General features: G+C 46.3%; 52 protein-coding genes and 2 tRNA genes (2 of these 54 running past the window's edge). 23 read left to right on the plus strand and 31 right to left on the minus strand.

From position 1 onward, the window contains the following. The 4 genes from V1358_RS16510 to V1358_RS16525 form a co-directional block, all read left to right on the plus strand. A protein-coding gene (locus V1358_RS16510; RefSeq protein ID WP_347391480.1) for an efflux RND transporter permease subunit crosses the window boundary here: on the plus strand, positions 1-1,901 show its 3' portion. The gene continues 1,258 nt to the left of window position 1, outside the view; the window shows 1,901 of its 3,159 coding nt (coding positions 1,259-3,159); the start codon falls outside the window, past its left edge; the stop codon is at positions 1,899-1,901. Positions 1,902-2,063: 162 nt separating this feature from the next. After that, positions 2,064-2,669: a chitin-binding protein gene (locus V1358_RS16515; RefSeq protein ID WP_347391481.1), complete on the plus strand. Its 606-nt coding sequence runs from the start codon at positions 2,064-2,066 to the stop codon at positions 2,667-2,669. Positions 2,670-2,727: 58 nt separating this feature from the next. After that, positions 2,728-4,794: a S9 family peptidase gene (locus V1358_RS16520; RefSeq protein ID WP_347394246.1), complete on the plus strand. Its 2,067-nt coding sequence runs from the start codon at positions 2,728-2,730 to the stop codon at positions 4,792-4,794. After that, the gene (locus V1358_RS16525) at positions 4,784-5,377 is read left to right on the plus strand and encodes a DUF938 domain-containing protein (protein WP_347394247.1); all 594 of its coding nucleotides are present in this window, start codon (positions 4,784-4,786) and stop codon (positions 5,375-5,377) included. Before V1358_RS16520 ends, V1358_RS16525 begins: the two co-directional genes overlap by 11 nt. On the opposite strand, the gene V1358_RS16530 is transcribed toward V1358_RS16525, so the two are convergent. From V1358_RS16530 to V1358_RS16540, 3 genes are read right to left on the minus strand one after another with little or no spacing between them, the layout of a single operon-like run. After that, positions 5,354-6,508, minus strand: coding sequence for a GNAT family N-acetyltransferase (locus tag V1358_RS16530; RefSeq protein WP_347394248.1), 1,155 nt, complete (start codon positions 6,506-6,508; stop codon positions 5,354-5,356). The genes V1358_RS16525 and V1358_RS16530 overlap by 24 nt on opposite strands. 4 nt (positions 6,509-6,512) lie before the next feature. Further along, the gene (locus tag V1358_RS16535) at positions 6,513-7,853 is read right to left on the minus strand and encodes an alpha/beta hydrolase (RefSeq protein ID WP_347394249.1); all 1,341 of its coding nucleotides are present in this window, start codon (positions 7,851-7,853) and stop codon (positions 6,513-6,515) included. A gap of 54 nt (positions 7,854-7,907) precedes the next feature. Next, positions 7,908-8,390 (minus strand): Lrp/AsnC family transcriptional regulator, encoded by a 483-nt coding sequence (locus V1358_RS16540; protein ID WP_347391486.1) that lies wholly within the window; start codon positions 8,388-8,390, stop codon positions 7,908-7,910. A gap of 122 nt (positions 8,391-8,512) precedes the next feature. Here V1358_RS16540 and V1358_RS16545 point away from each other — a divergent pair, with 122 nt between their 5' ends. Together V1358_RS16545 and V1358_RS16550 are read left to right on the plus strand one after the other, a co-directional pair. Then, positions 8,513-9,685, plus strand: a complete 1,173-nt coding sequence (locus V1358_RS16545) for a PrnB family protein (protein ID WP_347391487.1) — start codon at positions 8,513-8,515, stop codon at positions 9,683-9,685. Positions 9,686-9,688: 3 nt separating this feature from the next. Then, positions 9,689-10,798 carry an aminotransferase class V-fold PLP-dependent enzyme gene (locus tag V1358_RS16550; RefSeq protein ID WP_347394250.1) on the plus strand — a complete coding sequence of 370 codons (1,110 nt, stop codon included), beginning with the start codon at positions 9,689-9,691 and terminating at the stop codon, positions 10,796-10,798. On the opposite strand, the gene V1358_RS16555 is transcribed toward V1358_RS16550, so the two are convergent. From V1358_RS16555 to V1358_RS16575, 5 genes are all read right to left on the minus strand, one after another. Next, positions 10,781-11,287 carry a DUF4124 domain-containing protein gene (locus V1358_RS16555; RefSeq protein ID WP_347394251.1) on the minus strand — a complete coding sequence of 169 codons (507 nt, stop codon included), beginning with the start codon at positions 11,285-11,287 and terminating at the stop codon, positions 10,781-10,783. The two genes, V1358_RS16550 and V1358_RS16555, sit on opposite strands and share 18 nt — an antisense overlap. A 168-nt stretch (positions 11,288-11,455) precedes the next feature. Beyond that, entirely contained in the window at positions 11,456-11,863 is a 408-nt protein-coding gene (locus V1358_RS16560) for a hypothetical protein (protein ID WP_347394252.1), read from the minus strand. Between the two features lie 292 nt (positions 11,864-12,155). Continuing rightward, positions 12,156-12,248 (minus strand) — tRNA-Ser (locus tag V1358_RS16565). 22 nt (positions 12,249-12,270) lie between these two features. Next, a tRNA-Ser gene (locus V1358_RS16570) sits at positions 12,271-12,361 on the minus strand. 172 nt (positions 12,362-12,533) lie between these two features. Next, a complete protein-coding gene (locus V1358_RS16575) occupies positions 12,534-12,674 on the minus strand; it encodes a hypothetical protein (protein ID WP_347391491.1) in 141 nt (46 codons plus the stop codon). Positions 12,675-12,950: 276 nt separating this feature from the next. On the opposite strand from V1358_RS16575, the gene V1358_RS16580 reads away from it, so the two are divergent. Further along, a complete protein-coding gene (locus tag V1358_RS16580) occupies positions 12,951-13,820 on the plus strand; it encodes a diacylglycerol/lipid kinase family protein (RefSeq protein ID WP_347394253.1) in 870 nt (289 codons plus the stop codon). Here V1358_RS16580 and V1358_RS16585 read toward each other — a convergent pair. Further along, positions 13,812-14,735, minus strand: a complete 924-nt coding sequence (locus V1358_RS16585) for a DMT family transporter (RefSeq protein ID WP_347394254.1) — start codon at positions 14,733-14,735, stop codon at positions 13,812-13,814. The genes V1358_RS16580 and V1358_RS16585 overlap by 9 nt on opposite strands. A gap of 95 nt (positions 14,736-14,830) precedes the next feature. Between V1358_RS16585 and V1358_RS16590 the strand changes: the two genes are divergently transcribed. Beyond that, positions 14,831-16,285, plus strand: a complete 1,455-nt coding sequence (locus V1358_RS16590) for an aminotransferase-like domain-containing protein (RefSeq protein ID WP_347394255.1) — start codon at positions 14,831-14,833, stop codon at positions 16,283-16,285. Positions 16,286-16,319: 34 nt separating this feature from the next. Here V1358_RS16590 and V1358_RS16595 read toward each other — a convergent pair whose 3' ends face one another. Next, positions 16,320-17,102 (minus strand): YggN family protein, encoded by a 783-nt coding sequence (locus tag V1358_RS16595; RefSeq protein WP_347394256.1) that lies wholly within the window; start codon positions 17,100-17,102, stop codon positions 16,320-16,322. 371 nt (positions 17,103-17,473) lie between these two features. On the opposite strand from V1358_RS16595, the gene V1358_RS16600 reads away from it, so the two are divergent. Further along, positions 17,474-17,659 (plus strand): PA3496 family putative envelope integrity protein, encoded by a 186-nt coding sequence (locus V1358_RS16600; RefSeq protein ID WP_347391496.1) that lies wholly within the window; start codon positions 17,474-17,476, stop codon positions 17,657-17,659. Between the two features lie 37 nt (positions 17,660-17,696). Here V1358_RS16600 and V1358_RS16605 read toward each other — a convergent pair whose 3' ends face one another. Both V1358_RS16605 and V1358_RS16610 read right to left on the minus strand, forming a co-directional pair. Beyond that, positions 17,697-17,996, minus strand: a complete 300-nt coding sequence (locus V1358_RS16605) for an AzlD domain-containing protein (protein ID WP_347394257.1) — start codon at positions 17,994-17,996, stop codon at positions 17,697-17,699. Then, positions 17,993-18,640 carry an AzlC family ABC transporter permease gene (locus V1358_RS16610; protein WP_347391498.1) on the minus strand — a complete coding sequence of 216 codons (648 nt, stop codon included), beginning with the start codon at positions 18,638-18,640 and terminating at the stop codon, positions 17,993-17,995. Before V1358_RS16610 ends, V1358_RS16605 begins: the two co-directional genes overlap by 4 nt. 153 nt (positions 18,641-18,793) lie before the next feature. On the opposite strand from V1358_RS16610, the gene V1358_RS16615 reads away from it, so the two are divergent. Then, entirely contained in the window at positions 18,794-19,432 is a 639-nt protein-coding gene (locus tag V1358_RS16615; RefSeq protein ID WP_347394258.1) for a cytochrome b/b6 domain-containing protein, read from the plus strand. 185 nt (positions 19,433-19,617) lie between these two features. Next, positions 19,618-22,989, plus strand: a complete 3,372-nt coding sequence (locus tag V1358_RS16620; RefSeq protein ID WP_347394259.1) for a S8 family serine peptidase — start codon at positions 19,618-19,620, stop codon at positions 22,987-22,989. Between the two features lie 64 nt (positions 22,990-23,053). Here V1358_RS16620 and V1358_RS16625 read toward each other — a convergent pair whose 3' ends face one another. Beyond that, positions 23,054-23,506, minus strand: a complete 453-nt coding sequence (locus V1358_RS16625) for a c-type cytochrome (RefSeq protein ID WP_347391501.1) — start codon at positions 23,504-23,506, stop codon at positions 23,054-23,056. 114 nt (positions 23,507-23,620) lie between these two features. Next, positions 23,621-24,091, minus strand: coding sequence for a DUF2721 domain-containing protein (locus tag V1358_RS16630; RefSeq protein WP_347391502.1), 471 nt, complete (start codon positions 24,089-24,091; stop codon positions 23,621-23,623). A gap of 259 nt (positions 24,092-24,350) precedes the next feature. Here V1358_RS16630 and V1358_RS16635 point away from each other — a divergent pair, with 259 nt between their 5' ends. Continuing rightward, positions 24,351-24,722, plus strand: a complete 372-nt coding sequence (locus tag V1358_RS16635) for a DUF4870 domain-containing protein (RefSeq protein WP_347391503.1) — start codon at positions 24,351-24,353, stop codon at positions 24,720-24,722. 45 nt (positions 24,723-24,767) lie between these two features. Continuing rightward, positions 24,768-25,214, plus strand: a complete 447-nt coding sequence (locus V1358_RS16640; protein ID WP_347394260.1) for a YqaA family protein — start codon at positions 24,768-24,770, stop codon at positions 25,212-25,214. Positions 25,215-25,236: 22 nt separating this feature from the next. On the opposite strand, the gene folX is transcribed toward V1358_RS16640, so the two are convergent. The 5 genes from folX to V1358_RS16665 all read right to left on the minus strand — a co-directional run bounded on the left by folX (position 25,237) and on the right by V1358_RS16665 (position 32,336). Further along, positions 25,237-25,599 carry a dihydroneopterin triphosphate 2'-epimerase gene (folX, locus tag V1358_RS16645; RefSeq protein WP_347394261.1) on the minus strand — a complete coding sequence of 121 codons (363 nt, stop codon included), beginning with the start codon at positions 25,597-25,599 and terminating at the stop codon, positions 25,237-25,239. Positions 25,600-25,608: 9 nt separating this feature from the next. Then, positions 25,609-26,163 carry a GTP cyclohydrolase I FolE gene (gene folE, locus V1358_RS16650; protein WP_347391506.1) on the minus strand — a complete coding sequence of 185 codons (555 nt, stop codon included), beginning with the start codon at positions 26,161-26,163 and terminating at the stop codon, positions 25,609-25,611. An 11-nt stretch (positions 26,164-26,174) separates the two neighbouring features. Further along, positions 26,175-26,882 (minus strand): dihydromonapterin reductase, encoded by a 708-nt coding sequence (gene folM, locus V1358_RS16655; protein ID WP_347391507.1) that lies wholly within the window; start codon positions 26,880-26,882, stop codon positions 26,175-26,177. Between the two features lie 140 nt (positions 26,883-27,022). Next, the gene (nadE, locus tag V1358_RS16660; RefSeq protein WP_347391508.1) at positions 27,023-27,853 is read right to left on the minus strand and encodes an NAD(+) synthase; all 831 of its coding nucleotides are present in this window, start codon (positions 27,851-27,853) and stop codon (positions 27,023-27,025) included. A gap of 82 nt (positions 27,854-27,935) precedes the next feature. Further along, on the minus strand, positions 27,936-32,336 hold the full coding sequence (locus V1358_RS16665; RefSeq protein WP_347394262.1) for an ATP-binding protein: 4,401 nt from the start codon (positions 32,334-32,336) through the stop codon (positions 27,936-27,938). Positions 32,337-32,640: 304 nt separating this feature from the next. On the opposite strand from V1358_RS16665, the gene V1358_RS16670 reads away from it, so the two are divergent. Continuing rightward, the gene (locus V1358_RS16670; protein ID WP_347394263.1) at positions 32,641-34,899 is read left to right on the plus strand and encodes a penicillin acylase family protein; all 2,259 of its coding nucleotides are present in this window, start codon (positions 32,641-32,643) and stop codon (positions 34,897-34,899) included. Here the strand turns inward: V1358_RS16670 and V1358_RS16675 are convergent. Continuing rightward, on the minus strand, positions 34,892-35,983 hold the full coding sequence (locus V1358_RS16675; protein ID WP_347394264.1) for a GGDEF domain-containing protein: 1,092 nt from the start codon (positions 35,981-35,983) through the stop codon (positions 34,892-34,894). The two genes, V1358_RS16670 and V1358_RS16675, sit on opposite strands and share 8 nt — an antisense overlap. 202 nt (positions 35,984-36,185) lie before the next feature. Between V1358_RS16675 and V1358_RS16680 the strand changes: the two genes are divergently transcribed. The 3 genes from V1358_RS16680 to V1358_RS16690 all read left to right on the plus strand — a co-directional run bounded on the left by V1358_RS16680 (position 36,186) and on the right by V1358_RS16690 (position 40,136). Next, positions 36,186-37,067, plus strand: coding sequence for an MBL fold metallo-hydrolase (locus V1358_RS16680; protein ID WP_347394265.1), 882 nt, complete (start codon positions 36,186-36,188; stop codon positions 37,065-37,067). A gap of 62 nt (positions 37,068-37,129) precedes the next feature. Further along, complete coding sequence (locus tag V1358_RS16685) at positions 37,130-38,059, plus strand: SPFH domain-containing protein (protein WP_347394266.1); 930 nt, start codon at positions 37,130-37,132, stop codon at positions 38,057-38,059. A 256-nt stretch (positions 38,060-38,315) separates the two neighbouring features. Then, the gene (locus tag V1358_RS16690) at positions 38,316-40,136 is read left to right on the plus strand and encodes a fasciclin domain-containing protein (protein ID WP_347394267.1); all 1,821 of its coding nucleotides are present in this window, start codon (positions 38,316-38,318) and stop codon (positions 40,134-40,136) included. A gap of 107 nt (positions 40,137-40,243) precedes the next feature. On the opposite strand, the gene V1358_RS16695 is transcribed toward V1358_RS16690, so the two are convergent. From V1358_RS16695 to V1358_RS16705, 3 genes are all read right to left on the minus strand, one after another. Next, a complete protein-coding gene (locus V1358_RS16695; RefSeq protein ID WP_347394268.1) occupies positions 40,244-44,446 on the minus strand; it encodes a DEAD/DEAH box helicase in 4,203 nt (1,400 codons plus the stop codon). Positions 44,447-44,527: 81 nt separating this feature from the next. Next, positions 44,528-45,682, minus strand: coding sequence for an iron-containing alcohol dehydrogenase (locus V1358_RS16700; protein ID WP_347391516.1), 1,155 nt, complete (start codon positions 45,680-45,682; stop codon positions 44,528-44,530). 12 nt (positions 45,683-45,694) lie between these two features. Continuing rightward, the gene (locus V1358_RS16705; RefSeq protein ID WP_347391517.1) at positions 45,695-46,540 is read right to left on the minus strand and encodes a type 1 glutamine amidotransferase domain-containing protein; all 846 of its coding nucleotides are present in this window, start codon (positions 46,538-46,540) and stop codon (positions 45,695-45,697) included. Positions 46,541-46,676: 136 nt separating this feature from the next. Here V1358_RS16705 and V1358_RS16710 point away from each other — a divergent pair, with 136 nt between their 5' ends. The 3 genes from V1358_RS16710 (at position 46,677) to V1358_RS16720 (ending at position 49,492) form a co-directional block, all read left to right on the plus strand. Continuing rightward, positions 46,677-47,573 (plus strand): LysR family transcriptional regulator, encoded by an 897-nt coding sequence (locus V1358_RS16710; protein WP_347394269.1) that lies wholly within the window; start codon positions 46,677-46,679, stop codon positions 47,571-47,573. Positions 47,574-47,642: 69 nt separating this feature from the next. After that, complete coding sequence (locus tag V1358_RS16715) at positions 47,643-49,175, plus strand: GNAT family N-acetyltransferase (protein ID WP_347391519.1); 1,533 nt, start codon at positions 47,643-47,645, stop codon at positions 49,173-49,175. Next, positions 49,175-49,492 carry a DMT family transporter gene (locus tag V1358_RS16720; protein ID WP_347391520.1) on the plus strand — a complete coding sequence of 106 codons (318 nt, stop codon included), beginning with the start codon at positions 49,175-49,177 and terminating at the stop codon, positions 49,490-49,492. The genes V1358_RS16715 and V1358_RS16720 overlap by 1 nt, the downstream gene beginning before the upstream one ends. A 25-nt stretch (positions 49,493-49,517) precedes the next feature. Here V1358_RS16720 and V1358_RS16725 read toward each other — a convergent pair whose 3' ends face one another. Continuing rightward, complete coding sequence (locus V1358_RS16725; RefSeq protein ID WP_347394270.1) at positions 49,518-50,390, minus strand: DMT family transporter; 873 nt, start codon at positions 50,388-50,390, stop codon at positions 49,518-49,520. 581 nt (positions 50,391-50,971) lie between these two features. Between V1358_RS16725 and V1358_RS16730 the strand changes: the two genes are divergently transcribed. Further along, positions 50,972-51,430 carry a GNAT family N-acetyltransferase gene (locus tag V1358_RS16730; protein ID WP_347394271.1) on the plus strand — a complete coding sequence of 153 codons (459 nt, stop codon included), beginning with the start codon at positions 50,972-50,974 and terminating at the stop codon, positions 51,428-51,430. 50 nt (positions 51,431-51,480) lie between these two features. On the opposite strand, the gene V1358_RS16735 is transcribed toward V1358_RS16730, so the two are convergent. Both V1358_RS16735 and V1358_RS16740 read right to left on the minus strand, forming a co-directional pair. Beyond that, positions 51,481-52,584: a DUF4785 domain-containing protein gene (locus tag V1358_RS16735; protein WP_347394272.1), complete on the minus strand. Its 1,104-nt coding sequence runs from the start codon at positions 52,582-52,584 to the stop codon at positions 51,481-51,483. A 7-nt stretch (positions 52,585-52,591) separates the two neighbouring features. Continuing rightward, positions 52,592-53,446 carry a hypothetical protein gene (locus V1358_RS16740; protein WP_347391526.1) on the minus strand — a complete coding sequence of 285 codons (855 nt, stop codon included), beginning with the start codon at positions 53,444-53,446 and terminating at the stop codon, positions 52,592-52,594. Positions 53,447-53,676: 230 nt separating this feature from the next. Between V1358_RS16740 and V1358_RS16745 the strand changes: the two genes are divergently transcribed. Further along, entirely contained in the window at positions 53,677-54,060 is a 384-nt protein-coding gene (locus V1358_RS16745) for an MAPEG family protein (protein ID WP_347394273.1), read from the plus strand. A 2-nt stretch (positions 54,061-54,062) separates the two neighbouring features. On the opposite strand, the gene V1358_RS16750 is transcribed toward V1358_RS16745, so the two are convergent. The 5 genes from V1358_RS16750 to V1358_RS16770 form a co-directional block, all read right to left on the minus strand. Continuing rightward, on the minus strand, positions 54,063-54,419 hold the full coding sequence (locus V1358_RS16750) for a hypothetical protein (RefSeq protein ID WP_347394274.1): 357 nt from the start codon (positions 54,417-54,419) through the stop codon (positions 54,063-54,065). Next, positions 54,382-54,945: an RNA polymerase sigma factor gene (locus tag V1358_RS16755; protein ID WP_347394275.1), complete on the minus strand. Its 564-nt coding sequence runs from the start codon at positions 54,943-54,945 to the stop codon at positions 54,382-54,384. The genes V1358_RS16750 and V1358_RS16755 overlap by 38 nt, the downstream gene beginning before the upstream one ends. A 129-nt stretch (positions 54,946-55,074) precedes the next feature. Further along, entirely contained in the window at positions 55,075-56,283 is a 1,209-nt protein-coding gene (locus V1358_RS16760) for a M56 family metallopeptidase (protein WP_347394276.1), read from the minus strand. 1 nt (position 56,284) lies between these two features. Further along, complete coding sequence (locus V1358_RS16765) at positions 56,285-56,662, minus strand: BlaI/MecI/CopY family transcriptional regulator (protein ID WP_347394277.1); 378 nt, start codon at positions 56,660-56,662, stop codon at positions 56,285-56,287. Positions 56,663-56,723: 61 nt separating this feature from the next. Continuing rightward, entirely contained in the window at positions 56,724-57,422 is a 699-nt protein-coding gene (locus tag V1358_RS16770; RefSeq protein ID WP_347391530.1) for a pseudouridine synthase, read from the minus strand. Between the two features lie 112 nt (positions 57,423-57,534). On the opposite strand from V1358_RS16770, the gene V1358_RS16775 reads away from it, so the two are divergent. Further along, positions 57,535-57,671, plus strand: the 5' end (the start) of a protein-coding gene (locus tag V1358_RS16775) for a DUF6482 family protein (RefSeq protein ID WP_347394278.1). Its footprint extends 169 nt past the window's final position; the window shows 137 of its 306 coding nt (coding positions 1-137); its start codon is at positions 57,535-57,537; the stop codon falls past the right edge of the window.

Consider the following 57,671-nt stretch of genomic DNA (forward strand, 5'->3'; position numbering starts at 1 on the left):
GTGTAGAAACCGTTGTGCGTGGTGCGCGTCGCGTCGCAACTCCCGCTACCTTCGGTGTATTAACGACTATGGCTGTGTTTGCGCCATTCACGCTATCGAGCGGACCCGAGCGTGCCTTCTTCTTTGGTATCGCCGCTGTGGTGATGGCATGTCTGGCATTTAGCTTGATTGAGTCTAAGTTGATTCTGCCGGCGCACATCGCCCACACTAAGTTCGGACCAATTAGCTCAAGTGGTTTCAGAGCGCGCTTTAATGATCGTTTCTTTAAGTTTGTGAATGGGCCATACCGCCGCACGGTGGAAAAGTGTATTCAGTGGCGTTGGACCGTGTTTCTCGGTTTCCTTTGTATGTTAATAGTCAGCATTATGCTGATTGCGAGTAATCATATTCGCATGGTGCCTACTCCGAAAGTGCCTCATGACTTCCCGCAAATTCGGGTGGAGATGAACGATAACGCATCGGATATTCAAACGATCAATGCTATCCAGAAAATCGAGCGCATGGTTATCGATGTTGATAACCAGATAGAGCAAGAATTCGGACAAAAAATGGTGCGCAGTCTATTGGTCTTTAACCAAGGCCGCACTGAAGCGCAAATTCTTGCACCATTAGTGGATGAAGAGATCCGCCCATTTGATGCGTTTGAACTATCGCGTCGCTGGCGTGAAGCTATGCCGGAAATTCCTGCTGTTAAGTCGTTGACTATCTATGATGATGTAAATGGTAACCCAGGCGGTGATGGCGAATTTGGTTATCTACTCTTTGGCCCTGATATAGACACGCTTAATGCAGCGGGTCGACAATTTATTTCTATGTTGCAGCAGCAAAAAGGGCTATTCGACATTAGCTCGACCATTGACCCTGCAAGTAAAGAAGTGCGCATGAGCTTAAAGCCTGTGGCATATGACTTAGGTCTAGACTTGCAAAATATCGCCAGCCAGGTGGGTGCAAGCTTTTACGGTGGCGAAGCACAGCGAGTGATTCGTAACGGTGAAGAAGTGCGGGTAATGGTGCGCTATCCAAAACTGACCCGCGAAGCGTTTGCATCTTTGAAACACGCTGTAGTTATGACACCAACAGGCCAAGAAGTGCTGCTAGGTGATGTGGTTGAGCTCGAAGAGCGCCCAGGCGTGAGTTATATCCGTCGCGAAAGTGGTTATCGCACTGTGTATGTGTTCGGCAGTATCGATGAAGAGATGGTTGAGCCAACCGAAGTTGTAAAGCGCATTAAGGAAGACTTACTGCCGCAACTGAAAGAACAGTATCCTTCAGTTAAAACAGAACTAGGTGGTTCAATTGAAGAGCAGCAAGCGCAAGCGAATGAGCAAATACTATTCTTCCTTGCGGGTATGATTATTGTTTATATTTTACTTGCTGTGCCACTTAAGAGTTACAGCCAGCCACTGATAGTGATGTCGGTGATTCCGTTTAGTTTGACGGGAGCCTTGTGGGGCCACTTCTGGTTTGGCTTGGATTTAAGCACAATGTCGTTCTTTGGTTTAATCGCGGCGGCGGGTGTTGTCATCAATGACTCACTGGTCATGACGGACTATGTAAACCAATCACGCAAAGAAGGTTACAGTGTAAAAGATGCGGTAGTAGAGGGTGGTTGCGCGCGCTTTAGGGCGATTACTTTGACCTCGATCACGACCTTTGCCGGTGTACTGCCTATCATGTTTGAAACCAGCTTGCAGGCTAAGTTCGTTATTCCAATGGCTGTGGCACTGGGTTTTGCCGTAATGTATGCAACGGTACTGACTTTAATCTTAGTCCCGTGTTTGTACGTAATGCTCGGTGATATTCGTGCTGGATTCCGTTGGGTGTGGCAACGTATACGTGGCACTGTTTCTAGAAACGGCGCGGCGAAAGTAAAAAACTCAGACAAAGTGAGTAACGCATAGAAAAATTATTGTCAGTTTAATTGTTTTTTTAATGCCAAAGTATGGGATTTGGTGGCATCTTGTCGTAATAGGTTGCGTTCCTTTTTAAGGTGTCACTACAATAAGCTATACGACAACTTTGATGAGTCCTTTTTAGTCTGATGACATGGGAAGGGGTATTAAGTGCAATTAGCTGACAAACCAGATTTATTTATGACGATGGCTGCCGCTCTCCCTAAGAGCGACTGGCTGAGTGTAGGCTCGTTAAGCAGCCACACTCAGCTTTTCAGTGGCGATATTGTTGAAGTTGAAGTGTATGATTCTGAAGGTCTAGTTAAAGGCCTGAGCTTTACCCTTGAGATTGTGTCTGACCAACAGGGTGAGCCACAAAACTGGTCCCGTGAAGTGGCTCAGTATATCAATACCCATATTCCCCTGATGCAAGCTGGTAAGTTTACAGAGCATGGCTTGATCGTCGCCTATCGCGGCAATGAAATCTACGCGTGCTCTCGCAGCGGCATCAATGAAGTCGTGATTAACTACAACTGTGTTGCTAAAAAGCAAGCACATGAAAACCACAATGACCAAGGCTACGATTACATTTTCCCCGTTAATCATGAGTCTTATCATGCGGGCGACCGCGTACTTCACCTCGCCACAGGTAAAGTCTACCGTTGCAAACCTTGGCCTTACACTGAGCTGTGCCGTTTAGGTGCTAAAAACCATGACCAATACGAACCAGGAGTGGGTTTGAATTGGCAAACTGCGTGGCAAGAGTTAGATTCGTAGTCGCGCTATAGCGCAAATGATACACTGGAGGCTCAGAATTTGAGTTTCGAGGTTGTTTGTGCAAGCCCCTATCGCTAAAAAAATCCCTTTTTTGTTAGAAAATCACGGTCATCAGCGCCAAGATAATTACTATTGGATGCGTGATGATGAACGTCAAGACGATGAGGTTTTGGCTCATTTGCGGGCTGAAAACAGTTACTGCGAAGCTAAACTAGCGCCTACACAGCACAGACAAAAAGCGCTATTCGAAGAACTTAAATCACGCATTAAAAAAGACGACAACACTGTGCCTGTTCGCGATGGTAAATACTGGTATCACAGCGAGGTTTCGGGCGACCAAGAATACGCGAAGCATTTTCGCGCTGACACCTTTGATGGCCAAGGCAAAACCTTGTTGCTTGATGTCAATGAGCTTGCGCACGGGCATGAGTTTTATGACTTAGCAGATATGGCGGTGAGCCCAAATGAGCAATGCCTTGCCTATTGTGAGGACTACAGCGGTCGTCGTATCTATCAAGTCAGATTTAAAGATCTATTAACTGGTCAGTTATTGGCGGATGAGTTGAGTGACTGCGAAGGTCAGGTTGTTTGGGCGAACGATAATCAAACCGTTTACTACGTTAAAAAAGACCCACAAACCCTACTTGGCTATCAAGTATTTCGTCATCGCATGGGTACAGCGCAAGAGCAAGATGAGCTGGTGTATGAAGAGCAGGACCGTAGCTTTTACATGGGGTTGGGTAAAAGTCGTGACGAGAGTCTTATTTTTATCGACCTTGAAGCTACTGAAACCAGTCATACCTATGTACTTGACGCTAATGATGCCAATGCTCAAGCTGTAGAACTCACTCCCAGAATAATGGGCCACCTTTACGATGTTGATAAGCTCGGTGAGCAATTTTACATCGTCAGTAACCTTGATGCCAAAAACTACCGGTTAATGCAGGCAACTACGCAGACCATTTCAAATCCAGATGCATGGCAACAAGTGATTGCTCATCGTGAATCCGTGCTGCTAGAAAGTGTGGAGTTGTTTAACACCTACTGGTTGGTCACTGAGCGAGAATTGGGCCAAATTCGTTTCGTTGTTTACCAGCATGAGCAGGGGCAAATGCTGGGAGAAGGTAACGTATTGGCATTTGATGACCCATGCTATTTCGCTGGTGTGGGTATGAATCCAGAGCCCAATGTGAGCAAGGCGCGTATCTATTACAGCAGCCTCACCACACCGGGCAGTTTGTATGAATTTGATCTGGCCAGTGGTGAGCGTGTATTGCTCAAGCAGCAACAAGTGCAGGGGGATTTCGATCCTGCGCTGTACCAAAGTGAGCGCTTAATGATTACGGCTCGCGATGGCGTCAAAGTGCCAGTTTCACTTGTTTATCGTCGTGATAGTTTTAGTAAAGATGGTACCAATCCACTGCTGCAGTATGGTTATGGAGCATATGGCATTACCATCGACCCAAGCTTTTCCAGCGGCATTTTAAGCCTGTTAGACCGTGGTTTTGTTTACGCTATCGCTCATATTCGTGGTAGCGAAATGCTTGGCCGCGCGTGGTACGACGCGGGTAAACTCACGCAAAAGCAAAACACCTTCAATGACTTTATCGATATCACCCAAGCTTTGATTGAGCAAGGGTATGGCGATGCAGATAAGGTGTGTGCCAGCGGCGGCAGCGCGGGTGGCTTATTGATGGGCGCCGTGGTTAATCAAGCTCCTCACTTGTACCGTGCGATTGGCTGTCATGTACCATTCTTGGATGTGCTGACTACCATGTTGGATGAGTCTATCCCGCTGACGACTAACGAATATGACGAATGGGGTAACCCTAATGATGAGCAGGATTATCACACCATTGCTGCGTATTCACCGTATGACAACATCCAGTCACAAGATTACCCGCATATCTTAGTTACCACAGGACTGCATGACTCTCAGGTGCAATACTGGGAGCCGATGAAGTGGGTTGCTAAAATGCGTGAACACAAAACAGACGACAATCTGTTGTTGTTTAAAACCGACTTAGAGAGCGGGCATGGTGGGGCATCTGGTCGCTTCAAGAGCTTAGAAGAGAAAGCCTTGGAATTTAACTTCTTCCTCACGGCATTGGATTATGAAGATTAGTGGTTTGTCGCAGGCCTGCGAGAATAATAAAGAACCTATTTTGGCACAGCTCGAGCATATGTTTGCTCACACAAATACGGTGCTGGAGATAGGCTCAGGGACCGGGCAACATGCCCTGCATTTTGCCCCAAGGCTCCCTCATTTAATTTGGCAACCCAGTGATTTAGCATACAACCACGCGCTCATTAACGAAGTGATCAGCTATGCCAAGAGTGGCAATATTGCGTCACCGCTGGCCTTAGATTTAGCAGAGCCTTGGCCCGTAGAGCGAGTCGATGGCATATTTACAGCCAACACCTTACATATCGTCAGCACAGACCTCGTTGTGTCATTCTTTGCAGGCGTAGCAAAGCATCTCGCGACAAATGGTGTACTGTGTATTTATGGGCCATTTAATTACCAAGGTGAATATACCAGCGCCAGTAATGCGCAATTTGATGCGCATTTACGCGCCAGAGACCCGCAAAGCGGTATTCGTGACCAAGGGTGGGTTGTTGAATTGGCGAATACCGCAGGGCTTGAACTTAAAGCTGATGTGGCCATGCCAGCGAACAATCGCTTATTGCACTTTGTAAGGAGATAGCAGCTCGCAGTCTTGTCTATACAAGTCGTGTTGCGCGTTTTCTCTAGCAAAAAAATCGCTAATGGCTGCGGCAAACGGGCTGTCTACTAAACGGTGGCAAGAGTGGGTAAAAATGGGCTCAAACCCTCGTGCGATTTTATGCTCGCCTTGAGCCCCGCCGTTGAAATAGGTGAGGTTATTGTCGATACAAAATTCAATGCCTTGGTAATAGCATAACTCGAAATGCAGGTGGTCAAAGTGCTCACTGCATCCCCAATAGCGCCCGTATAGGGTGTCTTTATTTCGCAAAAATAAGCTTGCAGCAACCGGCGTATCATCTTGCTCTTTAAATGCACTTATCACCACCAAGCTTTCGTGCATGTGCTGCCATAGCAGGGCAAAAAATAAGGGGTTAAGATAGCCAGTATGGCCAGAGCGTTTCAGATATGTACGCTGATAAAAACGACTGAGAAGTTGCATCTGTTCCAACGTTACCTCGTCGCCAGTAGCCACCTCAATACGCAAACCTGCCGTGGATGTTGCAAGCCGTTCTTTGATTATATTTTTGCGTTTTCGCGCTTTGAGTTGCTCAGTGAATACATTAAAACTGTCATAGCCACGATTTTGCCACTGAAACTGCACGGTTTTGCGCCGCATACAAGGTAGCTTCTCTATTTCATCAGCCAATTGCGGTTCACAAAAGTTGATGTGCCAACCCGACCATTGTTGCAATTTAGCTTGGTGTTCTAATGCTGCCTCAATAGCAGATAAAGCTTGAGTTGTGGGTATGGCGGTTCCAATAGCTATGCGTTTGCCTGTAACAGGTGTAAAGGGCACCGCACAAATCCATTTGGGGTAGTAGTCAAAGCCATGCGCTTCATACGCCTCAGCGATAGACCAATCGAATACGTATTCGCCATACGAATGGCTTTTGATGTACCCAAGACATAGCGCCACGAGTTCGTCTTGCTGATACAAACCCAAATGAAAAGGTTGCCAACCCGTTTGCGCACTCACGCAGCCACTTTGTTCGAGTGCATGTATAAACTCATAGCTTGAGAACGGGTCATCATCGACTTTAAACAAGGATTGCCAATTGTCTTTCCCGACTTCTTCAGCTGAGGTGAAAAAGTGAGCGCGCAAATGTTGCATGGTATTATTTCACGTTCTCAAGAAAGTGGACCATATCTTGTTCTAACTCATTGAAAAATGGGTTGTAAGTTAAGCGTTTAAGCACGCCTTTCGCTAAGTTTTGCTCAGTGCGCTCACCAACCAGTACGTCATCATCACTTTTACAAGCGCGATAAAGCGTGTCGTCTTCAAGGTATGAGCCGCAGTTACGATAAGTGCCTTGTTTACCGTAATACGGGTGTGCAGGAGAATTGATCACACTGATATGGGAAAGACTTAACACCTCGTTGCAAGGGGGCATACCTGGCTGGCATGCGTAACTAGCAATGGTGTGTTGTTTGCCTAATGCCCCAACGGCTCTGCTTTTGTCGCCGTAATACACAAGCACATCGTTTAGCGTGTTCGGGCGCTCTGCAGGGTTGTGCCAAAGCTTTGCTAAAGCCAGCGTTGCTCGCGCATCTATGGTGGTGTCGACGTCACTTTGGGCTATGAATAAAGGCAGATTTGGCAGTTCTTTTTTAGCCAGCTTCTTCGGGGTGATGCGGCGCATCGCCTCATGGGCGAGGGTCGCGGCGGCGAATGGAAATGACTCATATTTTGCAAAGTCGATGTCAGCATCTTCATCAATCCAATTCACAAATGGGATGCGATCAACCCATTTCGACATCCAGCCATTTTTATTGTGCGGCTCAGTTGCAGGGGACCACAACATCACTGCGCGCACTTGTTTGGGCGCTGGCTGCTCGGTTAAATGTGCTATAGCAAGGGCCGCCCCGGTTGAATAGCCGCCGATAATAACGTTGTCATAGTCTTTGCTAGTTCGGGCTATGGCGTATTCAGTAATTTCTTGCCATTGCTTAAAGTCGACTTCGCGCAAATCACTGGCCGCCGTACCATGCCCTGGCAATAACACAGTGCGCACGTTATAACCTTGGTCGTAAAAGAACGCAGCTAACGAGTGATAGGTGAAGGGGGAATCTGTGAGGCCATGGAATAACAAGGCGACTTTGTTTGAGTTCGCATGGCGCAGCTCAAATGGGCTCAATAAATCGACTACTTGCAGTGAGTCAGGCAGTTGCTTTTGTGCCTGCAGTAATTGCACGGTTTTTGTGTTGATAGGGCAAGGCCATGTCGATCTGGGATTACGTTTAGAAATGGTGTCGCGAGCATGTTGCAGATAGCGACTAAATTCAGGTAATTTGGCCAAGTCGAGGGTGTTAACTTTTGCTTCATTAACCCAGCGATAGGTCCCTTTGGCCTTCGCCGCCATTGTATAGTCAATGTCATCGATGTGGCTCAGGCACGTTTGTGCCCAGCTTAGTGAACTAACAAAGCCCAGAAGGCTAAGTAAAAACAAACGCATCATATTGATCCCCAAACGGTTTATAGTCGCCAGAATAGCAAAGACGATGTATGGCGACTAGTCGAGAGGCACTTGCCATCGTGAGAAGGTCTGCTTGAGTACCACAGTAGATTCAATAGCGCCTATATCGCCACAAGAACCTAAAGAGTGTTTTACAAATAGCTCATAGCTGGCTAAGTCGCGCGCGATGATTTTTAGCAGGTAATCATATTCCCCCGTGATCACCGAGCATTCTTGGATTTGTACAAACCCCGCGACATGATCTTCAAAGCGGTTGGCCGCAGAGGCTGAATTTTGAGTGAGTTTAACTAAGGCGTAAACACAAATGGTGTAATCAAGGCGAGCGGCATCTAGGCGCGCGTGATACCCCTGAATATACCCTGCCTGCTGCAGCTTGTTGATGCGGCGGATCACTGGAGTGTCTGACAAACTAACTTGCTGTGCCAGCTCACTTACCGGCATGCGCCCGTCTTGCTGCAAGAGTGCAAGGAGTTGGAGATCTTTGCTGTCTATTTTTATTTTTTGGCTATCATCACTCATAAAATAAATTTTTTTACTACTTTTCACTAACTATAGCTGTTTTTAAGGGTGAAAGTTAAGTAATTCCACTTACAGCACTATGCTATGTTATTGCCATTCATAGGCTTATTACGAACACCACAATGACAACACATAGCCGAGCATTCGATAACTGGATGCGCACAGATTTCGTTGACATCAACAACCAACTAGAAGACCTCTATTGGCAACAAGAAGATAGGGCCAATGTTGAGGGCGTAGGTGATGCGCTCAAGCAGCAATTAGTGGATCAGGGCAATGCCTTGATCAAGCACCTAGTAGCCGAGGGTAACACCGATGAGGGGTTCGACAACGCCTTTGATTTGCTGGGCAATGTGGGGCTGTTTATGGCAGCATGTCGTCGCCATGAAATTACCGAACCATCGCGTGAAACCCATTCTCCTTTACTTGATGCTTCAACCTTAGCGATGCACATAGGTGCGTCAATCGGTGTCACCCCACGTTTTGCAACTGCCCACCTGTGTACGCACAATAGTGCTATCAACGGTCTATACAAACGCTTCACCGATTTAGAAGACGAAAAGCTATTTGTTGATTACAACACCAAAGGTATTTTGGCCTACAAGCGCGCCGCTGATGCGTTATTACGTTTACAACCTCTGGGGATTTCACATCCGATTGCCGCTGATTTGCTAGCCGTGGTCGAGCAAGCGCTCAAAGATGTGATGCAAAGTAACAATTATCTCTTCCAGAACTTAGATACAGACCGTTTCTTCTATTGCGTGCGCCCTTATTACAAGCCGTATCGTGTGGGGAAAGAGGTCTATCGTGGTGCTAACGCCGGTGATTTTGCTGGTATTAACGTGATTGATATGTTGTTGGGGTTATGCCAAGCCAACGAAACAAGCTATTCGCAAATGTTGGTAGATAAATTCTTGTATATGATGCCAGAAGATCAAAAGGTGTTGCGCCACTGCATGCGTTTGCCTTCATTTATGGATGAGTTTTTAAATGTTGGTGAGGAGCATCACAAGGCATCGTGGTTTCAAGAAAACCTAAAGGCATTTTTAAAGGTGTGCAAACTACATGGCCAAACAGCAATTCAACACCACAATCAGTTGGTAGAAAAATATATTCGTATTCCAAACCAAGATTTAAAGGCGCCTCATCAAGAGAAAGTAACGGCGAGTGGGCCGCCACTGCCTGTACTTCTTGCACAGTTGGAGAAGCTGCGTGATCGTCGTGCTGCGCGCCCAAGAGATGATATATTTACTCGCTACAATGACATTACCCGCTTAACAGAGTTACTGGATTAAGGCATGAAAGAACAGTTTATTTTACCTGATAGTACTTACTTGCTGAGTCACTCGGTTGGCCGCCCGCTTAAGAGTGCTCAACAGCACTTTAGCGATACTTTCTTTGCTCCTTGGGAAAAGGGTCAGACGGAACCTTGGCAGCAATGGCTGTCGGGTGTGAATGACTTTACACAGCAGCTAGCGAAGCTATTCAACAGCGATGCAAAGTTGTTTTGCCCTCAGGTCAATCTATCCAGCGCGCTCACTAAATTGGTGCACGCACATCCGCGTTTAAATAAAGCGAAGTGCAAAGTGCTAATGTCTGAGCAAGACTTTCCAAGTATGGGATTTGCATTGCAAAAATCCTTGTCTGAAGACAGTGAAATTGTGTTTATTCCTGCCTCTCAAGACGTATGTGATGCGAATGTTTGGCAACAGTACCTAACGGCGGATATTGATTTAGTGTTTATCTCGCAGGTGTATTCTAACTCAGGAAAACAAGCACCCGTTGCCGACATCTTAGAGGCTGCTAGGCAACGAGGAGTACTGAGTCTAGTGGATGTGGCCCAGGCCGCGGGGATCATCCCTATTAATTTGGCCTCTTTGCAGCCGGATTTCATGATTGGCTCAAGTGTTAAATGGCTATGTGGTGGCCCCGGTGCCGCATATATTTGGATAAGCGAAGCGCAACTTCCAGCATGTGAACCAAAAGATGTAGGTTGGTTCTCACATGAAAATCCATTCGAGTTTGATATTCACCATTTCGCGTACCACGATAGTGCCTTGCGATTCTGGGGAGGAACTCCCAGTGTAGCGCCCTATATCTTGGCCGCGCATAGCATTGCTTGGTTTAATGATTACGGTGTAGAAAAAGTGCGTAGCCATAATTTGGCGATGCAACAATTAGTAATAGAAGCTCTTGGGGAGATTGTCGTCTCGCCAACGCGAGCGGAACATCGCAGTGGCACGCTTATTTTGAATTTGGGTGCGCAACAATCACAGCTAGTGCCATGCTTGCAAAGTGCAGGAGTGAGTGTTGATGAGCGTCACCTTGGTGCTCGTGTGTCATTTCACCTCTATAACGATGAGGATGACGCTCGCCAGCTAGTGCACGCATTACAGCGGCTGATTTGATTCAGCTGCTGCTTCGTTAATTCTCTTTTTGACTTCTTGCAGCTTGGTAATTGCTTGCTGTTCGTTTTCTATACGCGACTTGAAGTTCAAATTTGCTAATGATGCTTGTTGTTTTTTCGCATCTTCAATAGATTTCGCGCCCAAGTAATTCGCAGTGGCTTGATTAATATTTTCTATTTGTGCGAGCTGCTCAGCCAGCATGGTTTCGTACTTCTGTATGTTCTTTTGGTGCATCGCAATTTCACGGTCAATCTTCTGATCAGCTAAAAAGCTATCAACCTCGGTGACCCCAGGTTTGTCCTCTTCCTTTGCTGAATCGTCACTGTCATTGGTGGACTTGCTGTACCGTACATCAATGACTTGAGCATCTTTGCCACAAGGAAGTTGGCTAAACGTAGGCACACCATTTACTACACATTTATAAACCGCTGCTTGGCTGGGCAAGCTCATAAGTGCAATCAGGCCAACCAAAAAGATTGGGTATTTCATAATTTATGTCCGTCGAACTGGTTAATACGATTCTAGAAGCTTGAGGGTCAAAAGCAACTCTAGAGGCGGTAAATATCTCAGTGGATTAATAGGTTAAGTATAAAAAAGAGTAAAAGAATCAGTTGCTAATAAGGTTTATAAGAACTGAATTCTTTGTTTTTATCTGCATTAAAACTTTATCTGCATATATTCCGCAGAGCCCGTCATGTTCGCAAGTTGCCACGTCCCCTGAATTTGCTTGTTGCCGTCAATAACTGACACCTCAAAGCGATATTCAATTGATTCAGCCCCATCATCATATGTTTTCAATAAGGTGATGGACTTACCATTAATAAACCCAGTTAATCGAGAAGGCCTACCAACGAGCTTTGGATTTTGGCTGGTATTTTCTTCAATCATACGTGCACTCAGGCTTTGGCCATTTTGTTCGATAACCATCGCGGTGATAACGGGCACCCTGGAGGGGGCTGAGTCATACTGGTAACTCCCGAGCCACATACCTGAAACATCAATGTTGCGAGCATGCGCTAGCGAAGTTGAGAACACGATAGCCATCAAGGCAATAAGGAGACGCATAAGTTATTCACTGAGTATCTATAATCTTATTTTATAACCTTATATTAACAACTTAATGTGCAGATGCATAATGCTGTTTGGGTTATTTGGTGAAGCTAATTGCATAGGAGTGGGGTTTTGATAGGCATCAACTCGGGATGAGCACTCGTGTATCCTTACACTCGCCCCTGCGGGCGCGTATGCGGCTCAAAATGTTCCAGACATTTTGTCGAACGAAGGGTCCAAACCAAGTCCGCCTACTCAAAATTTAGTTATAAAAAAACCGCCACAAAGGCGGTTCTTTTAAAACTAATGGCGGAGAAGGAGGGATTCGAACCCTCGATAGGGCTACAAACCCTATACTCCCTTAGCAGGGGAGCGCCTTCAGCCACTCGGCCACCTCTCCGGCGCGAATCAGTTTGTTAATTTGGCGGAGAGATAGGGATTTGAACCCTAGATACGCTATTAACGTATGCCGGTTTTCAAGACCGGTGCTTTCAACCACTCAGCCATCTCTCCATGGGGTAGGATAATACTGAGCCAAAAGGGCGGTGTAAATAGGAAACGGATCGTTTGCTTGATTTTTGTGCTAATTCAGAGGGGGATAAACGAATTTTAGCGAGATTGGGTGCTAAGTTGGTTGGTTCTTAGCACCGTCACAGGTAGAGCAAAGTAACATTAGAGTAATTAATTACTTGTAACGTACAACTCCGCTTAATGCTAACTCTTTACCGAAACGGTTTAGTTTAGCCATCATCTTTGCTCTGCGTTTGCTTGGTTTAACTGCTACGTGATTTGCTGCTGTTTGATTTAGCGTATTTACTGGATTCATGGTGCCTGCTCCGCGTTGTGCCTATGGTTGAAAACAAGGCTATTTTGCAACCAGTGCGGTTAAAAATAAAACGATTTATTTTGGCCCATTCGGATAAATAATTCTAATCCGATTAATGATTTGTTAAGTTATTTTCAACGCGAAATGTGCATGGATATGTTATGACTAACTTGTCTAATTGTGCATGGATAAAGGTTTTTTAGCTTGTTAAGTCTATAGGATTGCAATAATGTGCATATTTATTCAGATAAATCATATTTGTTTTAGGTGTGCTTTTTGAGTCGTTCAAATACCTTTTTAATCCTGTATCATCCTTTGCAAACGAAATCGCAATTAAAAAATGTGCGTCAACACCTTGATGAGCGTGCCCTCGACTATTGTGAAATGGCGACAAGTGGAGATTTTTGTGCGGACTTACACAGCTTACAGAGTTATCACGGAACAGTCTCTCGGGTCATCGTACTCGGTGGCGACGGTACCCTAAACTTAGCGGTAAATGCTTTTGCCAACTCAACGCTAGAGCTCGCCCTGGTTCCCTGCGGTAGTGGTAATGATTTCGCAAGGCAGTGGCGTTGTGATGAGCGCCAGTGGCTTGAAGCCGCGCTCTTTGGGGAAAGTAGTTATATTGACCTAGGCAAGGTGAATGAGCGTTACTTTATCAACATAGCAGGTGTGGGATACGATGCTGCGGTGGTCAAAGCTTGCTCGGGTAAACGCGGCCCTTGGGCGCATTTAAGTTATGCGTGGCAAGGCGTAAGAATGTTATATCGCTACGCCCCTTCAATATTGGCTTTTTCATCAAAGCAAAGCCATCAAAAACAATTGCTCATGATGTGTCTAGCAAATGGGCAGTACTTTGGCGGTGGGATGCGTTTGGCACCTAGTGCGAAAATCGATGATGGCTTTTTGCAATGTGTGCAAATTGGTGCAGCATCGTTTTGGCGGCAATGCCAGGCGCTTATCTTGAGTTATCAGGGCAAGCATGTCCAACTCCCCCAAGTGGATATATCCGAGACTGAACAGCTTCAGGTCCATACAGCGAATATAGGAATCGAGGCGGATGGTGAATACATAGGCACAACCCCCGCCACATTTTCAGTGCAAAAATCAGCACTGCGGTTTGTAGTACCTAGTGCACTAGGCTAGAGCTCTGCGCTGTTTGCGAAGCTTAAATGCATTTGCAACTTTATCAAATGGTGTCAATACGATGGCGTTACCCAACAGTACAAAGATGAAGCCATAAACGGTATTCAACTGCCAAATAAACCCTTCAAATAGCGTGCTTAGTATCACTGCAACGAGCGGGAACAGAACGATGACGTAGCTTGCCTTTTCTGGGCCAATATTACGCAACAACACAAAGTAGCAGGCGAATGCGATAACCGTCCCAAAGGTACTCAAATAAAGTAGTGATAGCCAATAAGTAGCTGTGGTAGTACTAAAATCAAGTGATGCGCCACTGATTAAAACGAAGACTGCTAAGCCAATCATGCTGTACAACATGCCCCATGCATTACCTTGCATGATACCCACTTGTGCATTTGAATTGCGCACGCTGACCATATTGCCGATTGAGGCGACCAGTGTGCCACCCAAGCATAACAGCAAGCCGAACAGGATGCCGTTGCTCAAATCTAGTGTAGCGATGGCCGGCCAAAATAAGATAACGATACCCACCACACCTAGCACTGCACCGAAATAGATGCGTTTGGCGATTGGCTTACCAAAAAACAGACGCGTGTTTACTATGTTCATCAATAATAATGTGCTGAAGGCAATAGAGCTCATAGCCGATGTGAGATAGTGCTGCGCCCAGTAGAGAATAAGATAGTTAGCACCGAAGTTACACAGTGCCAACAAGGCGAAAAACCCATGATCGCGGGAAGAAAAACGCATAGGGAGCTTTTTAAGTAGTACAAAAGACCACATTAAGGCGGCGGCAATTGCAAAGCGTAAGAATAGTGACACTTGGACTTCGACATCACCAAGCTGAAATTCTATTGCGAGCCAAGTCGAGCCCCAAATAAGAACGGTAAAAAAGTAGAGTAAGGCATTTTTCATGGTGAGGATCCGACATTTTTAAAGCTGGTATTTTAAGCTGATTCTGTATACTGTACATAAACAGAAAACGTTAAAATGCACCTATACAGATTGTTATGTCACGGATCGTCAATAAACAAGGCTCAGTCTATTTATACCAGCAAGTCATCGACTTAATTAAAGACATGCAAGCCCATGGCACCCTTAGCGCAGGCGAGAAATTACCATCTCTCAGAAGTATGGCGAATAAGCTTTCTATTAGCATTCCCACTGTTCAGCAAGCTTATCAAGAGCTAGAGCGCCAGGGCGTGGTCAGTGCGCGTGAAAAGTCGGGCTTTTACTTAAATTCGGCTAGCGCGCCTTGCAATCAACTGGGCCGTATCGCACTCGCGCGCCAGCCTGTCGAGGTTAACAAGCAAGTACTTATCGAACAGGTATTTGAAGGGTTGCATCGATCAGGCGTTGTCCCTTTGGGGATTGCTAATCCCGTGGCTGTGAGTTCGACCGACAAAGCGCTCAGTCGCACTATGCGCAGAGTCATGAACGTGGCTGGCAAAAAAGCGATTAATTATGGGCCACATGACGGATTCAGCGCATTAAAGAAGCAAATAATTAACCGCTATCTCGATTTTGCGATTGGTGTAAATGGTGACGAACTTATTATCACTAATGGCGCCCAAGAAGCACTGCACATTGCGGTGCAATGCGTTACCCAAATGGGCGATATTGTGGCGGTAGAATCCCCCTGCTATTTCGGCATCATTGAAATGCTAGAAAGTCTGGGCTTGAAAGTCATCGAAATTCCAATGTGTCCGCAAGAGGGGTTATGTCTTGAAGACTTAGAGCGAGCATTTTCAGAGCATGAAATAAAGGCGTGTATTTTTTCGACTAGCATCAGCAATCCATTGGGCTCAAAAATGCCAAACGCACGGCGCCAACAATTAGTTCGTGTTGTTGAGCAACATGGTGCGGTATTGATTGAAGATGATGTCTACGGTGAGTTGGCCTATGAAGCAGACGATGCCAAACCAGCTCAGTACTTTTCGACCATGGGCAATGTGATCACCTGCTCTTCGTTGTCAAAAACGGCGGCCCCAAGTTACCGTGTAGGTTGGATGATAGCAGGTAAATTTGCGCCACAGGCGCGCCGCCTCAAGCGAGCGATGAGTTGCGCGTCTTCACTGATGAATCAATGGGCTTTGTACGAGTTTATGAACAGTGGCGATTACGACAAAAATTTACGTGTTATGCGCCAGCGTTTGGCGCTAAACAAAGAGCGCATGCGCGCGCTGGTGCAAAGACACTTCCCTGAAGGTACGAGGATGACTAATCCACAAGGAGGATGTGTATTGTGGATTCAACTGCCATCAAATTATGATGTGATAGCGCTATTCCATAAGGCACTAGATTGCGGGATTAGTATTACGCCCGGAGCGATATTCAGTGCCACGGATAAATATCGCCAATGTATGCGCTTAAGCTATGGTGTGGAGTGGAGTGAAAAAATAGAAAAGGCAGTGGCGCTTTTGGGAACGCTCTGCCTGCAAGTGCAAAAAGGGAGAATAGATTGAGTCATGGTTGGTGACTCAATCATTTTGTATTGAGTTAGTTACTGAGTAGTTGGTAGTCCTTAAGCTCAGGAACCATACCGATTAGTTGCTGTTCTTGTGCTGCAAGTTCAGTGAAAGATACACATAGAGCATCAGCGCGTTTTTCAATATTCGCTGCTTGTAACTCTACACGTTGTTCAACTTGTTCACCCAAACGTTCCATGCGTTGCTCAAATTCGTCCATATTGCCGCCCGAGCCGATTAGCTCTGAGCCTAAAGCGATAAATACACTGCCGATTGATTGCAGTACCGCTTGTTCCATTGCACGTTCAAAGTCTTCATCAAACTGGTTTTCAATATCGTTACCCAATTGCTCGAACGTTTTTTTGCCCATCACAAATGCGCCGTTTTGGTAGAAAGTGTGCTCGATGTTCACACCTATTTGCTCAACTAGCTCAGTCAAGGCATCGCTGCTTTGAATGCCAAAGGCTGTGCCAACTTCTTCGATAGCTACGCCTGCGATTTTTACGCCATCTAGCGCGATTTGTGCCACTTCAGGCATGTAAGTGCGCACGTTATCAGCATAATTAGTCAACGCCTGCTGCTGTTGGTCGTTGAGCTCTACTGATTTGCCATCAATACTAAGCTCGCCGTGTTCAAAAACTAAATGCTGATTTTGCTCATTGGTAATTTCAATGCGCTGAGGGTCAATACGTACATCATTTTTAAACTCAATGTTGCATTGTTCTGAGCCAAATGAAATGGAATTAGTGTCCCCAGCGTACGCCGCACCAGAGAGACCGATAGCTGAGATGATAGCAAGTGAAGTAGTTTTCATTTTTTAAATACCTGTTGAAAGAGTGACTTACTTCACAATTCAAATTCGATGCCAGAAAATAAAAACCATATATTTCATGTGTTTATAAATTTGTAGCAAAGGTGGTGATCTTTTTGTTGGTGCATTTGACTAACTTTTAGCGGATTTTTTACGACGCAATGGTGTAAAAAAGAAGTAATTTCATTGTTGTTAACTACGATGTGTCATATCGACCAAATTGTTAATTCAATATGCTTGTCGATACGATAAAAAAATCTCACTTTTCAGTTTTGGGATTAGCAGCTATTTATTCACTCGAAGGCACTAGGCCCTTTATTCAATGAGCAGTGTAGCTGCCATTGATCTCTGTTTTGATTTTTTTGGAGTGTATTGTGGGTAAAACATATTCCTATGATGCGGTAGAAGACGATTTTGTTGAAGATGAATACGAAGCGATTGGACGCAATCAAAATGATCGTCGTAAACGCAAAGTAAAGAAAAAGCTTGATGATTATCTAGAGCAGCGAAAGCTCAGAAAAAATCTCGGCTACGATGATTTTGACGACATTTCGGATTAATTAGAAAAGGGGCGCATGCCCCTTTTTTAGTTTCTTGCTAACGTAAGGCAAAAAATACCGCCATAGAAACCAATGTGGTGGCGTAAATGCTCTGTGTTTTATATGCGGTGGCGATGGCTACAAGCGCCGCTATCAAATAGGGATTAGTGTAACTAATCTGCCACTTGCCGTCGGGTAGCAATGCGATAGGCACCCAAATCGCAGTTAACACCGCAGGAGCACTAAAGCTCAAAAAACGCTGCATTTTAGGGCCAACCCTAAAGGGTAATGAGCGGTGCAAAAATAAGTACCTACTTGAGAATGTAATGGCGGCCATGACTAACAGCGTAGTGATCATTGTTTCACCTCACGAGTCATAAGATAACCACAACTCATGCCCAGTAAAGCACTCGCTACTAGCCACATATCAAACCCCCACGATTTTAGTGCGGCAGCACTGATACCAGAGACCATCACACATGCCAGCGTGGCACGATTTTTTATTGAAGGAACGACCAAAGCGATAAAGGTTGTCGCTATGGCGAAATCGAGCCCTAGGTTGGTTAAATCCGGTAGCAGCTGGCCCGCTACAATGCCTATTAATGTCCAAATATTCCAAAACACATAGAAGCTAAAACCCGCGCTAAGGGCATAAATAAGACGAGCTTTAGTTTGGTAGGCTTTGGGGTGATGAGAAAAAGCAAATAGCTCATCGGTGAGCACAAAACTAACCGGCAATCGCCAGCGTAAAGGTTGGGCTATGACTTTTTGTCGAACAGCAAGGCCATACAGGAAATGGCGAGAGCTGATGATGAATGTGGTGATAGCAATGGTGAGTAACGAGGTGTCACTAGCGATGAGTTCTATCGCCACAAGTTGTGCTGAACCAGCAAAAACGAGCAGCGACATCAATTGCGCCTCGAAGGCGCTAAAGCCATTTTGCATTGCCAAAGAGCCACACAATATCCCCCAAGGCAACACCGCCAAATTGAGAGGCATCATATCCAGCTGTCCTTTGAAAAAGGCCACTTTGTTCAGGTTATTCTTTTTTCTTGGTATTTTGTCGTTGGTCATCTTCAAATCTAATCGTGTAAAGTTCGCTCTGCTCGAAGAGTTTGGCATAATCAACATCATTGCAAAAGAAGTGGAACTGTTATGAAAGTTTGGGATGGATTTATTCGTTTTTTTCATTGGGCACTTGTTGCCTGTTTAGCTGGCTTGTATTTCTCAGCTGAAGAAGGGGCTATGGACCTGCATTTTGTGATCGGCTACGTCACTTGCGCTTTACTTATTACGCGTCTTTTTTGGGGGATGTTCGGCAGTGAAACCGCACGCCTTTCAGCACTAATAAATGGGCCCAAAGAGGTCGTGCAGGCGATTAGATCACAGAGCATGAAAGCGGGGCACAATGCCGCTGGTGGCTATATGGTGTTATTGTTTTTTGTTTTGATTGCGACTCAGTTGGCGACAGGTTTGATGACAACAGACGACATCCTCACCGACGGTCCGCTGGTGCAACATGTGCCTTATGAGTGGGTAGAAATAGCATCATCACTGCACCATCAAAACTTTGATTGGCTATTAATAGCAATAGCACTGCATATTTTGGCGATTATTGTTTACGCACTACGTGGTAAAAAGCTGGTACCTGCTATGATCACGGGTCGTAATCAACAAGTTAATGGCAAGGTGCAAATGAAAGCGAGCTGGCCAGCATTTATATTGTTCATGTTTGCATTAACATTGCTAATGATGACGTGGGGTTACGAGCCATTGGTCGCACTCTTTTCGTAGAATTGTAAAGATTTGTTACAAATTTAATAAGTCATTGCTTCATAGTCGTTTTTTGTTCAGGTAAACGCTTACATCGGATATTAACCGGTAGTTTACAAATGTACTGGATTGTAACGTACCTATTTTTAGTTATATTGTTCGACGCTTGGATAAAGCGTAATGGAACTATAAATAGGAAACCAACTATGAATAATAATAAAATGCGCCTAAGTGTAATCGCACTAGGCATCTCTTCTGCGCTGGTCAGTGCCTCTGCAGCCAGCGCCAACTTAACAACACAACCAAAATTATTTGATGCACAGAAAAAGCCAATCGTTGAGCGCCAAGTTGCACAATTAGAACAACAAAAACAAGCAGTTGCTTGGTTAGTAGAACTAAACGGTCAACATCTCTATGGTGTGAGTAAAGCGAACCAAGCATCTGTAAGTGCAGAAATTTCTAATATCCAACAGCGTGTTATGAGTGACATGCAAAATATGGATTTAGGTCTAAATGTGTTAACTCGTACTTCTAAACTCGCTAACGCATTGGTAGTAGACGGTGACGAAGCGCAAGTAAAGCAGCTAGAAAAACACCAAGATGTTAAAGCAATTTACCCTGTTTACGACTACGAACTTGCTGTTGAAGACAGCGCTAATTACATCAACGCGACACCGCTAGTTGAAAATAAAATCGCTACGGGTGAAGGTGTGCGTGTAGCCGTTCTTGATACTGGTATCGATTACACCCACGCAGCGTTTGGTGGTGAGGGTACTGCGGAAGCGTACGCAGCGGCTATTGCCGATGAAACCGTGACTTGGCCACAAGGCATAGTTCAAGGTGGTTATGATTTCTACAATATGGACCCAGACCCAATAGACAATGGCACCAACCATGGTACCCATGTTTCTCACTCGGTAACGGGTATAGCGCCGAACGTTGATTTGTTCGTGTATTCAGTGTGTGCGGGTGGTTGTCCAGGTATTGCACAGCTCATGGCACTTGAAGCAGCTATGGATCCAAACGGCGATTTGGATATCGAAGACCGTGTAGACGTTGTTAACATGTCTCTCGGTGGAGATTTTGGTGATGTTGCTCAAGATGCCGTAGGTCTATTTATTAACCGCGCTGTAACGCTAGGCACAAACGTGGTTGTCTCTGCTGGTAACGATAACAACATTCCATATATCGTCGGTGGACCAAGTACGTCAGAGAATGCACTATCTGTGGGGGCGATGACACACCCAACTAATACGGCAAGTGTGGCTACCGGCACAGTGGCTGGTGAAGAGGCGATTTTCCAAGGTGCAAACTTTGGAGCTACTGATTTTAGTTTTAGTAGCGACGATATTGAGCTGGTATACCCAGAAGCAAACCAGACTGCGTGTACTGCATTTGCAGACGATGTGGACTTCACTGGCAAAGCTGTCCTCATTGACCGTGGTGGCTGTGCGTTCACGCAAAAAGTACTTGCGGCACAGGCTAACGGTGCGGCGTTTGTGATTATTGCCAACAATACTGATGATGGCACGCCTGCGCCAATGGGCGGTTTTGATGCTAACGTAACGATTCCATCTGTAGGTACAACCTATGCTGTAGGTATGCAGCTTAAAGAAGGTGCGAGCTTTAGCGTCAGCGTGAATACTGTAACCACAGATGGCGCAGTAGCGAGCTTTTCGTCACGTGGTCCATCAGTAAGTGGTTTACTTAAGCCAGAAATTACTGCGCCGGGTGTGAACATTATGACTGCTCATCCTGGCACGGGTACTGGCGAGTCTGGCGCATCAGGTACTTCTTTCTCAGGCCCGATCACAGCGGGTGCGATGAGTATTCTTAAAGAAGCATTGCCTGAGCGTAACGCACACGAGCTTAAAGCAACCATCATGAATGCGGCTAACCTTGACGTGACCATGACACCACGTGCAGTGGACCCAGAGACAGAGCTTGCACCAATCAGCTTAATTGGTTCGGGTCTTGTGGATGTTGAAAAAGCGGCCAATCTGCCTGTTGCTGCGTGGGCAAAAGACACTCGCCAAGCTGCGTTGTCATTTGGCTTCCACAGCCTTGCTGAAACCACAACGATGACCAAAACGGTGCAGGTGAAGAACTTCTCTAATTCTGCAAAAACCTATGATCTTGCATGGCAGCAGCGCTTTGCTGATGATTCTGAATCAGGTGCAATTAGCGCTGAATATCCTGCATCAGTTAGCATCCCAGCAGGTCAAACAGTTGAATTTGATGTGACCGTAACTGTTGACCCTACAAAATTGCCTGAGTGGAAAATCAATTACACCAATGCTTGGAAGTCAGAAGCGGGAGCATTTTTAACTAAGTCTGAATTAGACGGTGCGCTTATCTTCAATGAAAGTGGTGAGGAAGCGTTGCACTTGGTGTATCACGTACTTCCGCGCGCAGCTGCGAAGCCAGTATTCGGTGCTGAAAAAACAGCTGATGGCGTTATCTATACCGTGAAGAACGAAGGTGCGACAGATTTCGAGCCGATGATTCTAGAAAACACAGCAACAGACGAAGTGGGCGACTCTGAGCGTTTAGACATTGTTGCAGGTGGTGTTGAAACGTTGCAGGTACCGACAGACTTCTGTCAGTCTGGCTACGGTGTATTTACCACAATCGTGCTTGATAAGCCTATTACATCAAACTTTATTGGTAACTTCGCAGCAGAGTTTGACTTGAACAGCGATGGTCAATGGGACGTACGCGCTCATTCCCTAAGCTACCGTTCTTTTGCTCAAGGTGTACCACCGATCGCGGTAACTTACACTGTTCCAACTTATAGCTTGAACGACTTGTTCTTCAACAGCGGCACTAACTATGTCACGTTACAAAACTGTATCGAAGACTATGGCCTAACTGCGTCAGACCTCGGCACTGTAAACGCAACAGTTCGTTTCCGCGTTGGTGAAGGCTACTATGACAGCACAGGTGCTAATGCAGTTGACTCAGTAACAGGTAGTTATGATTTTGCTCCAGCACAAGTTGTAGCTATGCTTGTTGACGAACAAGGCGACGCAGTTGAAAGCCTAGCGCCAGGTGAAAGTGCACAGTTCCTATTTGCTGATGCAAACTTCACAGTATTGTCATCATCAGGTTCTGCTGCGGTTGTTACATCACCTCGTGCAGATATGAGTGTGGCACCAAGCTTAGCGGATGCAGAGTTCACTGTTGCGGAAAACACTGAAACTGGCACAGTGATTGGTACTCTAGCAGCGATGCGTAATGCACCACTAGCGGGCGCTATTTCAGAATTCATCGTAACGAGCTCAACGTCGACAGCAATTGATGTCACTGACAATGGTGACGTGGTTGTTGCTAATGCTGACCAGTTGGATTTTGATGCTGGTCTAGAGCAAGTGACGCTAACAGTTGTAGCGACAGACTCAACAGGTAATATCTCAAACGAAGCTAACGTTGTTGTGAAGGTGCAAAACCTGCTTGATGAAGCAGCAGAGCAACCTGCACCACAAGTAGCAGCGAAAACGAGCACAAGCTCAGGTACTTGGGGCTGGTTAACTTTGCTAATGGCTCCAGCATTATGGTTACGTCGCCGTCGCGGCTAATCATGTTGCTTTAAGCATAAAAAACGGCGCCATCGGCGCCGTTTTTTTATAACCCAATAGTGGATTAATCTTTGAATGATTTGTGGCAATCTTTACAGCCTTTCGCCCAATTCTGGAAGGCTGGAACGATTTGCTCTTTGTCGCCTGTTTGTGCTGCAACAGCAAGTTCTTGTGCATATTTAGCAAATGCATCTGCTTTTGCATCAAAGGTTGCGCGGTCTTCCCAGATTGCTGGAAGTGCGTCAGTGTCGCCTTTGTCTGAACCAGTAACGAATGCTTCCCATGGCATTTGTGACAGTGCAGCTGCGTTGTTTGCACGTTGTTGGAAACGCTCAGCGTCGAAAGGTACTTTACCTTTTAACATGTCGCCCATGTCGCCTATTTGTACACGAATCAATGAGAACGCAGATTGACGGTAGTCAATGGCATCTTCTGGCTTTTCGAAAACTGAGTTTGCAAGTGCTGATGTTGAACCTGCAGCCAATACTGCTGCGGCGATAATTGCGTGAAGTTTCATTCCTTTTGCCCCTTATAATAAATGATGTTCCTTTTTACCTAAGGGGCTGCGCAATGACAAGAGTTATGCGCTAATAACTGGGCTAAACACTTGTTAGCACAGCTTTACATAGCGTTATTCGCCGATGTCGATATCCGCGAAAATCATGCCCCTTCTCATGCTGCGGGTGGCTAAAAATACCTCAGCTAACAACGAGATAAACGCCAATATCAATAGCAGCATTGCTATCATAAAACACAAGGCAATTGTGGTGCCTAGATTCACTGATTGAATGCTCGCAACGAAGAGCAGCATGACCACTGCACTGACTAATGTTGCACTTAGAACACACAGGCTAAAGGCTATGTGAATACAGCGCGCACGTTTAAGTAAGGCTCTCAATTCCGTCGTCAATGAGCGGTTAAACTCTTCATCACTGCTTATTTTTAGCTTGCGCTCAAGTGTTCTTGCTCGGTCCGTTACTCGCGCTAGTCGGCTTGATAGAACGCCTAGCGTTGCGGCTATACCGGTAATAAGAAAAACGGGCGCCACGGCGGTTTGGATAACCTTCGCCATAGTGAGAATATTTACGACTTCGTTGTTCACATGTACTCCTTTTTGCTAGTTTGACGCCGCAGTGTAACGGTTAAGAAATATTTCTCCTAGAGTGTGCTGCAGCAAAAATGCACATCAACCATCAAGTTTGTAACTGACAATGATTTCTTAATGGGCAGGTTTAAACAATTGAAAAATATCTAGGCTCACACTACACGGAGTATGGTATATATTTGTACTGAATGTGCGCTGAGAACTTATTGTTCACGCAACATGACAAATAACATTAATAATAATCACAGGAGTGAGCATGGAGCCGGTATTACCCGAAAACAAAAATAACACTAAAGGCAGTGATGAAAACACCATGGCGATGTTGTGCCATTTATCGGCATTGGCTGGATTTATCCTACCCTTTGGTTCGATTCTTGGGCCACTCGTTGTTTGGTTAGTGAAAAAAGATGAAATGTCTATTGTTGACAGGCATGGTCGCGATTCAATCAACTTTCAATTAACTATGCTCATCGCCTATATCGTCAGCTTTATTCTCATCTTTGCTGTGATAGGTATAATTTTGCTGCCAGTGGTTGCGCTGTTTTCTTTCATCATGGTGATAGTCGCATCGATTAAAGCGTATGAAGGTAAAGAGTTCACGTATCCATTAAGCTTCAAATTCTTGTAGAATACGCCCAGTTTAAATGTCTTACTAAGAGGTGAATGAAGCGCGATGGCTTATTTGAGCTTGTTGTTGAGTGCATTCATCTCTGCCACCTTACTGCCGGGTTCTTCCGAAGTTTTACTCAGTACTCTGCTGCTAACGGGTGAGCATGTTTTACTGTTGCTTTGGTTCAGTGCCACGGTGGGCAATGTGCTTGGTAGTTGCGTCAATTATGCCCTCGGTACGCAAGTAACACGTTTCGCGGATAGAAAATGGTTTCCCGTCTCAAAGCAAGCGATGGACAAGGCCCAAGCGCAGTTCAACCGATATGGTGTCTTTAGTTTGTTGTTTGCTTGGTTGCCGATTATTGGCGACCCTCTTACGGTTGTTGGCGGGATATTTCGCGTGCCATTTGGTGTATTTGTGCTGTTAGTTACAGTCGGCAAAGGGCTGCGTTATGGTGCGGTGATTGTCATGACGTTAGGGCTTGAGGCGCTATTAACTAGCGCCTCTTAGCGAGCGTCTCTTTACCCGCTGGCTATTGCGGTCGGTGCCAATCCAGAGTCAGCGACACAGAATCGGCAAAGCGCAGTGCATGGGGCTTATCAACGCGGACTTTAGCGTAATGCACACTGTCATGAACGTGACATAGCGCCAAGATTTCCGCAACCAACTTTTCCAACAGTAAGAATTGCCCTTGTTCGACGAGGCTAATCACCGCTTTAGTGACGGTTTTGTAGTTGAGAGCTTCATTGACTTCATCTTGCTCACACGCTCTGTCAGCAGGGTAGTGAATCTCGATATTGATTACTACGTCTTGCTTTTTCTCGCGCTCTTCAGGATTAAAGCCGATGAAGGTGCGCAGCCTTAGGTTCGTAACATTGATAATCGCGTTAGTCATCGGCGCGCCTTAGTTTTTCACCAGTTGCAGAAACTCATTACGTGTTTTTGGATCAGTGCGGAAGTTACCCAGCATGACCGATGTGCGCATTTTTGAATTTTGCTTTTCAACACCGCGCATCATCATGCACATATGCTTAGCTTCGACAATAACGCCTACACCTTTTGCACCAGTCACTTCTTCAACCGCGTGTGCGATTTGATGCGTTAACTGCTCTTGAATTTGGAATCGACGCGCGTACATATCAACAATACGGGCAAATTTAGATAGGCCTAATACCTTGCCATTGGGGATATAGGCGATGTGGGCTTTACCAACAAACGGCAACAAGTGGTGTTCACACATGGAATAAAGCTCGATATCTTGTACTAGCACCATATCATCTGCATCAGAAGTGAATACCGCGTTGTTGGTGATTTCATCCAACGTTTGGCGATAACCTTTTGTGAGATACTCCATAGCTTTTGCTGCGCGTTTAGGGGTGTCTAGTAGGCCTTCGCGTTGTGGGTCTTCACCTACTGCGGAAATAATTTCTCGATAACTTTTTTTCAAATCGTCGTGCATAGTGTTCTCGTTTATTTTAAATGACGGCCGCCGTCGATAGCTAGGCTGCGTCCGGTAATGTAGTTGCTGTTGAGTAACATCTCAACGGCGGCGATGATCTCTTGGCAACCAGGCTCAATGCCCATGAGTGATTTGCGCAAGGTCTTTTCCTTGTACTGCTCATCGTCATCTTCGTTAAAAATAATCAATGAAGGAGCAATGGCATTCACTTTGACATCCGGTGCCCACTTGGCCGCGAAAGATTTAGTGAAATTGTCCAATGCCGCTTTTGATGCGGCGTAAGCAAGGTGTTTTGGACTACCTGTCTCGACCACGTAATCAGTAAGATGAATTACATCCGTGAATTCACCATCCACTTTCAACATGTCTTCACAATACTGGTTGATGAGATAAGGTACTTTGGCGTGAATACGCATCATAGCGTCAAACAGCTGGGCATAATCTTTATTGGTTTTTTCGCAATCCCAGCTCGAGGCGTTGTGGATGATAGCCCTTAACTTGGGTGTTGCATGGCGTAATTCTTTGATGAAGCGCATGATGCTGTCATCGCAGCTGAAATCAGCTTGAATACAGGTTGCCCCCGACGCCTCAAGCTCATCAACAGCTTGGTGGCGAGTACGATAGGTGATGATGACCGCATGGCCTTGATGAATAAAATGTTGTGCTAGGGCCAAACCAATGCGTTGACCTGCACCTGTTATCAAAATAGGAAAGGACATAACTTCCTAATAATAAGAGTGATTAACTCTAACTATAAACAAATGACAGAATGATTGCAGTGTTTACGAGCACAAAAGCGTTGGCGATCAGTGTGGGAGGAGGTTTAATTTGGCACTGGCGGGCGCCAGTGCCATAGAGATTAATCGTAAATGGTCGGGATTGGCTTGCGTTTGTGTTGGGTGCGCAAGTAAATACCGATGATTTTATCTTCTACTTCTTGGCTCAGTGGTTTGCCTTCTAAGAAGTCGTCAATTTGGTCGTAGCTCAGACCCAAGGCATCTTCATCAGCTAAGCCCGGACGGTCACATTCGAGATCCGCTGTCGGTGTTTTGTGAACTAGGCTTTGCGGGGCTCCCAGCGCTTCTGCAAGTGCGCGAACTTGGCGTTTTGATAACCCAAACAGTGGCGCTAAATCGCAGGCACCATCACCAAATTTGGTATAAAACCCGGTGATGTTTTCTGCGCTATGGTCGGTGCCCACAACCAAGCCTTGGTGTAGACCAGCAAGCTCATATTGCGCAATCATACGTTGGCGTGCTTTGACATTGCCTTTTACGAAGTCGACTTGCGCTTGCGCCGGAAGGCTAAGGTTTGTTTGCGATAACCCCGCAAGGACTTGCTCATGCATGTGGTCGCTGGCAGGCTTAATATTCACCGTCACACGTTGGCTAGGTTTGATAAATTCCAGCGCTAACTGTGCTTCGTCTTCATCAGCTTGCACGCCATAAGGTAAGCGCACAGCAATAAATTGGTACTGATTGGTGTCATGCTCTGCGTTGAGTTCGTCAATCGCCAGTTGGCATAAACGACCGCAGGTTGAGGAATCTACACCGCCGCTGATGCCTAAAACCAAAGAATGGCAATGTGCTTGTTGCACTGTGTGTTTGATAAATGCCACTCGGCGTGCAATTTCATGGTCAATATCAATGCTAGGTTGCACCTTCATTTCGGCAACGATGTCGGCTCGCATAACTTCCTCATTCGAACTAAGTAGTAAGCGCTCATTATGTAAGTATTTGGGCAAAAGTTAAAGCATGTCGTGTTGTGATGGCTCAACTGGCCACATGCCACTGCATTAACTTATTTATGAGGGTATCGGGTTTGAGTGGTTTGCTTAGGTAATCATTCATACCGGCATCGAGGCACTTTTCCTTGTCCCCATCCATCGCATTGGCCGTGAGCGCGATAATGATGGCACTGCGATAGTACTCACCGGCAGCACCTTGGCGGATTTGACTGGCTGCTTGGTAGCCATCCAGTACGGGCATTTGGCAATCCATAAGGATCACGTCAAAGGGGCCCTGATCTGAACTCTTCAACATCTCAATGGCTTCTTGGCCATTATTGGCTACCGTATACTGACAGCCTTGCTTATCGAGCAATGAGGTGGCGACGATTTGATTGACTTTGTTGTCTTCTACTAGCAAGCAGTTCATGCCTTTCAAAGAGCTTGGCTCAGTATCCTTAGTTTCTTGTTTAGGTGAGGCTTCGTTGTAAATGTCGTAAGCGGTGAGCGGATAAAATACTAAGCGGTAGTCTTTGAGCGTAATCTTTTTATTAGCTTCTTTGGCCTGTTCAAGATGGGTGACTATCAACACTTTACTGCCACTAGGGAGTTGCTGTTGCAGCTGTTGTTGCAAGGCATTGTTTTCGGCAAACAAGCTATTTATATCAACGATTAATCGCACTGGCTGTGTTAATGCAGCAAGTAATTTTTCATCACTATCAAACGTTTGTACATGAGCACCCATAGCTCGGCAGTGTTTGGCTGTGAGTTCTTGCTGCGCCGCATCATCATCAATGATGCACACCGGCAGGCTTGTTAGCAGTGATGAAATTTCAGTGTCTTTGTTTACTTTTAGTGCGATAGAGAATGTAAAGGTGCTGCCTTTGCCGACTTCACTGGTGACCGAAACCGAGCCGCCCATGAGTTCACAAAGTTGCTTCACGATCGCCAGCCCTAAGCCTGTACCGCCATATTCGCGTGTTGTGGAGCTGTCGGCTTGAGTAAATGCATCAAATAATTGCGACTGAGCGGCTTCGTTAATGCCAATGCCGGTATCAATGACACTGCAAGTTAGTTTGGCGTCAGGGGTGATGCGTGCAACCAAGGTTATGCTGCCATTTTCGGTAAATTTAATGGCATTGGAGAGCAAGTTTGCGACTACTTGTCGTAAACGATTAGGGTCACCGTATACCATGCGGTAGCTGACGGCTTGAGTTTCCAATAATACCTGATTGCCTTTTTGTTGTGCTTTGAGTGCCATGGATTCCACGGTTTGACTCAGTAATTGGTGCAGATCAAACTCCACTTCTTCAAGTTCTACCTTTCCAGCTTCCACTTTCGAAAAGTCGAGTATGTCATCTATGATACTGAGCAAAGCGGTGGCTGAGGTGCGCGCTAAATCCAGTTGGTGCAGCTGTGAATCGTTGAGTTCGCTGTGACTAAGCAGTTCCATCATACCTATCACCCCATTCATGGGGGTTCTAATTTCATGGCTCATACTGGCGAGAAATTCACTTTTTACTTTTGCCGCGTGTTCGGCGTCCTCTTTCGCTTTACGCAGGGCAAATTCGGTGAGCTGGCGTTCATGGTTAGCGAAAACACCGCCAACTATGCTGGCGATAGCGAGTAAAAAGTTCTCGTCGCTTTCACTCCAGATGCGCGGCTCATTGCAGTGTTCGGCGCACACGACACCAACAATGCCATCGCGACCGGGAATAGCACAATCTAGGATGGCGTGGATGTTTAGTGGCTGTAGGTAATCTTGTAAAAAATCAGCGGTAACTTTGTCGTGTTGTGCGTGGGAAATACTCAACACCGCGCGGCGTTTGATAGCGGTAAAATAGGCAGGGTGTTCGCCTGCCCTTAATACGGCACCGTCGGTGTGGCTGTTGAGTTTTAAGTCATACAAAGAAATTAGGTTAAGGTGGGCTGATTTTTGGTCAAATAGCCAAATACTCGCTCTATCTACTCGCAAGGTTTGGCTTATCATGCGAGTTATCGTGTGCTTGGCCATGCCCAAGTTACCGGCAATCACAGCTTCATTGAGGGTAAGTGCGGCCAAGGCATTGTTGCGCTGTGATAATTGTTGTTGTTCTAATTGTGCGCGCTTCTCGAGATCGATATCTTGGATTGAGCCGAACACGCGAACACATTGGTTTTCGGCAAACTCAGCCTCGCCACGCACTCGAACCCACTTCATCTCGTCTTGGCCTGTTTTGATCTTTAACTCAGCATCAAAGGTTTCTTGCCCGGTAATAGCTTTATTGACGAGAATTTCGATTTTCTTTTTCGACGCTGGAATATAAAAATCAAACAGATTATCGGCGGTGATCTCAAAGTGCTGATCCACCTGATGAATTGCTCTATTGACTGGTGACCAAAATGCCTTTTTGGTTTGCACATTCAATTCCCAAGCGCCGATGTTCGCTTGTTCGCTCATTGCTTCGAGCATGTGCTTGTGGTGTATCAGTTGCTCACTAATTTGTTGTTGCTGAGTGATATCACTGGCCACTAAATAGATTTTTTCTTTGTTACCATCAAGCGCCAAATTGATGCGACACAGAATACTTTTTCCTGAGTGGCGGCGTAAATGCGCTTCAAATTCTATTTCGCTGCTGAGCACGCCGAGCTCATTAATGTGCCCTTGCACTGTTTCTTTACTGCTGTTGCAAACAAAGTCTAGGAAGGGGTTCGCTACCATTTCACTGGCCACGTAACCAAGGCCAAAATACATGCGGTTATTCACGCGCTCAATAAAACCATGGAGATTGAGAATGGCCATAAAGTTGGCATTGAGCTCAAAGAAACTCTCTGTTTCTTGTTTAGCGTGGATCAGTGCCAGTTCCGTTGCTTTTTTACTACTAATGTCGATGTGGGTGCCGATCATACGTTTAGGTTTACCAGTATTTTCCCACTCAATCACGCGACCCGTATCAAGGACCCACACCCAATGTCCTTGCTTATGCTTGAGGCGAGTTTCACAAACAAAGAGGTTCGTCTTCCCTTGCCAATGTTGCTCTAAATGTGTGTTGCATTGGTTTAAATCATCGGTGTGCATGTGATTGAGCCAAGTATCCACATTAACTGTCTGTAGTTCAGCCAATGAGTAACCAATGATTTCGCACCAGCGATCATTCACGCGTAACTCGCCACTGCGAATATCCCAATCCCAAATTGCCACGCCTATGGTATCAATCACCAAAGTGAGACTTTGCGACTTCTCTAGCAGTGACGCTTGCGTCGCTTTTTTCTCTCTTTGGTCTTCAACAAGCAGCCAGAAGTAGCCTTTTTGAGACGATTTATCAAAACGCACACCAGATATTTGCACCGGATAATTGGCATTTTGATGCCACAGTGTTTCTAGGGGGGCTAAACGTTCGCCATGCTTGAATGCTTGCAACTGAAGCTCGCCATGTTGTGCTGCTGAAAACACGTCACTGAAGGTCATTTTTCTCAATGTGTCCATCGGGGTTTGCACGTTATCGATAAGGGCTTTATTGGCATGAATAAACTCCCCCGTATTGGCATTGCACAGTGCAATCCCTATGGGTGAAAGGTCGTACAGTGTTTGCAGGCGCTGTTCGTTGTCGAGTAATTGCTGTAGTAAGCGTTTGACCCAAAGCAGGAAGAGCAGAATTAAGCATGTCGCCGCGATGATGCCTAGGCGAGGGTACATATAGTGGCTTGTCGGCGGCTGCCAGCCGTGTTTGGGGCGCACTGATAAATGCCACCTTTGCGACGGTAAGGTGATTGCCAGGCTAATTGCATCGTCAACTAGGGCTTGCCTTTGACCATGTAAAAGATGTTTTTGCTGATTGGCTATATCGCGATACAAGGCAACGTCATAGGTGTTAGAAAACTCTGTGATACCACTGTTTAGAAACACCTTTTCGGCATCAAGAACAGCTGAGATAAGCCCCCAAAATGGGGTGTCATCGTTGTCTATAAATACGGGTAGCCTAGCGATGATGCCGCTGCCGCCTTGCACTAACTCCAGCGGACCGGCAATGGTAATATCGCCACTTTCTTTTGCACTGAGAACCAGTTCTCGTTGGCTATCATTCTTGAGGTAATCGAGTCCAATCGCTTCTTGGTTGCCTTGCAATGGATACACCATGGTAATAACCATATTGGGTGCTAGCGCAATGTTTCGCAGTTCCTTTGAGCTTGAGAAAATACTCCGTGCAATGGAGTTGAATTGGCGTTGTTCTAAGTTTGGCTGTGCCGCGATTGCTGGAACTAGGCCGCGGACCAATTGAATATTAGCGGTCATCAAAGCTTGCAGTTGTGCGCTGTACTGCTGTGCTTCTGTACTCACATCTTGGCGATAGTTTTGCGCCGCTTGGCGATAAATGACTTGGTCGATCGCAAAAGCGATCCCTATGATGACTATCACTAAGGCGTAGAAGGAACTGGTGTAAAGTCGTGTTTGCGGCGAAGCACTCATTAATGCGTTTTTGATTATGAAAGCGGCTTTCTACACTATAGTTTATGAGCCCTTATTGTCTACTTTGCTAAGTTAACCTGCTGATTTAATTAGGGCAAAGTGCATCATAAGCTGTTTTATCACATACATTCAGCCCTGTTGTGTTGGTTTGGCTGCGCAGAGGTAGGGTTCGCGGGTGGTGGGTATGGCGGTATATCACAAGGACATGCACACAATTTGCTCACATCTTGTGCCAACGAACCACAAAAATGTCATACACTAGTGCTCACAATAATAAAATCATAAAGATACGGATAAGTTAACCATGTTCAAATGGGGAAAGCGCCTAGTCATTACCGCCATAGTTATACTGCTGTTTGCCACAGCCATTATCTATGGTGTTCTTTCATTAAGTTTACCTGCCTTAGACGGCCGCGGTAGCAGTCGAGCTATCGATAATGTTGTCACCATCAAGCGAGACGCGTTGGGACAGGCCATTATCGATGCGCAAAGTATGGCTGATGCAGCCTATGGTTTAGGTTTTGCTCACGGCCAAGATCGCTTTTTTCAAATGGATTTACTGCGTCGTAATTCAGCGGGTGAGTTGAGTGAACTGTTTGGTGAAGCAGCCTTAAAACTAGATAAGAAAATGCGCTTTCATCAACTTCGCAAACGCAGTGAGCGCATGTATGCGCAGTTGCCCGCTGCTCAGCAATTGGTGCTCGAGCGATATGCTCAAGGAGTCAACGAAGCACTGCAGGCCCAATCAATGAAGAGCTTTGAATATTTGCTTACGGGGGCACAGATGCAACCTTGGCAGCCAGTGGATAGCTTGTTGGTTATCTACAGCATGTATTTAGATTTGCAAGCCAGCACCTTCGAGCGTGATATGGTGCTTGAGCAAATTGAGCAACTCTACTCTGTTGAAATGCGAGAATTTTTGACTCAAGCCAGTGAGTATCAATCGGCACTCGATGGCAGTGAGATCCCCCGAGATGAATTAGCGATCCCCACTTTGCCGAGCACGGCAGTTAATGCACAGATCAGTGAGATCATCCCTAATGAAGAAGTAGGGAGTAACAACTGGGCGGTTTCCGGTGAGTTGACCGCCAGCGGTCAACCTATGCTTTCGGATGATATGCACTTAGGTTTGGCTGTGCCAGTAATTTGGTATCGTGCGCAATTAAATGTGGCGGATTTGCAAGTTACAGGGGTATCACTTCCGGGGGCGCCTGCCATAGTCGTCGGTAGTAACAACCATATCGCCTGGGGTTTTACGAATGCCTATGTGGATACCTCAGACTGGATTCGACTGAACGACGACGCCGATGTGATTAGCGTAGAAGAAATCATAAAAATAAAAGGTGGGCAGCCGTACTCATACTCTTTTCCTAAGAGTGATTATGGCCCAGTGCGCAGCGTCAATGGTCAGCGTTATGCGCTCAGTTGGGTGGGGCATTATGACTATGCCTTGAACCTAGATTTAGCAAATCTTGCCAGCGCAAAATCAGTAACGGAAGCGTTTAACATTGCCGACAACGCTGGTATGCCAGTACAAAACTTGGTCGTGGTTGATACCCAAGGGCAAATTGGTTGGCAACCTATGGGTGCCATCGCTGCGCGCACTAACCCCAGTGATGCGGCATTAACAGAGGCCGATTTTCAACAAGCGTGGTTTGATAACGAGCCGCAACGCCCTCGGGTGATGAATCCAATAGATGGTCGTTTGTGGACGGGCAATGCCCGAGTAATATCAACCCAAGAGCTTGAGCGCTTTGGTGATGGTGGCTATGCGTTGGGTGCAAGGCAACAACAAATTCGTGACCGCTTGTTTGAGCAGTCTCAATTCAACGAGCAAGACTTCCTTGCGCTACAACTAGATAACGAAGCGCGCTTCTTATCGAAGTGGCAAGCCCTGTTAGTGGCTACCCTTGAAGAGCAGGGCAGCGAGAACAATTTAGAACTTGTACAGCAGTGGCAAGGTTGCGCCTGTGCTGACTCAGTGGGGTATACCTTAGTGCGTTATTTTCGCAGTGCAGTTATTGATACTCTGTTTGCGAGTATTGAAACGCAGTTAGGTGAACACCAGCTATCACTTGGACCTATCCGTCGTAATTTAGAGCCGGCATCATGGCAACTCCTTGAAGATCCAAGTGTTTGGGGGTTGGCCGACAAACAAACTCTGTTGTCAAAAAGCTTCAACTTAGCGCTAGCACGCATCCGTGAAAGACACGGCGATGATATCGCGAATTGGCAATGGGGCAAGGTGAATGCGATGGCGCTCAAGCACCCCTTTGCGAAGCAAATCCCGCAATTAAGTCAGTGGTTAAATATGCCAATAACGGAAGGCTTTGGTGACAGCTTTATGCCAGCAGTTCAGCGTCCTGAGTTTGGTGCGTCGCAGCGCTTCATTGCTCAGCCGGGTCGCTTGGAGCAGGCAATCATGGCAGTACCAGGGGGTCAATCTGCACATCCATTGTCGCCGTTTTATCGTGTCGGGTTTGAACAATATGCAACGCATCAGGCGACACCTCTATTGCCAAGTGAAGCCACTCATCGTATTGAAATTCGCCCAGCTAACTAGTTTGGGTGAAGGATGATGTAGCGGCTGCTACCGTAGTTTGGTCGCGGCCGTTATATTTGCTTTTGTACAATGCACCATCTGCTTTGGCGATGGCTGTGCTCAGTGAGTCGTTGCTTTGCCATTGCACGATGCCAAAACTGAGAGAAATTTTGAGCACCTCGGGCAGGTCATCTACTTGAATATTCTTTACGCTGTAGCGCAGAGTTTCGATGCGCATCAGTGCTGTTTCGATGGAGATATTCGGTAATACAATAATGAACTCTTCTCCTCCCCATCGCGCCACAATGTCTGAAGGCCGCGTCTGTGTGACAAGCAACATGCCTAACTCGCGCAGCACCGCATCGCCAACCTCGTGACCATATTTGTCATTAATGTCTTTGAAGTGATCAACATCGCCGATCGCGATACAAATGTCTTGGCCATTAGCCAAGCAGCGTTTCTGCGCACGGTAGATAAGTTCTTTTGCAAAGCGGCGGTTATATAAATTTGTGAGGTAGTCTTTCGTAGCCATCTCTGCGAGAACGCTGCGTTGTTCCAAGGCGATACGGCGAATGAGCGCCAAGGTGTAAATCATCGGTATCCCCGCGATGAGAATATTTACGACCTCAATGAGTTGCACGTAGTCAGCGAGAGCATATGGGTATGGCGTACTTGCAAAGAGTAAATACATCAGGGCAAAAGTGATGATGAGCGCGCCGCTGTATAAAATGGCGTGGCCCATTTTCATTCTGTAATCAACCAATAAGATGCAGGAAATGCTCCAAAGGTAAAACTGAAAGCCCGCCCCTGTCCCCATGAAATAGCAGCATGCGATAGAGTGAATGATGACTTCCGCGCTAAATACTCTCAGCCCAAGGCTTGGGTGTTGATGGTTGATGAAGTGAATGCCCAAAAACCAAGCTAAGGTGCTGAAAATATTGAGTACAGCCAGCTCGTTGGCACCAATTAGATAAAATGTAGGTATTAACAGCGCGTGGATTACACCAGCAAAATAAGCAACTTTGGTGATAACGGCAAATTTGAGCGTTTCTACTTTCTCAAAGATGCTCTCAACTATGTAGTTATCTGTAGCCTGGTCACTCACTTGCGGCACTACGACACTCTCACTATTGCACCAAGTTAAACAGTATAGTGCATGTGGAGAAGTTTGCGGAACGAGCTCCCATTATGGTGTTAATTCCAACGCGTTGAAATTCCGAAAGTTGCCAACGTACAAACGGATTGTGAGCTACACTGAGCATCGATGCGTAGTACAGAAGTAATCTCAATTCATAAGGGAAAGAACAATGAAAAAGAACAAATCCTCAGTGCTGTTTGGTGCCATCGCCAGTGCAGCGATGTCCTTAGGTATCGCATCTGCTCAGGCAGATGAAGTCGAAATCAAAACGCAGAAACTCACGGATAATATCTACGTATTGTTCGGGCGAGGCGGCAATATCGCGGCGCATGTAGGCCAGCAAGGCACCTATATTATTGACGATCAATTTGCCAAGCTTGCGCCGCAAATTAAAGCCAAGCTCAAAGAACTCAACCCAGATGCAGCGGAATTTGTGATCAATACGCACTATCACGGTGACCACACGGGTGGGAATGAAGTGTTCGCCCAAGCAGGTGCGCATGTGATTGCGCATCACAATGTACATAAGCGTTTGCAGGCGGAGCATGGCGAAGATTCAGACTTCTTGCCGAGACTGAGTTTCTCAAAAGATATGACTCTGCATTTTAATGGCGAGCACGCTCGTTTACAGCATTTTGCGCATGCTCACACTGATGGCGACAGTGTTGTGTTTTTCGATAATGCTAACGTTGTGCATATGGGTGATATTTACTTTAATTTTGGTAGCTTACCCTTCGTTGATGTTGATGGTGGTGGCAGCGTTGATGGTATCTTAGCAGCGGTGCAAACGGTGATTGATGCGATTGCTGATGACACGCAAGTTATCCCCGGTCATGGACCGATGAGCAATAAAGCAGGTTTGCAGAGCTATCACGCACTTATAAGCAAGGCGAAAGCGATTATGCTTGAGGCCATTGAAGAGCACAAAACACTGGAGGCGGTTGTAGCTGCAGATCCATTGGCACAATTAAACCTTGAGTATATGGGGTGGCTGCCTAAAGAGCGTGTTACCACGTTGTTTTACCGCAGTCTTACAGGCGAGATTAATTAACATTTGTAACTGATTAATTTATACTCGCTGTTTCTACTGGATAGATTTATGGAACAGTGAGTATGAATAACAACAATAATTTACCTGACATCTCAGCCAAGGTTGGCAATAAAAAAGGCCTTATCAGCACAGTTTTTGTGGTGGTGATTGTGGTTCTCGTGTTGCTCAAAAGTATGTACACCGTAGACGAGGGACACGTGGGCATTATCAAACGTTTTGGTGAAGCGACTGAACAAGTAAATCCCGGTCTACACACTAAAATTCCGTTTGTTGATACAGTTGAAATGCTAGAGATCCGCACTCGTAAAAACGTTGAAAAATTGCGAGCAGCAACGCATGAGCAGATGCCTTTGACCGCAGAAGTGAGCATCAACTGGACGGTTAACCGTGAAGAGGCGTTTGATTTGTTCAAAAGCTATGGCGGTTTAACGCAATTTGAAAGTCGTATTCTTGATCCTAAATTACGTTCAGCAACGAAGGATGCGCTGGCTCGTTACAAAGCAGAAGAGCTAATCCAAAATCGTTCGCAGGTAATCGCCCGCATCGAAGAGCTGTTGCTTGAAGAAATGAAGTCATATCCCGTTAAACTAGACTCTGCGCAAATTGAAGATCTTGTATTACCGCCAAAATACATTCAGTCGATTGAAACTAAGCAAACAGAGAAGAACTTAGCTGCGGCTGAAAAGCACAAGTTAGAGCGCCAAAATCTGCAAGCTCAGCAAGAGGTGAATACTGCCAATGCACAACGTGATGCGGCAAAGGCAAAAGCTGATGGTTTAGCTTATGCCATTAAAGTGGAAGCACAAGCGCAAGCTGAAGCGATCCGCTTAAAAGGTTTAGCTGAAGCCGAAGCGATGCAGAAAAAAGCAGAGGCGATAAAGAACAACGCTACCTTGGTTGAATACATTCGTGCTCAGCAGTGGAATGGTCAAATGCCAACAACGGTCATGGGCTCTGACCAAGGTATTTTGTGGAACATGAAAGAGAAGTAACTTTCCGTTAAAGACGCAGGTTTTACATTGCGTAGAAATTTTTACCAAATAGCAGTGCTTCGGCACTGCTTTTTTGTGTCTTTGTAAAAGAGTTATTGAAACGCTGCATAGGCTTAGTAATTACGGCGTTTATAGCGCTTTTTAATAAGGGGAAATACACAGGTAAGATCAAAAAAATAACATTTTATTGATCGCTTTTTATTCTTCATTGCGTAAGTAACGAGGCTATCTTGTTACACTAATGAGGGATTAACACGTGAAGAACTTACTAAAATTACTGCTTATACCGAGTTTGTTGGTACTTACTTCGGCTTGTAGTGATGACGACGATGATAAAAGTCCTACAGAGCCGCCATCAATGCCCCTAACTTCTGTGGTCGACGTTGCAGCCGGCTCAGATGATTTCGATACTTTGGTTGCTGCGCTTGAAGCTACAGGCCTCGATGCGACGCTTAGCGACATGGACTCACAGTTCACCGTGTTTGCACCAACCGACGATGCATTTGCATTGTTGGGTGAAGATACGATTAACGCGCTGTTAGAGGACCCAGACACACTTTCATCTATCCTGACTTACCATGTATTGGGCTCTCGAGTTGAATCGGGTGCGGCCATTGCTGCTGCGGGCTCTACAGTCGAAACGGTAAATGGTGCGTCAGTTGGTCTATCTCTTTCTGGCGACAACCTGCTAGTCAACACCGCTACAGTCACCAGCGTTGATATCTACGCGTCAAATGGCGTTATTCATGTTATTGATGCCGTGTTGATGCCGCCTAAACAAAGTGAAGAAATGCCCACGATGAATATCGTCGAGACGGCCGTTGCCGCTGGTAATTTCACCACCCTCGCAGCAGCGCTTGAAGCAGCCAACTTGGTCACTGCGCTTAGCGACGAAAGTGAAACCTATACCGTGTTTGCTCCGACTGATGACGCGTTCGCGGCGCTGGGCGAAGAAACTATCAACACCTTGCTTGCAAACACTGATGTGTTGAGTGAAATCCTATTACAACACGTTGTCAGTGGTGAAGTTGATGCGGTGACTGCATTTAGTTTAAGCGGTATGCAAGCTGAGACGCTGTCAGGCAACATGATTGATATCATGATTGACCCAGAAACGGACACGCTAAAATTTGGCGATGCTACCGTTACTATGACTGACATCATGACCACCAACGGCATTATTCATGTGCTCGACACTGTGGTAGTTGGCGATGTACAAGTGCCTGCACCTGCTCAGTCGATTGTTGATATCGCAGTAGCAGACGGTAACTTCACATCACTCGTAGCGGCGTTGCAGACCACTGGTTTGGATATGGTGCTTGCTGATATGGACCGTGAGTTTACGGTATTTGCGCCAAATGATGCAGCTTTTGAAAAGTTAGACCAAGCGACAGTAGATGCATTGTTCGCTGACGCTGAAGCGCTATCAGATTTGCTGCTATACCATGTATTACCTGACACCACAGTGCAGTCAGATGCGGCTATCGCAGTTGCAAACTCTGATAATCCGATGATCACTATGGCCAATGGCGACATGGCGACATTATCTGTCCAAGACAACATGCTTTACATTGACCAATCACAGGTTATTGCGGCCAATGTTGCAGCGGATAATGGCGTGATTCATGTGGTGGATACGGTGTTAATGCCACCACAGCAATCAATCGTCGATGTTGCTGTGGGCGCGGGTAACTTCACCACGCTAGTGACAGCACTGCAAGCGACAGGTTTAGATGTCGTACTTGCGGACTTAGACAGGGAGTTTACGGTATTCGCACCAACAGATGATGCGTTTGCTAAGCTAGACCAAGCGACATTGGATGCCTTACTTGCTGACCCAGATGCGCTTTCTAACATCCTGTTGTATCACGTGATTGCCGATACCACCGTGATGTCTGACGCTGCTATCGCTGTTGCAAACTCAGACAATCCAATGGTGGAAATGGCAAATGGTTCCATGGCTAGCTTGTCTATACAAGATGGCATGCTGTATATCGATGCTGCGCTCGTATCGGCTGCTGATGTAGAAACAGATAACGGCGTCATCCATGTCATTGACACTGTGATTATGCCTTAGAAATCCTACTATCTGATTCAAATTTACTGTTTGATTCACACATCCAAGCCCGCAGCAATGCGGGCTTTTTTATGGCTAATCCCCCGCATTGATTAAGTGAACGGTGATCAAAACACGTCTTTTAACGTGGCCATCATTTCCGCGACTGACAGCTGTTGTGGTGTGTCATAGTCACTGAGTAAGCTGTCTGCCAATTCACGCTTATGTTGGTGCAAGGCGAGAATTTTCTCTTCGATAGTGCCTTTGGCTATTAGGCGATACACGGTCACAGGACGCGTTTGGCCAATGCGGTGGGCACGGTCCGATGCTTGTTGCTCAACCGCAGGGTTCCACCATGGGTCCATATGAATCACGTAGTCCGCCGCGGTAAGATTAAGCCCTGAACCACCCGCTTTTAAACTGATCAGGAATACATCTCCCGCACCGCTTTGGAATGCGTCGATACGGGCTTGTCGTGCCGCAGCAGGTGTTGAACCGTCGAGGTATTGATATCGAATACCTTGTTGCTCAAGGTACTCGCGAATGAGTTGCAAATGGCCAACGAACTGGCTGAATATCAATGCCTTATGTTTATTTTCTCGTAACTCACAGAGTAAATGACCGAGCGCATTTAACTTGCTACTCGAGAGCAGGCTATTGGCGCTGACTAACTGAGGATGACAGCATGCTTGACGCAATTTGGTCAGCTGCGCCAACAGTGCAATGCGTTGCTCACCGGGGTTATCAATCTCTTGCAACGTGCTCATTTGCTCTAAAGCATTTTGACGCAGTGCTTCGTACAAGTGTTGTTCATCATCACTGAGCGTGACCAGTTGATCAATGTCGGTACGCGGTGGCAGCTCAGTAAGCACTTGTGATTTGAGTCGGCGTAGGATGAAAGGTTTGATTAACTCTTTGAGTGTGCGTTTGGCTTTGAGTGCTTTAGCCGGTTCTTGTTCGTGGTTATCTATAGGCACTACAAAGCGTTGCCCAAAGCGTTTTAAGTTGCCAAGCAGACCTGGGTTTACAAACCTAAACAGGCTCCATAACTCCGTGAGATTGTTTTCGATTGGCGTGCCTGTGGTGATCAGGCGGAAATTGCCTTTGAGGGCGTATGCTGCTCGTGTGCGCTTGGCGAGCGGATTTTTTAACGCCTGGGCTTCATCAGCGACGATAGTGTGCCAACGAATTTTCTCAAGCGTTTCAATATGGCGCTGCATTTGCTGGTAGCTAATTACCAAGCAGTCAAAGGCGTTGCTGTTCTCGATGGCCGCTTGTTGCGCCTCAAGGGTCTTAAGCTCACTGAATAATTGCATTTTGAGAGTGGGTGCAAATTTTTTGCCCTCGTTTTGCCAATTAAAGCACACCGAAGTCGGGGCGATTATTAATGCCGGCCCTTTTGCTGCGCGAGCAACAAGTACTGCTAAAGCTTGCAGTGTTTTGCCCAGACCCATGTCATCAGCCAAACATCCCCCAGCCCCCCAATGTGCTAAACGCATGGCCCAGTCAAAACCATCAGCCTGGTAGTCACGCAACTGTGCTTGCAGGGTACTTGGCACGGAGATATTTAAGCTGTTCGCTTCGCTCATGCGTTGGTGCAATTGCTCCCACCCTGGCACAGTTTGCATTCGCATACCTGTGGTGTGGTCGCGAATAAGACGACTGCTTAGGGGATGATACAGGCCTTTGTCTGCAGCGCCACTGAGTACATCGAGCTGGTCTTTGAGTTGCTTACTGAGGGCGACAATGCGGTTGTCTTCTAGGGTAATAAAGCGCCCGCCGCTGGTGGCCAAAGCATCGAGTAATTGGCGCAGTTCCAATACCTTACCGTCGTCAAAAGTGGCACTGCCAGTAATATCAAACCATTCATTATGCTGGTTAATACTGAGCTGAATATTCTCACTTTTAAGCTGTTTTGCAATGTGCAGTGATTTTCCTCGCGGCCAGCGTAGCTTGACTGGCAGTTCGCGATGGGGTGTGGCTAATAGCAGCTGTAACTGCTCCAAGGTGGCCAGTGCACTTTGCCAATCGACTTGTGCTAGACGTGTATCCTGCATCGCTTGGAAGTCATGACAGTGCTGGTCTAATTGCTCCAGTAGCCTTTGTTCATAGGCTAAATCTCGTTCGAGGGCGATACGTTTACCCTTGATATGGGCGCTCACATGGCGGCTTCCTAAGCCGGGCTTCATTGCTGGACCCTGCTCCCCGAAAGGCATAACGACACATTCAAAGTTAAGGCCCTCCTTTAGTGGGGTGATATTGATCACCAAATGCTTGTCTGGTTCTGTTTGGCTGAGTGTTTCACCTATGCCTTCTATATCCGACTCAATGTTGATGAGCGGGGCAATGGCCTTGATACTGTCCACCGCCTTTTGTTTCGCATGCGTAGGAATAACAAGCCCAGATTCACCGATAATTTTCGCTACTTTGAGGTGATTTGCATTAAATATGCTGAACTCTGCTAAGCCATCGCGCACCTGTTTGATACTCACGATGGGCGGCTCAGACGCGCTATTTAACGGTGGAAGATTAGCAATACTCACACTTAAGTCATCGCCATGGGCGACAATGCGGATGCTCGGCTCGCGCTGAGAGAGTTCGAGCGCTCGACCATCTGCATCGACAATATTCTGAGCCCCCACCGCAGCGGGCAGGGCTTGACTCAAATTCAAACGATATTCTTTACTGCGGTAATAATCAGTGCCGGTGAGGGTATCAATATGCGCACAAATCGCGCGGTCTTGGTCACTGAGTAAGAATGCGTCGGGTTCAGACAATAAGCGTTTAAAGCTCAATGCTTTGCCTTTGCTCCAACCCTGCTTTGTGCGTTTTTGCTCTTTGGGTTTGAGGCTGGCATCGAAGCGCCCCATTTCCAATTGCCAGACTATGCGACTGGGTTCATCGTGGGTGGTTTTTAACGGCGAGTCCAATGCTAGTAGTTGTTCAAGCGCTAAATCCCAACTTTCTTGAGCGCGCAGTAGCTGGGTAATATCAAACGGGAAATTTAGCGAATCACCATCGATTTGTTTTAAAAAGTTCGCAAATAGTGGCCATTGGATGTGTTCAAAAAAACGTGCCGCGGCAGTTTTGAGGTTTAATAGCCACGGCTCTGGTGTGCGCACTGTCCATGTGTAGGCTGCGAGAGCGAAACACACGTATAGATAGTAGTTGAGCTCCTCACGCTCGCAATACCCTAAGTAATCTTGGCGAAATAGGTAAGTATCGCGCCCTTGCAAGTGCTGCAATACACGGCGCATCACCAAATCAATAGACAGGGCAAAGGCGCCACGGCGTTTATCTTGTTGTTGATTGTCCAGCTCTTCGAGCAAGGTCCGCCAGGTGGATTTATCTTGCCCTTTGCCCATGGCCAGCAAGGTTAGCTGATAGAAAATGCCATATATCCCCTCTAAATAGGGCTTTTTTCGTTTTTGATAACGGCTTTTTTCATTTATCGCCTGCTCAAATAACCCTTTAGCCTTGGCAAAGTGTTGGTTTAAAAGGGCGGCAGAGCCTTGCAGTAATAAGCTGTAGGTTGAAGTGTCTTGGTTATCGAGGGTTTGTTCAAGCTTACTGAGTTCGCCACTGAATAGGTATTGTTCGGCTTTTAAGTAGTGTAGCCAAGTGTTTTCTGGCAGAGCATCACAGGCTTGGTGCAGCCAATGTAGGATTTGCGCAGTGCTTTGCCCTTTTTGGCGGTGCGCGGCGATAAGTGTGGCGAATGCTTGATATTGCAAACGCGCATCGAGGGCGACGAATTCGTCTAGGTTAAATGGATAGAACACGATGCTGCATAACGCTGGCGTTTGTTGCCAATCAAGCATCATGGGATTTTTAGAGAGGTTGAGCAACTCAATAACTCGTTTATGTTCACCTAGAAAATACATATCGCGCAGCAATCTGCGTTTATCTGCCGTGTTGTCTTCCCACTGGTAACTACTGAGCACGGGAGCGACTTTTTCTGCTGCGGTCAACAGCGCAACATAGAGGTTTTTAGCAAGACAACGCTTCACCAAGGTGTTGGCGATTAGGCGATTAATGATAAAGCCATGGCGGCTTTTTTGCGCCAAATCCAGCGCACATAAATCGGCAATGTAATGTTTCAGCTCTTTGGTATTAATCCCTTTCAAATCAGGCAACTCCAAGCCTTCCAAAATACGATTGAGAGCATGAGACTCAATGGGCTTGTAAATCACTGCGAGCGCCAAAGCGATATGTTGATGCGCGCTAGAGCATTCGTTAAAGCGATGCAAAAGTGCGGCAATGGCATCATTTTGTTCAGCTGTGATGGTAATAAAGTGCATGATGTGGGGGGAGTTAAATTTGGTAGCCACACGCTACCAAAGAGGGCAATGATGGGCAAGCCTAATAACTTATGTGGGGATAAAGGCCGCTATGCGGCCTTATTGTGCCTTTTACAGTGCCAGCTTAAGGATGTTGGTTGCGACATCAGGAGTAATGTCACCGTGCTCACCCAAAGCGTTTAAACCGTTGCGCGTTAAGTTGCTAATCGCTGCATCGACTGCTTGCTCGCCGAGGTCGTAATCACCTAAGCGCGTTTTTACGCCCATTTGTTCGAAAAAGTCTTGAACGGCTTTGATTGTCGCATCAACCAGTGCATCTTCATCGGCGTTCTCAAGGGCAAATACACGACGACCTAGTTGCAGGATTTTCTCGCGTTTTTGCGTCTTTTTCTCGAACATCAATGCAGGTAACACGATTGCTAAGGTTTGCGCATGATCCAAACCATAAAGCGCAGTGAGCTCGTGGCCTATCATATGTGTCGCCCAATCTTGTGGCACGCCTTTACCGATCAGCCCGTTGAGCGCCATGGTTGCAGACCACATGATATTGGCGCGCACGTCATAGTTTTGCGGCTCTGCTAATGCTAATGGGCCTTGCTCAATCAATGTTGATAAAATGCCTTCGGCAAACCTATCTTGCAATGGTGCATTCACAGGGTACGTAAGGTACTGCTCAATTACATGCACAAACGCGTCCACCACACCGTTGGCCACTTGGCGCTTGGGTAGTGAGTAGGTGTAAGTGGGGTCGAGTACCGCAAACTGAGGCTGCACAATCTCAGAACCAAACGCACGTTTTTGCTGCGTTGCTTTTTTGGTTACCACCGAGTTGCCATTACTTTCAGAGCCTGTCGCTGGCAGCGTCAAGACGGCACCAATTGGCAGTGCGCTTTTCACCTGTGCGCCATTTACTAATATATCCCAGCCATCGCCATCGTAATGTGCTGCTGCACCGATGTATTTTGCGCCATCGATCACACTGCCGCCGCCGACTGCGAGAATAAAGGTGACATTATGCTCTTTAACCACACTCAACGCTTCACTGAGTGTTTCGTATGTTGGGTTAGGCTCAACACCCGCAAACTCAACATAGTTGAAGCCATCTAGGGCATTGATAACGTCATCGTAAACGCCATTTTTCTTGATTGAGCCGCCACCGTATAAAAACAAAATAGTGTCAGTCGGCTTTAAGCGTTTTTTAATCTGCTTGATTTGGCCTTCGCCAAAGAGAATTTCTGTGGTGTTTTTAAATTCAAAATTTAACATCGTTAATTCCTATTAATTACGCTGTTTCAACGCAGAAATAAGTTCTTTTGCTAATTGCTTGTCTGAAAAAGGGTTTTGACCAGTAATTAGTTCGCGGTCTACCACTACATTGGGCTGCCATTCGCCGGCAAACTTCATATCACCGCCCGCAGTTGCCATTGCTTTTGCAGGGTAATAACGTAGCTTCTTACCGTTTAATGAACCTTCAAAAATCGCCTCTTCAGGATTAGAGAAAATCGTCATTTTATAACCGTCGTATAACCAATCGGTTGCTTGCGCATATTGACCTTGGGCGATATTTTGCTCGTACTCAACAGGTGATTGTTGGGCTGACAATAAGGCTATCGGGCCGTGACAAATTGCAGCAGTTGGCTTACTTTTCTCATGAAAGTGCTGCAAAATAGTGCGAACATCTGCGTTGTTAGCTAAATCAATTAACGGTGCATGTCCACCTGGAATGAACACCCCGCTGAATTTACCCAAGCCACTATCAATCACCTCTTTGAGTGTATGTGTGTCGTTAATGCCCGGTAAGTTTGCGATCACTTTTTCAATGCGTGCCATTTCTGCTTCATCGCCACCAAAATACATGGCTTGTACAGAGTTTTTATCCACCGCTGGTGCGTTGCCTTTCGGTGTAGCGAGTACCAATTCATAACCCGCCTTGAGCAGTTCATCTGCTGGCACGCCGAATTCGTTAAGGTAGTAACCTGTTTCATAGCTGCTACCGTCTGCTAGCTGCATCTGGGTTTCACTTGAGAGCAATACCAATACCTGCTCTTTTTGTTGCTCAGCAAAGCTTGGGTTTGCGAATGCTAGCAAGGCTCCTAGCAGAGCTGTTAATTTTACAAAGCGCATGAGTCGCTCCTTATTTGATTGTGTTGATACAAATGAATGAACAATGCATACAGTGTAGCTAAGCTCTATAATAAGTAGAATTCAGTTTAATTTAGGTTAGATATAAAATATCTGATATCACTTTATGTCCTATTTTGTGCAATTACGAACCTTTGTTGAGGTTTATCGCTGCCTCAATATCTCTCGAGCGGCGAAGAATCTTGGCCTCTCACAACCTGCTGCCACTGCGCATATTCAAAGTGTTGAGTCGACGGTCGGCAAGACCTTGTTCACACGGCGTCATCGAGGGGTTGAGCCGACAAACCTAGCTCATGAGTTGGCTGCGCAAATTGGTGGGCACTTCGATGCTATTGAGCAGAAGATGGCTTCCACCCGCAGTCGTTCTAATGAAGTACGCGGCACTATTACTTTAGCAGGTCCTGCGGAATACATTAGCTATGTGGCCTCGGCGCAGTTGGCGAATTTGCTGCAAGGTGGTCATGTCGATGTGGTGATCCTCCCTGGCAATCGTGAACAAATTTATTCAGCACTGGACAATGGCACCGCTGATCTGGCTATTACTGCATCGCTGCCAGATAGCACTATGTATGATTACCAAGTGCTTGATAGTGAACGCTTAATGCTGGTGACGCATAAGTTGCTGGCGGATTCACTGCCAAGCAAGGAGGTGGATGCTAATCTTTTAAATACTCTGCCAGTGGTGAGTTACAACACGCAATTGCCGCTCATTCGTGAGTATTTTGACGTAGTATTTAAAGCCCATTGTCGCTCGCAGATTATTGCTACTTGCCCAGATATCCGCGCGTTAGCCGGAATTGTGCGCACAGGCGTGGGTTACTCCGTATTGCCAGATTACTTGTGCTACGAAGATTTGCGTACGGGCAGGTTGGTGCGTCTTGGTCCTGAGGGGCCTGAGAATAATATTTACTTGGCTTGGCGCAAGGGAGCGTTGGCGCACCCTAGGGTAAATTATGCGCGTGATATTATGATGGCATTTTCGAACATCAATCGTTATGCCTTCCATCGCGAATAATCGAACACCCCTTTCGTTTTGTCATGATTATCGCCACAATGAAAAGGAATTGAATTATAGGAGTCCAGAATGTCCCTCGAGAAAACCCATTTAGCGATTTGTAATTTATCGAAAGAGCAATATCCACAAATCAAGCAGTTGATGGATGAGGCTTACCCTGAGTTGGGAGGGGCTTGGCCGAGCCATACGATTTTCAGACTGATTGACCAATTCCCTGAAGGGCAAATCGGTATTGTTGATGATGGCAAACTCGTTGGCTTAGCACTGAGTGTGCAAGTTGATTACAGTCGCTTTTCTAACCCACATACCTATGATGATATCGTCGATGCACATGACCGAGTATTCAGCGACCCTAATGGTGATGCCCTGTATGGGCTGGATGTTGCCATTGCCGCAACGCACCGAGGCATGCGCTTGGGTCGACGTCTTTATGATGCCCGTAAGGAATTGTGCCGCCAATATAACCTGCGCGCCATTTTAGCTGGGGGGCGAATTCCGCTTTATCACAACTACAACAAGCAAATGTCGCCGATGGAATACATTGAAAAGGTCGATCGTAAGGAAGTGTACGACCCTATTCTGACTTTCCAATTATCAAATGATTTTCAAGTTAAGCGACTGCTCAAAAAGTACCTCCCCGAGGACGAGGAATCGGTGGGTTACGCGACCTTGCTGGAGTGGAACAACATTCTCTTCGAACCGACAGACAGCGTAATTGAAAGCACTAAGACCATCGTGCGAGTGGGTGCGGTACAGTGGCAAATGCGTTTGGTCGACAGCGTTGAAGAACTACTTAAACAGGTCGAGTACTTTGTTGATACTGTGTCTGATTACCAAAGTGACTTCATTCTTTTCCCTGAGTTCTTCAATGCGCCGCTAATGGGCTTGAAAGAACACCGTAGCCAAACTGAGGCAATTCGCTTCTTAGCCGAATACACCGAAACCTTTGTACAAGCCATGTCGCGTATGGCGGTTGAATACAATGCCAATATCATCACGGGCTCAATGCCGGTGGCAGAAAACGACATCATTTATAACGTCAGTTATCTGTGTCATCGCAGCGGTAAGGTAGATGAACAACGTAAGATCCATATCACTCCGCACGAAGCCAATGACTGGGTTATTCAAGGTGGCGACAGTGTGGCGGTGTTTGAAACGGATGCAGGGCGAGTCGGCATTCAGATTTGCTACGACGTGGAATTCCCTGAATTGTCGCGCATTTTGGCTGAGCAAGGCTTGGATATTTTGTTCGTACCATTTTGGACTGACACCAAAAACAGTTACTTGCGTGTGCGCCACTGTGCCCAGGCCCGTGCTATCGAAAACGAGTGTTATGTTGTGCTTGCGGGCAGTGTGGGTAACTTGCCTGAAGTAGAAAGTCTAGATGTACAGTACTCACAAGCTGCGGTGCTGACGCCGTCTGATTTTTCATTTCCTCATGACGCCTGTTTAAACGAAGCTACACCAAATACCGAGATGTTGCTGTTCTCAGATTTGGATATGGATAAACTGAAAATCCTGCACAGTGAAGGAACCGTTCGCAACCTCAAAGATCGTCGTGGCGATTTATATAGCGTGAATCTCGTAAAGGGTAAAAGCTAATGGCGTGGGTGTATCTTATTTTCGCAGGCTTGTTTGAAATTGGTTGGCCTGTTGGCTTAAAGCTGGCACAGGAACCACAAACCCGTTGGCTTGGTATTGTCATGGCCGTGGTGTTTATGGCCATCAGCGGCTTTTTACTATGGCTTGCACAAAAGACGATTCCTATGGGGACCTCCTATGCGGTATGGACGGGTATCGGCGCCGCAGGTACCTTTTTAGTTGGGGTATTCTTTTATGGGGATAGCAGTTCGTTAATGCGTTACTTCGGTGTGCTCTTGATTATCGCGGGAGTGATCACCTTAAAATTAGCCCATTAGTAAAATCGGGGCTTGTATATACAAGTTACCCCCACATCACCGCGATAGCGGCTAAGGCAATAAGGACTAGGCCTGCGCTGTCGCGGCGTTTTACCGGTTGTTTCAACCATAGATATGAAATCGCTATGGTGAAAAACACCTCGATTTGCCCCAGCGTCTTTACATAAGCCACATGCTGTAAACTCATAGCACTAAACCAACCAATAGAGCCAATACAGCTGGTTAGGCTTATCCACAAGGTTAAGCCTTTATGGTGCCACAGGCTCACAAGGGCTGCTTTGTTTTTAATGCCAAGATAAACAAGCAACATCAAGGTTTGCAAACTGATCACCAGTAACAATACCCAAGCGGCGCTGTGCGGAAACATCAATCCAGACGATAAGCTGGCTTCGCGCACCCACAGTGAAGTCAGGGCGAAGCTGGTGCCACAGGCCAAACCCATCAACACCGTTTTTAAATTCAAACCACGAATACTCGGCCCACTTAGCAGCATAACCGCAACCGCGCCCAAGATAACACCAAACCATCCGAGCACACTTAGCGCGGAGCCAAAGAACAACATGCCCAGAATCGCTGCCACGAGTGCCTCACTCTTGGCCAATCCTGCACCTACGGCATAGTTATTCATCTTGAAGAGCCTAACCATTAACGCGGTGGCGATAATTTGCATAACAGCAGCACCCACAATGTAAAAAGCAAAGGAACTAGAGGGTTGTAAAGCAGGAGCTGGTTCAAACTGATAGAGAACAGCGAGATACAACGCAGCAATAGGGCCAGCAAGGATAAAGCGCGCTAAAGTAACCGCAAGACTGGCGGTATGTTGACTTAATTTACTTTGTAAGGCGTTACGCCAACTTTGGCTAAATGCGGCTAAAAAAGTGAATAAGATCCAAGCCATAGTCGTTATCGAGTGAGCAAAACATCAACATAACATGGAGGTAAATGGGTGGCGAATGAGTAATTTACATATTCATTATTCACTTCACATATCTCGGTGACGGGCTACTCAGAGTTATTGGAATCTATCTTCAGGGCAATAAATAAAGTTATGGTGACAACCAAACTCGGAATGATAAGCAAGGATGCGTAAAATTCCGTACTGTTTTGAATTTTATCGACTAAATAAGCGAAGGGGACAATGGACATCCCAGCCGTAAATCCAAGTATATATTTCTCCATGTTATAAAAACCTAATGCTCAGTTTGCGGTCATTTAATTTGTACCTCATATAAACACTTAATGGAAGCTATATTTCTGATTATATTATGAAAAGTTAGAGTTTCTGATGGTGTTCGTATGAATACGGTAGCCGATAAAGGCAAGTGGTTTGGCGTCATTTCCCTGCTATTGACTACTCTTGATAGGGTGCAGCTTCAGGCCACAAAACCCTGACGGTGGAAGGTAATTTGATAATCAGTTGGACAATGCGCAATTAACTTACTTATTCTAACGCTGCGGGCTGTATTTAGAGGGTAGGCGATGGAAATAAAGTTAGACGATTTAAAAGGGGGTGAAGTGATCGCCTTGTTGCGCGAGCACCTTGCCGATATGTATGCCACTTCGCCACCTGAGAGTGTGCATGCACTGGATGTGGATGCACTTAAATCGCCGGATATTACTTTTTTCAGCGCGTGGAGTGGTGATGAACTGGCTGGTTGTGTCGCTCTCAAACGTTTAAGTAATACTGAAGCTGAACTCAAATCAATGCGCACTGCTACAGAGCATAGAAACAAGGGTGTAGGTTCATTATTGCTGCGCCACATCTATGCCTTCGCAACAGCGCAAGGGTTCAACAAAATTAGTTTGGAAACGGGTACGCAGGATTATTTTGTGCCCGCTCATCAGCTGTATAAAAAGTTTGGCTTTGTCGATTGCGCGCCGTTTGCGGATTATCAACTCGATCCAAACAGTCGCTTTATGCGTCTTGATTTACAATAAAAAAGCCGGCGATTTAGGCCGGCTTTAAGGTTGGTCACAACCACGAAATGTTACTGCCCAGGTGCAAACTTCAACATTCGCGTTTGGTCTGTTAATTCGATATCAACGAGCTCAAATGGTGCCTTTGCAGCGGCTGAGGCGGTGAAAGGCATGACGAATGTGTCACTGCCACTCATTGCTTTTGCCACTTCCACTGTCGCCAACTTAACGCGCTCCCCGTTATCGCCGCGTCCAGTGAGCGTTGCGCGGATGGCGAAGCGGCCATCATCTTCGACTACAACCGGCACGTTTGCTTGATAACGGTTATTGCCTAACGACTGCACCTTGGCGTTTTGCATGGTGATGGTCTGCTCAGATTGTACGAAAGGCATTTTCACCGAACGCTTCACTGCTTGACCATTGATAACGGTATTCACTGTGGCTTCGAGTTCATAGTAGCCTTGCGCTGCGCCAATATAACTAAGCGGTTGTGCGAACACGGCTTCACCATTTTGGTATTGAGCTGCAATGTGCTCACCTTCAGGGCTTACCAGTGTGAGATGCACATCTTTGTCTTTTAGACGCTGTTGCCCCATCTTCAATTGCATCGCTAGTTTTTGTTGATGCTGCTGCAATTTGAACGCTGTTTTGGCGTGTAATGCGTTACTCGAGCCCTTTTCAACGACGTGTACGAGATACATATCGTTGTCATTGAGTGCTTGGCTTGTTTGCAGCATGGGTTTGCCTTTGCCATTCACTTGCCCAAGTTTTAGGCCCACGCTGCCATCGCTAAAGCCCGCTTCTTGCATTTGTTGGCGAGCGGCTAGCGCCTGCATGGGTAATTGCATTTGGCTGTTCGCATCGCGCACTGAAAACTTATCCAGCTGCAGATCATAGGGCTTGATCACTTCACCGTTTTCAAAACGCGCTTTAGGTGCAACGCGTATAAGGTGATCGGCTTGGTGCACAAAGACCGGCACACCGCGCTTGAGCTCTTTACCCGATACCTGTTGCCAGTACTCTACACTGTCTTTTTCCAGTGTTTGCAATTGTGTTGCCGGTGCCGATTGCACTTGCGGGAATTGATACACGGTTTGCTCATTGGCGTTGGCCAAAGCGCCAGCGCTAGTTAGCATCATGGCAGCGCAAAGAGTGGTTATTGTTGTTTTCATCATTGGGCTCCTAGATTCGGTTCTTCAGCATGTCAGCTAAGCCAAAGCAATTGCGGCGGCTTTGTTGATGGCTCAGCGGTTCGCTGCCACGGGTGCGCGATTTGTCTTTAAACCACAAAACACCGGCTAACGATTGCGAGCTGCAATTTAAGAAGCCGTCGGAACAGCTGTCTAACCAGTTTTGAGTAACCTCCAGCGCCACCTGATTTTGGTAGCCGCCACAGTAGCTGTCGCTATCCCAGATTGCGGAGTCTACGTCACTGCCAACAACCGTTTCGAAGCGTGATGGTAAACTTGGACGATTCGGTGTGCCGTATAGCCATTGCGCATTATATGATGCCATCCACGATACTTGTTGTTGTTTAACTGCATCGTTGCCGTAGCCTAAAAGCCAGCCCAAGCTTTGCTCAAAGGTGTTGCCTGCGACCACAGCGTCAGCCAGCGGCGTACCGCCGCTAGAGGGTGCGAGTGCAATGGTGCGGGTGACTTTATTGATGATATTGGGGTAGCGGCTATCCCACGTGGGGTTGGACAAAATCCAGCGCACCACATTACCGCCATTGGAGTGGGTGATCAGTGTGAGCTCAGTAATATTTTTATTGTTTATAAAGGACGTGAGCTGAGAGGCTAAACAACCTGCAGCACCATCGGCCCACATATATTGTTCGAAATCGCAATTAATCACGGTGTAATTGCTGGTGTTAGGTAAACCTTGGCGCACGGTATTAACGAAACTGCCAGTCCAATAGTCATTGTAGGCATCAGTTTGCTGCCCCGTGCCATGTACAAATGCGACCCCTTGCGCCGCGATAGCACTTTGGCCTAAACCCAGTGCTAGTAGGGTTGAGAGTATTTTAAATTTCATGTGTGTTCCTGTTGATTGTAATTATATCTATCAGGTTGGAGGAGTGACCTCCGATCAGAAAATAGACCAAACAGGTACAAATGCAAGAAATAATTTACAATTATTTAACCTTTGTGTTGTTTTTAATACCAACTTATTGGTTTTAGTGGAATTATAAATAATGTAACGCGTGGCATTGAGCTTGGCAGCAAACCCACGCACAATGAAAAAAACAATAAGGAAAGTAAACGATGAGTACAGTGGTAATTTGCGCCTTGATCGCGTGTTTGATCCCCTACCTTGCTAAAGCGCCTTTGGCATGGGCACAAAATGCAGAAGGAGGATATGACAATCGTCATCCCCGTGCGCAACAACAAGCGCTCACCGGCTTTGGCGCTCGTGCATTGGCCGCACACCAAAATAGCTTTGAGTCTTTAATCGTGTTTGCTGTGGCTATTGCGGTAGTGCTAGGTACCAATACCCAAGGCAAACTAATTGACGCTCTGGCTATCAGCTACCTTGTCTCCCGCGCACTTTACTGCGTGTGTTATTGGTATAACTGGCACGTTGTGCGCTCGCTGATTTGGGCAGTGTCACTGGCCTGCCCAGTTGCGATGATTGCGTTGAGTATTTAACGCTAGTTTTTGTTTGCAATCATTTCCTCAACAAGTGCTAAGCGCAGTTGTATGTCTTGTAAAGACGCGCTGCGCTGGCGCACTAACACGATCACTGTGGTAAGTGCGGCTACCATCATGGAAATGCCAAGAGCGACATAGCCTAAACTTGCGAGTGCAGCATTAACGTCGCCCTTTTGTGCCATGCCAACACTGAATCTGCTTTGTATACGCAGATATTCAAGGTACTCGGTGTAGCCAATAAATAGCATGCAACCCAATGTACATAGCCAGGCGATGAAGCTAATGCCCAGCATGGTGACGTAAATTTTCTTATCGCGATTAATTTGTTGCAGTAACGGATTGAGTTGGTTCGTCATGAGAACGCTCCTGTTTTAGATGTTTGATGTGTGCAGAATCGGCTAATTTATTTCGGGCGTGAAAGAGGCGCGATTTGACCGTGTTTGTGGGTAAATTACAGATCATTCCAATTTCAGCACAGCTCAGGTCTAGCCAATAAAATAAGTAAATAACTTCCCTGAAATGTCGAGGTAACACTTCGAGCATATCAAGGCTATATTCGCTATCTAAGTGCTCGTCTATGAGAGTGAGCGATGCCATTAATTCTTCTGTTATTTCAACTTCTTTGGGCTCTTTGAGTTTTTTGTAGGCACTGTGATGCGCAATTCGAAGTAACCATCGTTTGAAAGCGTATGGAGAAGAAAGAGTGTGCAGTTGTTTGTATACACTGAGCCAAATGTGCTGTTGTACATCATCAAGATCTTGCCTTTGCACCCCTAGTTGAGAAAGATAACTCAGGGTTGTCGCGCTGAAGGTTTCATAGACTTGTTTAAAGGCTGTTTCACATCCCGCTTGGGCGCGAATTATTGTTAGATTTAGCTGCATCCGTGCTCAAAAATGACTGTGTATTAACTATAAAGAGTGTGCATGTGTCGATTCGGTTTAAACTTTTTTAAAAACACAAAGCAAGCGCCTAAAAAAAGGAGCTTGCTTTGTACTCTTAAGCGCAGTGAATTAGTGCGATGTCACATTAATGCGCTCAGTCAGTTCTGGCAATTTCACCTCTTCATTCAATTTAAAATCGAGTTGCACTAACTGCTCTTGCTCTGGGTTAGCAATCGGCTTGTACTTCCATTTTTTTAAAGCCTCGATGGCTACTTTATCGAACACTGCTTCAGGTGTGGACTGAACCACTGCGATATCTGTAACTGAACCATCATTGGCGATTTGAAAACGCAGCACAACGGAACCAGAAATACCTTGCTTTGCCGCTTCAATTGGATATTTAGGTTCAATGCGAACGATAGGCGCCACGCCACTTTGCGATTCTTTCTTGGCTTTATGGCCATCACCAGCTTGCACTGTGGCAATCAAGGTTAAACTGCTCACCGCCAATAGAATACTCAGCATCTTAGCGATGATGTGGCCTTTATTAGCTGATTGCATGTTATATAAGCGTTGTAACATCATGTTTTTATCTCCGTAGTATGAATAAGCCAAGCTATGCAGTTGTGAACGACTTGCGCACTCGACCATAGATTTGCCATACAGCAAGCGCTGTCTAGCAGATTTTTTTGCTAATACCTGCTCGTCACAGGAGAGCTCCTGAGTTCGTCTTAAGCTGAGGTAGCCAAACCAAGCCACTGGGTTAAACCACATCAAAGTCACTGCAATCAGTGCCAGTGCGTTTATGATGTTGTCGTGGCGTTTTAAGTGCACATATTCGTGCTCGATCATCATGGCTAGCGCATCAGCAGTACTTTGTTCGACTAAATTGTGCGGTAACACGATGCGCGGGCGGATAAAGCCAACCAGCATCGGGGAGTTGATGTGGCGACTGGCATAAACTGGCACCGCTTTGTCCGCCGTGGTGAGCGATGGGGATGTTAATTTAGCATCGATATGACGCTGAAATAGCAAATGTTGGTAGCTCACCCCAGCAAGCAAGATACTTACAACTAGCCAATATACTACCTCCCAGCTCATAGTTAGGGCTGAGGAAGCGTGTTGTAGTGGTGTTACTAGGTATTTGCTCACCGCCACGGGCGAGGTGATTGGTTGCGAAAGCTCTAAGCTTTGTGCGACTAGTGCCGCTGGTACCAGCAACCACAGACAATAAATAAAACGGGCGCTGAGTGGTTTTAGCGCGTAGCGCTCAACAAGGATGAGTGCGAGTAAAACAGCGCAAATCAGAACCTGTTGTGAAATGATCCATGCGAACATATTACTTTCCTTGTTTGTCTTCCCACTCTTTGATTACGGCTTTGAGTTCATTGATGTCTTGCTGCGAGAGTTGCTCCGTTTTCGCAAAGCCACTGACAAGCGGCGCGATACGACCACTGAAGAAACGTTGAATTAAATTTTGGCTTTGCTTGAGGGTATAGTCTTCGCGGCCAATGGTTGGGCGGTAGTTGTATATACGACCTTCTTTTTCAAATCTAACCGCTTGTTTTTTAACAAGTCTACCTAGCAGTGTTTTGATGGTTTTTTCATGCCATTCGGTGTCGTCGCTCAAGCGTTCAATGATTTCACTCGATTTGGCTGGGTAGCCTAGCCACAGCGCTTCCATGACTTCAAACTCAGCTTTTGATAATTCGATCATAACTTTGCTCACAAATGTAATCCTCAAAATTAAGATTACACTTGTAGTCCAATTGTGCAAGTTATTTTTTCAACAAATCAACTTCATTAGCACTGAGTTCTAGGTATTGTCCTTGTGGAACGCGGCGTGTATCCAGTTCGTATTCACCAACACGAACTCTGAGTAAATCGATGACCTTGTAGCCACAATGGCGTGCCATTTTGCGGATCTGTCTGTTTAAGCCTTGGGTGAGGACGATTCTGAATCGCGTGTTTGCTAGAGGGGTGCATTCACATGGTTTGGTGATTTGCCCATCGACAGGTACGCCTTCGCTCATCTGCGCAAAGAAATCATTATCAAGCGGTTTATCCACTTCGACCCAATACTCTTTTTCATGGTGGTGATCCGGGTGGGCTAGGAGATGACATAGCTCGCCATCGTTGGTGAGGATTAATAAGCCGCGGGAATCTTTGTCGAGCCTGCCTATGGGGTAAGTACGCCCTTGTGCAGGGAGGTGATGAATAAGACTCGTAGGGTCATCAGCTTTGAGTTTGCAATCAATGCCAACGGGTTTGTGATAGGCAAAGTAATATTTTGGCGCCAAGCCCTGAACCAGTTGACCTTCCACCTCAACCTGATCTTGCTCAGAGACGTGGTCTATATGATTTGCCAATCGGCCGTTCACCTTGACTACGCCCGCATCAATAAGTCGAGATGCCTGGCGGCGAGAACACACCCCCGCGTGTGACAGATATTTTGCAAGACGAATAGGTTCACTCATAACAGTATTACTTGATTGCGCTGAGCGCATCATATCATCTCTACTATATCCTAGGGGGATTGATCTTATCGTCAACACAGGGCGTAAAACTGGTTAACTTAAGGAGGTGAATATGGGCATCACACTCACGCAGCTTGTCGAGCTGCAACCACTGCAAAGAGTTATTATTCACTCGTTAGACTGCGCCTTGTACCAAGTGTCGGTGGTTATTAACAACGTTGAATATTATGTCAAAGACCATGAAGGCGT

It is taken from the genome of Pseudoalteromonas pernae, from assembly GCF_039831865.1.
GTDB lineage: Bacteria > Pseudomonadota > Gammaproteobacteria > Enterobacterales > Alteromonadaceae > Pseudoalteromonas > Pseudoalteromonas pernae.

Bases quoted from the DNA above. Each gene is read 5' to 3' on its own strand.
- V1358_RS16525 (WP_347394247.1), top strand. From the start codon at position 4,784: ATGAAGATTAGTGGTTTGTCGCAGGCCTGCGAGAATAATAAAGAACCT.
- V1358_RS16530 (WP_347394248.1), bottom strand. From the start codon at position 6,508: ATGCAACATTTGCGCGCTCACTTTTTCACCTCAGCTGAAGAAGTCGGG.
- V1358_RS16535 (WP_347394249.1), bottom strand. From the start codon at position 7,853: ATGATGCGTTTGTTTTTACTTAGCCTTCTGGGCTTTGTTAGTTCACTA.
- V1358_RS16540 (WP_347391486.1), bottom strand. From the start codon at position 8,390: ATGAGTGATGATAGCCAAAAAATAAAAATAGACAGCAAAGATCTCCAA.
- V1358_RS16545 (WP_347391487.1), top strand. From the start codon at position 8,513: ATGACAACACATAGCCGAGCATTCGATAACTGGATGCGCACAGATTTC.
- V1358_RS16550 (WP_347394250.1), top strand. From the start codon at position 9,689: ATGAAAGAACAGTTTATTTTACCTGATAGTACTTACTTGCTGAGTCAC.
- V1358_RS16555 (WP_347394251.1), bottom strand. From the start codon at position 11,287: ATGAAATACCCAATCTTTTTGGTTGGCCTGATTGCACTTATGAGCTTG.
- V1358_RS16560 (WP_347394252.1), bottom strand. From the start codon at position 11,863: ATGCGTCTCCTTATTGCCTTGATGGCTATCGTGTTCTCAACTTCGCTA.
- V1358_RS16575 (WP_347391491.1), bottom strand. From the start codon at position 12,674: ATGAATCCAGTAAATACGCTAAATCAAACAGCAGCAAATCACGTAGCA.
- V1358_RS16585 (WP_347394254.1), bottom strand. From the start codon at position 14,735: ATGAAAAATGCCTTACTCTACTTTTTTACCGTTCTTATTTGGGGCTCG.
- V1358_RS16590 (WP_347394255.1), top strand. From the start codon at position 14,831: ATGTCACGGATCGTCAATAAACAAGGCTCAGTCTATTTATACCAGCAA.
- V1358_RS16595 (WP_347394256.1), bottom strand. From the start codon at position 17,102: ATGAAAACTACTTCACTTGCTATCATCTCAGCTATCGGTCTCTCTGGT.
- V1358_RS16605 (WP_347394257.1), bottom strand. From the start codon at position 17,996: ATGATCACTACGCTGTTAGTCATGGCCGCCATTACATTCTCAAGTAGG.
- V1358_RS16610 (WP_347391498.1), bottom strand. From the start codon at position 18,640: ATGATGCCTCTCAATTTGGCGGTGTTGCCTTGGGGGATATTGTGTGGC.
- V1358_RS16615 (WP_347394258.1), top strand. From the start codon at position 18,794: ATGAAAGTTTGGGATGGATTTATTCGTTTTTTTCATTGGGCACTTGTT.
- V1358_RS16620 (WP_347394259.1), top strand. From the start codon at position 19,618: ATGAATAATAATAAAATGCGCCTAAGTGTAATCGCACTAGGCATCTCT.
- V1358_RS16625 (WP_347391501.1), bottom strand. From the start codon at position 23,506: ATGAAACTTCACGCAATTATCGCCGCAGCAGTATTGGCTGCAGGTTCA.
- V1358_RS16635 (WP_347391503.1), top strand. From the start codon at position 24,351: ATGGAGCCGGTATTACCCGAAAACAAAAATAACACTAAAGGCAGTGAT.
- V1358_RS16640 (WP_347394260.1), top strand. From the start codon at position 24,768: ATGGCTTATTTGAGCTTGTTGTTGAGTGCATTCATCTCTGCCACCTTA.
- folX (WP_347394261.1), bottom strand. From the start codon at position 25,599: ATGACTAACGCGATTATCAATGTTACGAACCTAAGGCTGCGCACCTTC.
- folE (WP_347391506.1), bottom strand. From the start codon at position 26,163: ATGCACGACGATTTGAAAAAAAGTTATCGAGAAATTATTTCCGCAGTA.
- folM (WP_347391507.1), bottom strand. From the start codon at position 26,882: ATGTCCTTTCCTATTTTGATAACAGGTGCAGGTCAACGCATTGGTTTG.
- nadE (WP_347391508.1), bottom strand. From the start codon at position 27,853: ATGCGAGCCGACATCGTTGCCGAAATGAAGGTGCAACCTAGCATTGAT.
- V1358_RS16665 (WP_347394262.1), bottom strand. From the start codon at position 32,336: ATGAGTGCTTCGCCGCAAACACGACTTTACACCAGTTCCTTCTACGCC.
- V1358_RS16670 (WP_347394263.1), top strand. From the start codon at position 32,641: ATGTTCAAATGGGGAAAGCGCCTAGTCATTACCGCCATAGTTATACTG.
- V1358_RS16680 (WP_347394265.1), top strand. From the start codon at position 36,186: ATGAAAAAGAACAAATCCTCAGTGCTGTTTGGTGCCATCGCCAGTGCA.
- V1358_RS16685 (WP_347394266.1), top strand. From the start codon at position 37,130: ATGAATAACAACAATAATTTACCTGACATCTCAGCCAAGGTTGGCAAT.
- V1358_RS16700 (WP_347391516.1), bottom strand. From the start codon at position 45,682: ATGTTAAATTTTGAATTTAAAAACACCACAGAAATTCTCTTTGGCGAA.
- V1358_RS16705 (WP_347391517.1), bottom strand. From the start codon at position 46,540: ATGCGCTTTGTAAAATTAACAGCTCTGCTAGGAGCCTTGCTAGCATTC.
- V1358_RS16715 (WP_347391519.1), top strand. From the start codon at position 47,643: ATGTCCCTCGAGAAAACCCATTTAGCGATTTGTAATTTATCGAAAGAG.
- V1358_RS16720 (WP_347391520.1), top strand. From the start codon at position 49,175: ATGGCGTGGGTGTATCTTATTTTCGCAGGCTTGTTTGAAATTGGTTGG.
- V1358_RS16725 (WP_347394270.1), bottom strand. From the start codon at position 50,390: ATGGCTTGGATCTTATTCACTTTTTTAGCCGCATTTAGCCAAAGTTGG.
- V1358_RS16730 (WP_347394271.1), top strand. From the start codon at position 50,972: ATGGAAATAAAGTTAGACGATTTAAAAGGGGGTGAAGTGATCGCCTTG.
- V1358_RS16735 (WP_347394272.1), bottom strand. From the start codon at position 52,584: ATGATGAAAACAACAATAACCACTCTTTGCGCTGCCATGATGCTAACT.
- V1358_RS16740 (WP_347391526.1), bottom strand. From the start codon at position 53,446: ATGAAATTTAAAATACTCTCAACCCTACTAGCACTGGGTTTAGGCCAA.
- V1358_RS16745 (WP_347394273.1), top strand. From the start codon at position 53,677: ATGAGTACAGTGGTAATTTGCGCCTTGATCGCGTGTTTGATCCCCTAC.
- V1358_RS16750 (WP_347394274.1), bottom strand. From the start codon at position 54,419: ATGACGAACCAACTCAATCCGTTACTGCAACAAATTAATCGCGATAAG.
- V1358_RS16755 (WP_347394275.1), bottom strand. From the start codon at position 54,945: ATGCAGCTAAATCTAACAATAATTCGCGCCCAAGCGGGATGTGAAACA.
- V1358_RS16760 (WP_347394276.1), bottom strand. From the start codon at position 56,283: ATGTTCGCATGGATCATTTCACAACAGGTTCTGATTTGCGCTGTTTTA.
- V1358_RS16765 (WP_347394277.1), bottom strand. From the start codon at position 56,662: ATGATCGAATTATCAAAAGCTGAGTTTGAAGTCATGGAAGCGCTGTGG.
- V1358_RS16770 (WP_347391530.1), bottom strand. From the start codon at position 57,422: ATGAGTGAACCTATTCGTCTTGCAAAATATCTGTCACACGCGGGGGTG.